54 protein-coding genes and 1 pseudogene (2 of these 55 only partly in view) are annotated in these 56,116 nt (G+C 66.6%); 32 read left to right on the top strand and 23 right to left on the bottom strand.

The genetic code is table 11. The features are described 5' to 3' along the window. A protein-coding gene (locus tag ABIB28_RS14810) for a DUF885 domain-containing protein (RefSeq protein WP_322159694.1) crosses the window boundary here: on the bottom strand, window positions 1-1,425 show its 5' portion. 312 nt of this gene lie to the left of the window's left edge; the window shows 1,425 of its 1,737 coding nt (coding positions 1-1,425); the start codon lies at window positions 1,423-1,425; the stop codon falls past the left edge of the window. Between the two features lie 119 nt (window positions 1,426-1,544). Here ABIB28_RS14810 and ABIB28_RS14805 point away from each other — a divergent pair, with 119 nt between their 5' ends. Further along, window positions 1,545-2,369: an alpha/beta fold hydrolase gene (locus tag ABIB28_RS14805; RefSeq protein WP_133187285.1), complete on the top strand. Its 825-nt coding sequence runs from the start codon at window positions 1,545-1,547 to the stop codon at window positions 2,367-2,369. A gap of 55 nt (window positions 2,370-2,424) precedes the next feature. Here ABIB28_RS14805 and ABIB28_RS14800 read toward each other — a convergent pair whose 3' ends face one another. Together ABIB28_RS14800 and eno are read right to left on the bottom strand one after the other, a co-directional pair. Continuing rightward, window positions 2,425-2,712 carry an FtsB family cell division protein gene (locus ABIB28_RS14800; RefSeq protein ID WP_133187283.1) on the bottom strand — a complete coding sequence of 96 codons (288 nt, stop codon included), beginning with the start codon at window positions 2,710-2,712 and terminating at the stop codon, window positions 2,425-2,427. Between the two features lie 84 nt (window positions 2,713-2,796). Continuing rightward, window positions 2,797-4,074, bottom strand: a complete 1,278-nt coding sequence (gene eno / locus ABIB28_RS14795) for a phosphopyruvate hydratase (protein WP_189676826.1) — start codon at window positions 4,072-4,074, stop codon at window positions 2,797-2,799. 148 nt (window positions 4,075-4,222) lie between these two features. On the opposite strand from eno, the gene ABIB28_RS14790 reads away from it, so the two are divergent. The 5 genes from ABIB28_RS14790 to ABIB28_RS14770 all read left to right on the top strand — a co-directional run bounded on the left by ABIB28_RS14790 (window position 4,223) and on the right by ABIB28_RS14770 (window position 6,186). Further along, window positions 4,223-4,702 (top strand): hypothetical protein, encoded by a 480-nt coding sequence (locus ABIB28_RS14790; protein ID WP_133187279.1) that lies wholly within the window; start codon window positions 4,223-4,225, stop codon window positions 4,700-4,702. Window positions 4,703-4,725: 23 nt separating this feature from the next. Next, the gene (locus ABIB28_RS14785; RefSeq protein WP_354288871.1) at window positions 4,726-5,088 is read left to right on the top strand and encodes a phage holin family protein; all 363 of its coding nucleotides are present in this window, start codon (window positions 4,726-4,728) and stop codon (window positions 5,086-5,088) included. Further along, entirely contained in the window at window positions 5,085-5,381 is a 297-nt protein-coding gene (locus tag ABIB28_RS14780; RefSeq protein ID WP_354288870.1) for a DUF3618 domain-containing protein, read from the top strand. The genes ABIB28_RS14785 and ABIB28_RS14780 overlap by 4 nt, the downstream gene beginning before the upstream one ends. A 35-nt stretch (window positions 5,382-5,416) precedes the next feature. Further along, on the top strand, window positions 5,417-5,878 hold the full coding sequence (locus ABIB28_RS14775) for a hypothetical protein (RefSeq protein ID WP_240699018.1): 462 nt from the start codon (window positions 5,417-5,419) through the stop codon (window positions 5,876-5,878). 80 nt (window positions 5,879-5,958) lie between these two features. Continuing rightward, a complete protein-coding gene (locus ABIB28_RS14770) occupies window positions 5,959-6,186 on the top strand; it encodes a DUF4170 domain-containing protein (RefSeq protein WP_133187273.1) in 228 nt (75 codons plus the stop codon). A 139-nt stretch (window positions 6,187-6,325) separates the two neighbouring features. Here the strand turns inward: ABIB28_RS14770 and greA are convergent, their stop codons facing one another. The 4 genes from greA to carA all read right to left on the bottom strand — a co-directional run bounded on the left by greA (window position 6,326) and on the right by carA (window position 12,184). Further along, complete coding sequence (gene greA, locus ABIB28_RS14765) at window positions 6,326-6,802, bottom strand: transcription elongation factor GreA (RefSeq protein WP_133187271.1); 477 nt, start codon at window positions 6,800-6,802, stop codon at window positions 6,326-6,328. 82 nt (window positions 6,803-6,884) lie between these two features. Continuing rightward, complete coding sequence (carB, locus tag ABIB28_RS14760; protein ID WP_354288869.1) at window positions 6,885-10,244, bottom strand: carbamoyl-phosphate synthase large subunit; 3,360 nt, start codon at window positions 10,242-10,244, stop codon at window positions 6,885-6,887. A 1-nt stretch (window position 10,245) separates the two neighbouring features. Then, window positions 10,246-10,608, bottom strand: coding sequence for a ribonuclease E inhibitor RraB (locus tag ABIB28_RS14755; RefSeq protein ID WP_133187267.1), 363 nt, complete (start codon window positions 10,606-10,608; stop codon window positions 10,246-10,248). Window positions 10,609-10,912: 304 nt separating this feature from the next. Further along, a complete protein-coding gene (gene carA, locus ABIB28_RS14750) occupies window positions 10,913-12,184 on the bottom strand; it encodes a glutamine-hydrolyzing carbamoyl-phosphate synthase small subunit (protein WP_354288868.1) in 1,272 nt (423 codons plus the stop codon). A gap of 139 nt (window positions 12,185-12,323) precedes the next feature. Between carA and ABIB28_RS14745 the strand changes: the two genes are divergently transcribed. The 10 genes from ABIB28_RS14745 (at window position 12,324) to ABIB28_RS14700 (ending at window position 23,294) form a co-directional block, all read left to right on the top strand. Beyond that, on the top strand, window positions 12,324-12,776 hold the full coding sequence (locus tag ABIB28_RS14745) for a GatB/YqeY domain-containing protein (protein ID WP_354288867.1): 453 nt from the start codon (window positions 12,324-12,326) through the stop codon (window positions 12,774-12,776). 103 nt (window positions 12,777-12,879) lie between these two features. Further along, a complete protein-coding gene (locus ABIB28_RS14740) occupies window positions 12,880-13,305 on the top strand; it encodes a GIY-YIG nuclease family protein (protein ID WP_354288866.1) in 426 nt (141 codons plus the stop codon). Beyond that, window positions 13,302-15,179, top strand: a complete 1,878-nt coding sequence (gene dnaG / locus ABIB28_RS14735) for a DNA primase (protein WP_133187257.1) — start codon at window positions 13,302-13,304, stop codon at window positions 15,177-15,179. Before ABIB28_RS14740 ends, dnaG begins: the two co-directional genes overlap by 4 nt. Further along, a complete protein-coding gene (gene rpoD / locus ABIB28_RS14730; RefSeq protein WP_133187255.1) occupies window positions 15,179-17,206 on the top strand; it encodes an RNA polymerase sigma factor RpoD in 2,028 nt (675 codons plus the stop codon). Before dnaG ends, rpoD begins: the two co-directional genes overlap by 1 nt. Before the next feature lie 188 nt (window positions 17,207-17,394). Further along, window positions 17,395-18,288: a nitrogen regulation protein NR(II) gene (locus ABIB28_RS14725; protein ID WP_354288865.1), complete on the top strand. Its 894-nt coding sequence runs from the start codon at window positions 17,395-17,397 to the stop codon at window positions 18,286-18,288. Window positions 18,289-18,411: 123 nt separating this feature from the next. Further along, the gene (locus tag ABIB28_RS14720) at window positions 18,412-19,074 is read left to right on the top strand and encodes a DUF6975 family protein (protein ID WP_354288864.1); all 663 of its coding nucleotides are present in this window, start codon (window positions 18,412-18,414) and stop codon (window positions 19,072-19,074) included. 72 nt (window positions 19,075-19,146) lie between these two features. Beyond that, window positions 19,147-20,001, top strand: coding sequence for an AAA family ATPase (locus ABIB28_RS14715; protein ID WP_133187249.1), 855 nt, complete (start codon window positions 19,147-19,149; stop codon window positions 19,999-20,001). A 99-nt stretch (window positions 20,002-20,100) separates the two neighbouring features. Further along, the gene (locus ABIB28_RS14710) at window positions 20,101-20,664 is read left to right on the top strand and encodes a CHAP domain-containing protein (RefSeq protein ID WP_189676814.1); all 564 of its coding nucleotides are present in this window, start codon (window positions 20,101-20,103) and stop codon (window positions 20,662-20,664) included. 59 nt (window positions 20,665-20,723) lie between these two features. Next, a complete protein-coding gene (locus ABIB28_RS14705; RefSeq protein WP_354288863.1) occupies window positions 20,724-22,106 on the top strand; it encodes a glycosyltransferase family protein in 1,383 nt (460 codons plus the stop codon). A 9-nt stretch (window positions 22,107-22,115) separates the two neighbouring features. Continuing rightward, entirely contained in the window at window positions 22,116-23,294 is a 1,179-nt protein-coding gene (locus ABIB28_RS14700) for a vWA domain-containing protein (RefSeq protein ID WP_354288862.1), read from the top strand. Between the two features lie 6 nt (window positions 23,295-23,300). On the opposite strand, the gene ABIB28_RS14695 is transcribed toward ABIB28_RS14700, so the two are convergent. From ABIB28_RS14695 to ABIB28_RS14680, 4 genes are all read right to left on the bottom strand, one after another. Then, on the bottom strand, window positions 23,301-23,444 hold the full coding sequence (locus tag ABIB28_RS14695) for a hypothetical protein (protein WP_354288861.1): 144 nt from the start codon (window positions 23,442-23,444) through the stop codon (window positions 23,301-23,303). A gap of 154 nt (window positions 23,445-23,598) precedes the next feature. After that, complete coding sequence (locus ABIB28_RS14690) at window positions 23,599-24,795, bottom strand: exo-beta-N-acetylmuramidase NamZ family protein (protein ID WP_354288860.1); 1,197 nt, start codon at window positions 24,793-24,795, stop codon at window positions 23,599-23,601. Between the two features lie 139 nt (window positions 24,796-24,934). Beyond that, window positions 24,935-25,510 carry a DOMON-like domain-containing protein gene (locus ABIB28_RS14685; protein ID WP_354288859.1) on the bottom strand — a complete coding sequence of 192 codons (576 nt, stop codon included), beginning with the start codon at window positions 25,508-25,510 and terminating at the stop codon, window positions 24,935-24,937. After that, on the bottom strand, window positions 25,507-25,998 hold the full coding sequence (locus tag ABIB28_RS14680; RefSeq protein WP_354288858.1) for a hypothetical protein: 492 nt from the start codon (window positions 25,996-25,998) through the stop codon (window positions 25,507-25,509). The genes ABIB28_RS14685 and ABIB28_RS14680 overlap by 4 nt, the downstream gene beginning before the upstream one ends. Window positions 25,999-26,129: 131 nt before the next feature. Between ABIB28_RS14680 and rimO the strand changes: the two genes are divergently transcribed. The 4 genes from rimO (at window position 26,130) to ABIB28_RS14660 (ending at window position 30,479) form a co-directional block, all read left to right on the top strand. Beyond that, window positions 26,130-27,461 carry a 30S ribosomal protein S12 methylthiotransferase RimO gene (gene rimO / locus ABIB28_RS14675; protein ID WP_354288857.1) on the top strand — a complete coding sequence of 444 codons (1,332 nt, stop codon included), beginning with the start codon at window positions 26,130-26,132 and terminating at the stop codon, window positions 27,459-27,461. Between the two features lie 46 nt (window positions 27,462-27,507). Continuing rightward, window positions 27,508-28,899, top strand: coding sequence for a leucyl aminopeptidase family protein (locus ABIB28_RS14670; protein WP_354288856.1), 1,392 nt, complete (start codon window positions 27,508-27,510; stop codon window positions 28,897-28,899). Continuing rightward, entirely contained in the window at window positions 28,896-29,282 is a 387-nt protein-coding gene (locus ABIB28_RS14665; protein WP_354288855.1) for a hypothetical protein, read from the top strand. Before ABIB28_RS14670 ends, ABIB28_RS14665 begins: the two co-directional genes overlap by 4 nt. A gap of 714 nt (window positions 29,283-29,996) precedes the next feature. Continuing rightward, the gene (locus ABIB28_RS14660; RefSeq protein ID WP_354288854.1) at window positions 29,997-30,479 is read left to right on the top strand and encodes a hypothetical protein; all 483 of its coding nucleotides are present in this window, start codon (window positions 29,997-29,999) and stop codon (window positions 30,477-30,479) included. 189 nt (window positions 30,480-30,668) lie between these two features. Here ABIB28_RS14660 and ABIB28_RS14655 read toward each other — a convergent pair whose 3' ends face one another. Then, entirely contained in the window at window positions 30,669-31,268 is a 600-nt protein-coding gene (locus tag ABIB28_RS14655; RefSeq protein ID WP_354288853.1) for a hypothetical protein, read from the bottom strand. Window positions 31,269-31,281: 13 nt separating this feature from the next. After that, on the bottom strand, window positions 31,282-32,019 hold the full coding sequence (gene tpiA, locus ABIB28_RS14650) for a triose-phosphate isomerase (protein WP_354288852.1): 738 nt from the start codon (window positions 32,017-32,019) through the stop codon (window positions 31,282-31,284). A 145-nt stretch (window positions 32,020-32,164) separates the two neighbouring features. On the opposite strand from tpiA, the gene ABIB28_RS14645 reads away from it, so the two are divergent. Then, complete coding sequence (locus ABIB28_RS14645; protein WP_354288851.1) at window positions 32,165-34,123, top strand: peptidylprolyl isomerase; 1,959 nt, start codon at window positions 32,165-32,167, stop codon at window positions 34,121-34,123. Further along, the gene (gene trpE / locus ABIB28_RS14640; RefSeq protein ID WP_354288850.1) at window positions 34,107-35,630 is read left to right on the top strand and encodes an anthranilate synthase component I; all 1,524 of its coding nucleotides are present in this window, start codon (window positions 34,107-34,109) and stop codon (window positions 35,628-35,630) included. Before ABIB28_RS14645 ends, trpE begins: the two co-directional genes overlap by 17 nt. A gap of 14 nt (window positions 35,631-35,644) precedes the next feature. On the opposite strand, the gene ABIB28_RS14635 is transcribed toward trpE, so the two are convergent. Further along, the gene (locus tag ABIB28_RS14635; RefSeq protein WP_133187219.1) at window positions 35,645-36,088 is read right to left on the bottom strand and encodes a hypothetical protein; all 444 of its coding nucleotides are present in this window, start codon (window positions 36,086-36,088) and stop codon (window positions 35,645-35,647) included. Window positions 36,089-36,198: 110 nt separating this feature from the next. Between ABIB28_RS14635 and ABIB28_RS14630 the strand changes: the two are divergent. The 3 genes and pseudogenes from ABIB28_RS14630 to trpC form a co-directional block, all read left to right on the top strand. Next, window positions 36,199-36,789 (top strand): annotated as a pseudogene (locus ABIB28_RS14630) (anthranilate synthase component II); the annotation flags it as partial. Between the two features lie 86 nt (window positions 36,790-36,875). Beyond that, complete coding sequence (trpD, locus tag ABIB28_RS14625) at window positions 36,876-37,871, top strand: anthranilate phosphoribosyltransferase (protein ID WP_354288849.1); 996 nt, start codon at window positions 36,876-36,878, stop codon at window positions 37,869-37,871. Further along, window positions 37,868-38,656 carry an indole-3-glycerol phosphate synthase TrpC gene (gene trpC / locus ABIB28_RS14620; protein WP_354288848.1) on the top strand — a complete coding sequence of 263 codons (789 nt, stop codon included), beginning with the start codon at window positions 37,868-37,870 and terminating at the stop codon, window positions 38,654-38,656. The genes trpD and trpC overlap by 4 nt, the downstream gene beginning before the upstream one ends. Window positions 38,657-38,853: 197 nt before the next feature. Here the strand turns inward: trpC and ABIB28_RS14615 are convergent, their stop codons facing one another. After that, window positions 38,854-41,202 carry a TonB-dependent receptor gene (locus ABIB28_RS14615; RefSeq protein ID WP_354288847.1) on the bottom strand — a complete coding sequence of 783 codons (2,349 nt, stop codon included), beginning with the start codon at window positions 41,200-41,202 and terminating at the stop codon, window positions 38,854-38,856. Window positions 41,203-41,545: 343 nt separating this feature from the next. Between ABIB28_RS14615 and ABIB28_RS14610 the strand changes: the two genes are divergently transcribed. The 3 genes from ABIB28_RS14610 to lexA all read left to right on the top strand — a co-directional run bounded on the left by ABIB28_RS14610 (window position 41,546) and on the right by lexA (window position 42,928). Beyond that, on the top strand, window positions 41,546-41,881 hold the full coding sequence (locus tag ABIB28_RS14610) for a BLUF domain-containing protein (RefSeq protein ID WP_354288846.1): 336 nt from the start codon (window positions 41,546-41,548) through the stop codon (window positions 41,879-41,881). Then, the gene (locus ABIB28_RS14605) at window positions 41,878-42,192 is read left to right on the top strand and encodes a hypothetical protein (protein ID WP_354288845.1); all 315 of its coding nucleotides are present in this window, start codon (window positions 41,878-41,880) and stop codon (window positions 42,190-42,192) included. The genes ABIB28_RS14610 and ABIB28_RS14605 overlap by 4 nt, the downstream gene beginning before the upstream one ends. A gap of 70 nt (window positions 42,193-42,262) precedes the next feature. Beyond that, on the top strand, window positions 42,263-42,928 hold the full coding sequence (gene lexA, locus ABIB28_RS14600) for a transcriptional repressor LexA (protein WP_133187207.1): 666 nt from the start codon (window positions 42,263-42,265) through the stop codon (window positions 42,926-42,928). 60 nt (window positions 42,929-42,988) lie between these two features. On the opposite strand, the gene ABIB28_RS14595 is transcribed toward lexA, so the two are convergent. Together ABIB28_RS14595 and ABIB28_RS14590 are read right to left on the bottom strand one after the other, a co-directional pair. Continuing rightward, on the bottom strand, window positions 42,989-43,201 hold the full coding sequence (locus ABIB28_RS14595) for a DUF4287 domain-containing protein (protein ID WP_133187205.1): 213 nt from the start codon (window positions 43,199-43,201) through the stop codon (window positions 42,989-42,991). A 77-nt stretch (window positions 43,202-43,278) separates the two neighbouring features. Further along, window positions 43,279-45,546, bottom strand: coding sequence for a ComEC/Rec2 family competence protein (locus ABIB28_RS14590; RefSeq protein WP_354288844.1), 2,268 nt, complete (start codon window positions 45,544-45,546; stop codon window positions 43,279-43,281). A gap of 28 nt (window positions 45,547-45,574) precedes the next feature. Here ABIB28_RS14590 and gltX point away from each other — a divergent pair, with 28 nt between their 5' ends. From gltX to ABIB28_RS14575, 3 genes are read left to right on the top strand one after another with little or no spacing between them, the layout of a single operon-like run. After that, window positions 45,575-47,029 (top strand): glutamate--tRNA ligase, encoded by a 1,455-nt coding sequence (gltX, locus tag ABIB28_RS14585; protein WP_354288842.1) that lies wholly within the window; start codon window positions 45,575-45,577, stop codon window positions 47,027-47,029. 18 nt (window positions 47,030-47,047) lie between these two features. Continuing rightward, the gene (locus ABIB28_RS14580; RefSeq protein WP_354288841.1) at window positions 47,048-48,334 is read left to right on the top strand and encodes a citrate synthase; all 1,287 of its coding nucleotides are present in this window, start codon (window positions 47,048-47,050) and stop codon (window positions 48,332-48,334) included. Further along, window positions 48,331-48,525, top strand: coding sequence for a hypothetical protein (locus tag ABIB28_RS14575; protein ID WP_354288839.1), 195 nt, complete (start codon window positions 48,331-48,333; stop codon window positions 48,523-48,525). The genes ABIB28_RS14580 and ABIB28_RS14575 overlap by 4 nt, the downstream gene beginning before the upstream one ends. A gap of 118 nt (window positions 48,526-48,643) precedes the next feature. Here ABIB28_RS14575 and ABIB28_RS14570 read toward each other — a convergent pair whose 3' ends face one another. From ABIB28_RS14570 to ABIB28_RS14555, 4 genes are read right to left on the bottom strand one after another with little or no spacing between them, the layout of a single operon-like run. Then, window positions 48,644-50,029 (bottom strand): sensor histidine kinase, encoded by a 1,386-nt coding sequence (locus ABIB28_RS14570; RefSeq protein ID WP_354288838.1) that lies wholly within the window; start codon window positions 50,027-50,029, stop codon window positions 48,644-48,646. Then, the gene (locus ABIB28_RS14565; protein ID WP_354288837.1) at window positions 50,026-51,135 is read right to left on the bottom strand and encodes a DUF2336 domain-containing protein; all 1,110 of its coding nucleotides are present in this window, start codon (window positions 51,133-51,135) and stop codon (window positions 50,026-50,028) included. The genes ABIB28_RS14570 and ABIB28_RS14565 overlap by 4 nt, the downstream gene beginning before the upstream one ends. 36 nt (window positions 51,136-51,171) lie before the next feature. Further along, window positions 51,172-52,332, bottom strand: coding sequence for a hypothetical protein (locus ABIB28_RS14560; RefSeq protein ID WP_354288836.1), 1,161 nt, complete (start codon window positions 52,330-52,332; stop codon window positions 51,172-51,174). 50 nt (window positions 52,333-52,382) lie between these two features. Then, on the bottom strand, window positions 52,383-52,676 hold the full coding sequence (locus ABIB28_RS14555; RefSeq protein WP_354288835.1) for an Hpt domain-containing protein: 294 nt from the start codon (window positions 52,674-52,676) through the stop codon (window positions 52,383-52,385). An 82-nt stretch (window positions 52,677-52,758) separates the two neighbouring features. On the opposite strand from ABIB28_RS14555, the gene ABIB28_RS14550 reads away from it, so the two are divergent. Continuing rightward, entirely contained in the window at window positions 52,759-55,086 is a 2,328-nt protein-coding gene (locus ABIB28_RS14550; RefSeq protein ID WP_354288834.1) for a coiled-coil domain-containing protein, read from the top strand. Between the two features lie 9 nt (window positions 55,087-55,095). Here the strand turns inward: ABIB28_RS14550 and ABIB28_RS14545 are convergent, their stop codons facing one another. After that, window positions 55,096-55,503, bottom strand: coding sequence for an Hpt domain-containing protein (locus ABIB28_RS14545; RefSeq protein ID WP_189676784.1), 408 nt, complete (start codon window positions 55,501-55,503; stop codon window positions 55,096-55,098). 145 nt (window positions 55,504-55,648) lie between these two features. Continuing rightward, window positions 55,649-56,116, bottom strand: partial view of a ribosome biogenesis GTPase Der gene (der, locus tag ABIB28_RS14540; RefSeq protein ID WP_189676783.1) — the 3' portion only. 933 nt of this gene lie beyond the right edge of the window; only the last 468 of its 1,401 coding nucleotides appear in the window; its start codon lies off the right edge, out of view; its stop codon occupies window positions 55,649-55,651.

Here is a 56,116-nt window from a genome sequence, read left to right as displayed (position 1 = left end):
GCGGCAGTTGCGCAGCAGCGCGTTCGACAGCTGGCCGATATGCGTCTCTGCATCCCCCTTGTGGAGCCCGGCCTCCCACATCATTTCCTCGGAATAATGTGCCCAGCCCTCGGCAAAGGCATAGCCGACGAACAGCCGCCCGAAGATCGAGGGCGATGCGTTGGCATGGCGGAACTGCAGGAAATGCCCCGGCATCACTTCGTGCACCGTGGTGAACAACAGGTCCATCTTGCCCGGAATGAACCCGTCCTGCTCGGCCTTGCTCCACGCCGGGTCTGGCGGAGAGATGTAATAGACCGAGGGAATGCCCTTCTCGAACGGCCCAGGCGGATCGATATACGCGCTGTTCTGGCGGTTATACGGCGGGCTCTCCTCGACCAACGCCTGTTCCTGGTCGGGGATCGTCACGATCTGGTTGGCGGTGACGAACGCGCGCAGTTCGGGGATCTGCTTGCGCGCTTCTGCGACGGGGTCGTTATTGGCGGGCTTGTTGGCGTTCATCTTCGCCATGCACGCCGGGATCGTCGCGCCGGGAGCGTAGGTCGCACACGCCTCGGCGAGCGCCTTCTGGTTGCGTAGCAGATCGGCCTTGCCCGCCGCCTCGAGCGTGGCGAGCGGCACGTCGACGCCCTCGGTCAGCTTGACCATCCGCGAAAAGCGATCGGGCCCGAGCGCGAAATCCTGCGTCGCGGTGCCGCGCTGGCTCTCCACCCACGCGCCGAGATCGTGCATCGCCTTCGACGCGGCGGCGGCGGCCTTGTCGAACTCTTCCTGCAGCGCCGGGCTCTTAACCTCGGCGAAGGCCTTCTTGGCGTCACCGGTGTAATAATCACCGAAGCCGTTGAACGCCGCGACGCCGAAATTGACGTAGCTCAGCGGCATCGGCGTCTTGAGGTTCGCCTTGATCTGCGCGGTCGCGTCGGGGATCTTGCGCAGGAAGGTGACCATCGCGCGCATCCGCGTCGGCGCATCGGTGTAATGGCGCGCGATATAGACGTTGGGGTCGAGACCGGCATTTACGTACCAGGCCGGGTTCTTGTGCGGGAAATCGGCATCCTCGAGCCAGAACAGTTTGCCCGAGGCGACCACCACCAGATAGTCGCGCTCGAACGCCTCGTCCTTGGTCAGCTTGGTCGCGTCGAACGCCTTGGCCTTGGCGATCGCCTCGCGGAAGAAATCGCCCTGCCGCTTGAGCCCGCCCGGCGTCCAGTCGCCCAAGCCCCCGTCGAAATCATGCCGCCCCTGATAGACCGCATCGGCGGGCGAGATCTTGAACCAATCCTCGATGAAGGTGTCGCGGAAGCTCTTCCAGTCGGTCGTCGGCAATGCGGCGAGCGGCGCCATCGTGCCCCGTGGCTCGGCCGACTGCGCCGAACACGACATCAACGCCAGACCCGCAATCCCCGCCAGCAAACCCTTGCGCATACCCATCCTTTGATTCGTTGGTCGCGCGAAGCTGGCAGCTTGTGGCCGATCGCGCCACCCCTGCGGAACGCCGAGCGTCTGCCATCGTTGAGCGTAGCGACATCTCAAGGAGCGCCCCGATGCCGTATATCAAGACTCGCGATGGTACCGATCTCTACGTCAAGGATTGGGGCAGCGGCCGCCCGGTCGTCCTGATCCACGGCTGGCCGTTAAGCTCGGACAGCTGGGACGCACAGGCGATGGCGCTCGCGGACGCCGGTTTCCGCGCGATCGCCTATGATCGCCGCGGCTTCGGTCGGTCGAGCCAGCCGTGGAGCGGCTATGATTATGACACGTTGACCGACGATCTCGCCGAAGTGCTCGAGCAGACCGGCGCGACCGAGGATGCGACGCTGGTCGGCTTCTCGATGGGCGGCGGCGAAGTCGCGCGCTACATGACACGCCACGAGGGCAAGGGCGTCGTCGCAGCAGGCCTGATCGCGTCGGTCGTGCCGTACATGCTCAAGACCGAAGATAACCCGCACGGCGTTCCCGAGGACCAGCTCGCCAGCATCGGCGAAGGGATCAAGAAGGATCGCTACGGCTTCTTCCAGACTTTCCTCAAGCAGTTCCTCGGCATGGGCTTCATCTCGTCGCCGGTGAGCAGCGAGACCGTCGACTGGGCGTGGAGCCAGACAAATCTCGCCGGGCTCAAGCCGATCCTCGCCTGCGCGCAGTCGTTCGGCCACACCGACTTCCGTGGCGATCTGCCAGCGTTCCGCGTTCCGACGCTGATCGTCCACGGCACGAGCGACCAGACCGTTCCGATCGATGCGACCGGGCGTCAGGCGGCCAAGGGTATCTCCGGCTCACAGCTCGTCGAATATGACGGCGCGCCGCACGGCCTGACGATCACCGAGAGCGATCGCTTCACCAACGACCTACTGACGTTTCTGGGGAAATAAGCGGCTGCGGTGAAAGAAAGCCCCTCCCCTGAAGGGGAGGGGCTTTAGGGCAGCGCTACTTGTCGAGCGGGACGATCACTTCGTCCTGATGCGCCACGCCGAGATCCTTGCGCGCAAGCTCATCAACCAGATCGGGATCGGCATGCCGCGGATCGAGCAGCTCGACGCGGTTCTTCAATTCGGTACGGTTGCGGTCGAGCATCGCGAGTTCGCGCTGCTTGACCGCCAACTGCCGCTCGATATCGCCATAGGCCAGCGCGCCGTTCGGCCCGAAGATCGCATACCCCCCGAAGAAGATACCGACGATCAGCAAAGCCGCCGGCGCAATCGCGCGGCGCAGCATCGGGCGGAGGGTTGAACGTTTCTTGACCACGGTCGCGACTCTGACTCATCGCGACTCGTGGATCAAGCCCGTATTTACCTCATGTTAAGCACGCAGGATGGAGCGACCGGCATACACGCCAGCCCCCTCGAGCTCCTCCTCGATGCGGATCAGCTGGTTGTACTTTGCAAGCCGGTCGGAGCGCGCGAGGCTGCCCGTCTTGATCTGCCCGCAATTGGTCGCGACAGCCAAATCGGCGATTGTCGAGTCTTCGGTCTCGCCCGAGCGGTGCGACATGACGGCGGTATAGCCCGCTCGTTGCGCCATCGATACGGCTTCGAGCGTTTCGGTGAGCGTACCGATCTGGTTCACCTTGACCAGCAGCGAGTTCGCCGTGCGGGTCTCGATGCCCTGCTTCAAGCGCTTCGGATTGGTCACGAAAAGGTCGTCGCCGACGAGCTGGACCTTGTCGCCGACCATGTCGGTAAGTGCTTTCCAGCCCTCCCAATCGTCTTCGCCCATACCGTCCTCGATCGAAAAAATCGGGTAGCGGCGCGTCAGGTCGGCAAGATATTCGGCCATTTCGTGACTGGAGAGGCTCTTGCCCTCGCCCGAAATCTCATACTTGCCGTTCTTGTAGAACTCGGTCGCGGCGCAATCGAGTGCCAGCATCACGTCGTCGCCCGGCGTGTAGCCCGCGGTTTCGATCGAGCGCAGGATGAATTCGATCGCTTCGTTGGTCGAGGCGATGTTGGGCGCAAAGCCGCCTTCGTCGCCGACCGACGTCGCCAGACCCTTGTCGTGCAGCGCCTTCTTGAGCGTATGGAAGATTTCCGACCCGCAGCGCACCGCCTCGATCATCGAGGTCGCGCCGACCGGCACGATCATGAATTCCTGGAAGTCGATCGGGTTGTCGGCATGCTCGCCGCCGTTGATGATGTTCATCATCGGCACCGGCAGGACATGCGCCGAAACACCGCCGACATAGCGATAGAGCGGCAACGTGCGCGCGTCCGCCGCGGCCTTGGCGACCGCGAGGCTGACGCCGAGGATTGCGTTGGCGCCCAGGCGGCTCTTGTTCTCGGTGCCGTCGAGCTCGATCATCACTTGGTCGATTTCGCGCTGATCCTCGGCCTCGAGGCCCATCACGGCGTCGGCGATCTCGCCATTCACGCCGTCGATCGCGTCCTCGACGCCCTTGCCGCCCCAACGGCTCTTGTCGCCGTCGCGCTTCTCGACCGCTTCGTGTGCGCCGGTCGAGGCGCCCGACGGCACCGCGGCGCGGCCGAAGCTGCCATCTTCGAGCATCACATCGACTTCGACGGTCGGATTGCCGCGACTGTCGAGGATCGTGCGGGCATGAATGTCGATGATTGCGGTCACGGAACGATCCTTCTAACGATATGGACGAGCGGTTCGCGCGTGCCTCTACCGGCTATCACGCGCCGCGGCAATTCGCGTGGATCTGATGGAACCGGCGGATACGCTGACCGGTTATCTTGTTTCGATATTCCAACGAAGGGCGCTTGTCATGGCTACCACCTCCGATTCCACCACTGCACACGACCATCTCGACGCAGCCAAGGACGCCGCGAAGACCGCGACCGACGAGGCCGTCAAGGCGACCTCGACTGCGTCGCAGCTGTTGAAGGACAGCGCGAGCAAGATCGGCAAGGAAGCCGTCGATCGCGCGAAGAGCTATGCCGAGGACGGCAAGGCCCGCGCTGGCGGTGCGCTCGATGAAGTCGTCAAGATGATCAACGATGCCGCGGGCACGGTCGACGAAAAGCTCGGCGAGCAGTACGGCGCCTATGCCCGTACCGCCGCGACCAAGGTCTCGGACTTCTCCGAAGGCCTCAAGGCCAAGCAGCTCGACGATCTGATCGAGGACGCGCGTGACTTCGTCCAGAAGAGCCCGGCGGTCGCGATCGGCACCGCAGCGGCGGTCGGTTTCGTGCTCGTCCGCCTGTTGCAGGCCGGGCTCGCCGCCGATCGTGACGACAAAGCTTGAGCGCAAGCGTTTCGGGGGCACCGATGAAGGACATAGCTAGCTCGGGCGTGGTGGCGGACGAAGGGATCGCCACCCTGCTCTCCCGCGTCGTCGGCGACGCACAGGACGTCGTGCGTAGCGAGATCGACTTGCAGAAGGCCAAGGTCGGCGCAAAGGTCGGCCAGGCCAAGAGCGGCGTCGTGCTGATCGTGGTCGCGCTGCTGCTCGCGAGCCTTGGCTCGACCGCGCTGGTCGTCGGCTTGCTGATGATCCTGACGCCGCTCATCGGGCCGGTCGCGGCAACCGCGATCGTGGCTGGCATTCCGCTCGTGCTCGCCGGCCTGCTCGGGTTCCTCGCGACCCGCCACTTCAAGCGGATCTTCGGATCTGCGGAGACGATCGCATGACCGGCCTCGATCCCAAAGTCGCGCTGGCCCAGGCCCGCGCGGATGCGGCACGCGCCCGACTGTCGACGACGGTCAGCGCGTTGCAGCACAAGGCCAGCCCGCAAGTGATGGCGCAGGATGTCGCCGACACGATCAAGGAACGCGGCATGGAAGCGATGGCGGTCGCGGTCGATACCGCCAAGCGCCAGCCGGTGCCGGTCGGCGTCGGGCTCGGGCTGCTCGGCCTGTTCCTCGCGCGCGGACAGATCGCAAAGCTGATCCGTCGCACAACCGCTTCAAAGCGCGAGAGTTAATCGCTCGCCACCCCATGACACAGAGGATCCCAGCGATGAAAGATGCCCACCCCCACGCCACATCCTCGAGCAAGCCGACGAGCGTCGAGTCGGTACGCGCGAGTGCGAGCCATGCGCTCGATACGACGACCGCTTCGGTCCGCGATCTGACCGGCAAGGCCGCAAGCGGGATCGAAGCAAATCCGATGTCGGCGCTCGTCGGCGGGATCGCGCTCGGCGCGGTCGTCGCGGCGTTCGTCCCGCGCACCGCGCAGGAGGCGCGCTTGCTCTCAACGGTCGGCCAGCGGCTGAGCAACACCGCATACGGCGCTGTCGATGCGGCGAAGGATACCGCGAAGTCCGAGCTCGGCGTGCTCGGCCTGTCGCGTGATTCGGCGCGCGATCAAGCCTCGCGTATCCTCGAGGGCGTGATCAAGGCGATCTCGACCGCAGCGCTCGCCGCGCTGACCGCCGCCAACGACACGTCGGCGGCCAAAAAGGCGCCAACGGGCGAATAATCCCGCCTCTACGGTTCCCGAAGGCGTGGTTCGCGACTAGGACGTCGCGAACCACGCCTTTTTATTTCGGGAAACCGCACATGAGCAAGCTCCACCTCGTCTTCGGCGGCCGCGTCGCTGATCCGCGCACGCTCGATTTCGACGATCTGTCGTCGATCGATATCGTCGGGGTGTTTCCGGATTATGCCAGCGCCGAAAAGGCCTGGCGCGCGGCCGCGCAGCGGACCGTCGACGACGCCGAGATGAAGTATGTCGTGGTGCATCTGCACCGCCTGCTGCAGCCGGATCTGCTCGCGCCGGGGGCGTGACTAAACTCCCTCTCCCGCTTGCGGGAGAGGGTGCCCGAGCGCAGCGAGGTCGGGTGAGGGCTGTATGCGAACAGCACTGCCCTCACCCTGCGCCGCCTTCGGCGTCTACCCCTCTCCCGCAAGCGGGAGAGGGAGATAATCAGATAAATTCGATCTTCGAGACGACGTAGTAGCGGTCGCCCGACGGCACCGTCACTTCGACCTCGTCCTCGAGCTTGCGGCCGATCAGCGCGCGGCCCAGCGGCGAATTGTACGAGATCCGACCGCCCTTGGCGTCGGCCTCGGTCTGGCCGACGATCTGATATTTGACCGGCTTGTCGTCCTCGTCGAGCAACGTCACGGTCGCGCCGAAGACCACCTTGTCGCCCGACAGATCCTTGGGATCGATGACCTGCGCGCGCGCGAGCTTGTCCTCGATGTCGCTGATCGAAGCTTCGATCTGGCCCTGGCGCTCCTTGGCGGCGTGATATTCGGCGTTCTCCGAGAGATCGCCGTGCGCACGCGCTTCCTCGATCGCGTCGACGATGGTCGGACGCTCCGCCTTAAGCCGTTTCAGATCCGCATTGAGCCGGTCATGACCCTCTTGCAGCATCGGCATCTTTTCGACGGTAGCCATCCCTCTTCGTCCTTCGTCTTCAAAATTCCCCGGTTGGCCGACCCGCCCTGGGCCCGCCCGCACGATGTTATGATGTGGGGAATTACTTGTGCGAGTGCGAATAATAGGATTGCAGCGGCCGTACTTCAAGGCTGCGTGTCGAAAGCGCGACGATTGCCTGTGCCGCCTCGACGCTTGCCGGCGCCGTGGTGAAGTACGGAATCTTCTGCGCGAGCGCCGAGCCGCGGATCGGCGAGCTGTCCTTGAGGCTCTGCCACCCCTCGGTGGTGTTGAAGATCAGGTCGATTCCGCCATCCTTGATCCGGTCGACGATGTGCGGCCGCCCCTGCGCCACCTTGTTGACGCGCTCGACGGTGACGCCGTGGTCGGTGAGGTAATCCGCGGTCCCGCCGGTCGCGACGATCGTGAAGCCATGCGCCGAGAGCGCGCGCACGCCCGGCAGGATGACCGGCTTGTCGCCGTCCTTGACGCTGACGAACAACGCGCCGCTCTTGGGCAGGACGGTCCCTGCCCCCAATTGCGACTTGGCGAAAGCAAGCGTGAAATCGGGATCGATTCCCATCACTTCGCCCGTGCTTTTCATTTCGGGTGACAGGACAGGATCGACACCGGGGAAACGGTTGAACGGGAAGACGGCTTCCTTGACCGCGTAATAGTCGATGTGGCGGTCGATCTTGGGCAAGTCGGCGAGCTTCTCGCCCGCCATCACGCGCGCGGCGATCTTGGCGATCGGTGCGCCGATCGCTTTCGCGACGAACGGCACGGTGCGCGAGGCTCGCGGGTTGACCTCGATGAGATAGACGAGGCCGTCCTTGACCGCGAACTGGATGTTCATCAGCCCGACCACCGACAACGCCTTGGCGAGCGCGACGGTCTGCCGCTCGATCTCGGCGATGATCTCAGGCGAGAGCGAGTAGGGCGGGATCGAGCAGGCGCTGTCACCCGAATGGACGCCGGCTTCCTCGATATGCTGGAGCACGCCCGCGACGGTCACGTCGGTGCCGTCGGAGATCGCATCGACATCGACCTCGATCGCATCGCGCAGATACTGATCGATGAGAACGGGTGATTCGCCCGACACCTGCACCGCGGTCTGGATATATTCCTCGAGCTGCGGACGACCGTCGACGATCTCCATCGCGCGGCCGCCCAGCACATAGCTCGGGCGCATCAGCACGGGATAGCCGATCCGCTCGGCAGCGACGATCGCCTCCTCGCGGCTGCGCGCGAGGCCGTTGGCGGGCTGGCGCAGGCCGAGCTTGTTGATGAGGGCTGCGAACCGCTCGCGGTCCTCGGCGAGATCGATCGCGTCGGGGCTGGTGCCGAGGATCGGGATCCCGGCATCCTGCAGCGCCTGTGCGAGGTTGAGCGGGGTCTGCCCGCCGAACTGCACGATCACGCCGTGGAGCGTGCCGTTCGACATCTCGACGTGCAGGATCTCGAGCACGTCCTCGGCGGTCAGCGGCTCGAAGTACAAGCGGTCGGAGGTATCATAGTCGGTCGACACCGTTTCCGGGTTGCAGTTGACCATGATCGTCTCATAGCCCGCGTCACCTAGCGCGAAGCAGGCATGGCAGCAGCAATAGTCGAACTCGATCCCCTGCCCGATCCGGTTCGGACCGCCGCCGAGGATGACGACCTTTTTCCGGTCGGTCGGCTGGCTCTCGCATTCGGGTTCGCCGAAGCTCGGCGCTTCGTAGGTCGAATACATATACGGCGTCTTGGCGTCGAATTCGGCCGCGCAAGTGTCGATCCGCTTGAACACCGGGCGCACGCCGAGCTTGTGGCGCGCCGCGCGCACCTCGGCCTCGGTCGTGCCGCCAGTCATCATCTGGACGACGTCGTGGATCAGCCCACCGCGCGCGGTGCCGCGCTCGCGCAGGTTCGCCGATTGCAGCGCGAGGAAGGCCAGGCGCTTGTCGCTGAAGCCCATCGCCTTGAGGCGCCGCATCCCCGCCGCATCGCGCGGCAAGCCATCGGTGCAGACCTCGTTCTCGGCCGCGACGATCTCGGCGATGCGTTCGAGGAACCACGGGTCGTACTTCGCGAGCGCATGCACCTCGGCGACGGTGAAGCCCTCGCGCAGCGCTTGTGCCGCGACGAGCAGCCGGTCGGGCGTGGCGATCGACAGCGCCGCCTCGATCTCCTCGCGCGGCGCACCGGCGAGGCGATCGACGATGTTGAAGCCCGAGAGCCCCGTCTCGAGCCCGCGGAGTGCCTTCTGCATCGATTCATGGATGTTGCGGCCGATCGCCATCACTTCGCCGACCGACTTCATCGCGGTCGACAGCACGGCTTCGGCGCCCTTGAACTTCTCGAACGCAAAGCGCGGGATCTTGGTGACGACATAATCGATCGTCGGCTCGAACGACGCCGGCGTCGCGCCGGTAATGTCGTTGGTGATCTCGTCGAGCGTATAGCCGACCGCCAGCTTGGCGGCGACCTTGGCGATCGGGAAGCCCGTCGCCTTCGATGCGAGCGCAGAGGAACGCGACACGCGCGGGTTCATCTCGATCACGATCAAGCGCCCGTCCTTCGGGTTGACCGCGAACTGCACGTTCGAGCCCCCGGTCTCGACGCCGATCTCGCGCAGGCACGCGATGCTCGCGTTGCGCATGATCTGATATTCCTTGTCGGTCAGCGTCAGCGCGGGCGCGACGGTGATCGAGTCGCCCGTATGGACGCCCATCGGATCGACATTCTCAATGGAACAAATGATGATGCAATTGTCGGCGCGGTCGCGCACGACTTCCATCTCATATTCCTTCCAGCCGATCAGCGATTCCTCGATCAGCACTTCGGTGGTCGGCGAAAGGTCGAGCCCGCTGCGCACGATGTTGAGGAATTCCTCGCGATTATAGGCGATGCCGCCGCCCGATCCGCCCATCGTGAAGCTCGGCCGGATGATCGCCGGCAGCCCGGTCCGCTCCAACCCGGCGAGCGCTTCCTCGACGGTGTGCGCGATCGCCGAGCGCGCGGATTCGAGACCGATCTTGGTCATCGCATCCTTGAACTTCAGCCGGTCCTCGGCCTTGTCGATCGCCTCGGCATCGGCGCCGATCATCTCGACATTGTACTTCGCGAGTGTGCCGTCGTTGAACAGCGCCAGCGCGGTGTTGAGCGCGGTCTGCCCGCCCATCGTCGGCAGCAGCGCCATCACGTCGTTCGGGCGCGCGGCGACTTCCTTGGCGATGATCTTCGCCACGATCTCGGGCGTGATCGGCTCGATATAGGTCGCGCCCTCGGCCTCGCTCCAGCCGACCAGCTCGGGGTCGGTCATGATCGTCGCCGGGTTCGAATTCACGAGGACGATGCGATAGCCCTCCTCGCGCAGCGCCTTGATCGCCTGCGTGCCCGAATAATCGAACTCGCACGCCTGGCCGATGACGATCGGCCCCGCGCCGATGACGAGGATGGTGGTGATGTCGGTGCGTTTTGGCATGTCAGCTCATCAGTCCGGTTTCGGCGGTGCAACCCCAGCCGTCATATTCCACGTCGTAGATCAGTTCGATCTGCAGGCAGCGCTTGGTCAGCGCACGGATCGCGGCTTCGTCCGAAGTCTGCTCGCAGCCGAGGAAGAGGCTGATCTCGCCCTCCTCATCCTCTTCGCGCTCGATCACTTCGAAGCCGAGTTCCTCGGCATCCTCCTCGAGCCGGTCGAGCGCGGGCTCGGACCCGCGGAAGCTCACGTCCACGGCGCGGACGATGTCCGAGCGGTCGCCATTCTCGGCGAGGCTGGCGAGCACCTCCTTGTCGGCGCTCCATTCTTCTTCGAGCCGGGCGGGATCGACGTCTGGGAGGGTCATCATTTGGCTCCGTCACTTTTATCGTATTGCTCGGTTCCAATAAAACCGAGTGTCACGCCGTGAAGTTTCTGTATTTCCGCCGCGACGCACCGAACTTTGGGGCTGTTCGCTCCCGGAAAATTCGGTCCGTCGGCGAAGTCGATCGTTGCGAGCCTCGATGAAACCGCGCGAAGCTTCATTGATTCGCCGAGAGTGCAGGTAACGTCGATGCGGTTCAGCTCTCGTTGAAGAGAAGCTCGGTCCGAATCCGAAGTTCCACCCGCTAGGAGAGCCAAAGCCGACGCAACGGAAAGAAGCTCTAAGGTCAACCCAACATCCCCACGAACTTCTCGAACAGATACAGGCTGTCCTGCGGGCCGGGGCTCGCTTCGGGGTGATATTGCACGCTGAACGCGGGCCGGTCGGTCAGCTCCAGGCCGGCGTTCGAGCCGTCGAACAGCGAGACGTGCGTCTCGCGCACGCTCGCCGGCAGGCTCGCGCGCTCGACCGCGAAGCCGTGGTTCATCGAGGTGATCTCGACCGCGCCATCGGACAAACGCTGCACCGGATGGTTGGCGCCGCGATGGCCCTGGAACATCTTGGTGGTGGTCGCGCCGACCGCGAGGCCGAGCAGCTGATGGCCGAGGCAAATGCCGAACAGCGGCTTGCCGGTCTCGAGCAGCTGCCGGATCACGGGGACGGCATAGATGCCGGTCGCGGCGGGGTCGCCGGGGCCGTTCGACAGGAAGATGCCGTCGGGGGCGAGCGCCATCACTTCGTCGAAGGTCGCGCCCGCGGGGACGACCGAGACGTCGGCGCCGGCCGCCACGAGGTTGCGGAAGATGTTGCGCTTCGAGCCGTAATCGATCGCGACGACGTGGGGGCGCTTGGGTGCAGGTTTCTCGACTTCGCTCGAAACGAACGGCTGGAGAGACGTGCTCGCGTCCGCGTTGAGCGGCGCACTCTCTTCTCCGTTCGTGTCGAGCGAAGTCGAGACACCGCTCTCCCCGTACCCCGCGCCCAGATTCCACACGCCGCCGGCCCAGCCGTAATCCATCGCGGTCGTCACTTCGATCGCGAGGTCCATGCCCTCCAACCCAGGCCACGCCTGCGCCTGCGCAAGCAACGCGGGCACGTCGAACACACCATCCGCCGCATGCGCGATCACCGCGTTCGGCGCGCCACCGCTACGGATCCGCCGCGTGAGAGCCCGCGTATCGACGCCCGACAGCCCGATCCGCCCGTGCTTGGCCATCCACGCATCGAGCCGCTCGACCGAACGGAAATTGCTCGGGCCGGTCACGTCCTCGCGCACGATCATGCCGAGCGCGTGGGGATTGTCGGCCTCGATATCGTCGGCATTGGCGCCGACATTGCCGATATGCGGAAACGTGAAGGTGACCATCTGCCCGGCAAAGCTCGGGTCGGTCATGATCTCCTGATAGCCCGTCATCGCGGTGTGGAAGCACACCTCGCCGACGGCCGCCCCTTCCGCGCCGAAGCCACGGCCCCACACGACCTCGCCGCTGGAGAGCACCAGCACGCCGGTGGCGCCTTCAGGAGCCTTGGACGCGGTCGTAGGATAGGCGTCGGCCATTGCGGCGGGCACTCCGTGTTAATTGTCGATGTCGCTAAGGGGCGGGAACTAGAAGTGCTCGGCCCCGAGGTCAATCTGATAAACGGGGCGTCGATCGGATAAACCCGCTAGGGTCTCCGCCACACGAAAAGGACCCGTAATGATTCGCGACGACATCAAGGCTGCCCTCATCACCGCGATGAAGGGCGGCGACAAGGCGACCACCGCAACCCTCCGCCTCGTCCAGAGCGCGATCAAGAATCGCGACATCGAGGCACGTACCGGCAAGGCGCCCGACGATGACGACGCGCTGGTGGTCGAAGTGCTGCAGAAGATGGTCAAGCAACGCCGCGAGTCGATCGAGATGTTCGTCAAGGGCGGGCGCCAGGAGCTCGCCGACGGCGAAGCGGCCGAGGTCGCGGTGATCGAGCGCTTCCTGCCGACGCAGATGGACGAAGCGGCGACCGCGGCGGCGATCGAGGCGATCAAGGCGGAGTTGGGGGCGAGCGGCATGAAGGACATGGGCCGCGTTATGGCGGAGCTGAAGGCGCGGCATGCGACGACGCTGGATATGAGCAAGGCGAGTGCGGCGGTGAAGGCGGCGCTTTCGTAATCGTCGACGGGAGGACGCGCTCCTCCACCGTTCGTTTCGAGCGAAGTCGAGAAACCGGCGACGGCGCTCGACACGAACGGCACGATGCGCGCATTATGGGCGCATGGCGTTTTGGGCATACATACTCCGCTGCTCCGACGGCAAATTCTACACGGGTCACACCGACAATCTCGATCGCCGAATTCGCGAGCACCAGACCGGCGGGCATTGTGAGTTCACTTCGCGGCGCATGCCGGTGGCATTGGTGTGGAGCGAATATTTCTCAAGCCGGATCGAAGCGCTCGAGGCCGAGCGGATGGTCGGCGGCTGGTCGCGCGCGAAGAAGGAGGCGTTGATCGCGGGAAATTGGTCCTTGGTGTCGCATTTCGCCCGCCCGCCGAAAGAGCGAACCGCCGCCCCAACAGACACCATTTGCTCCCCGTTTGTTTCGAGCGAAGTCGAGAAACCCGGCAGCAGCTCCGGTTTCTCGACTTCGCTCGAAACGAACGGATGGGCGGATGCTCCCTCAGTCGCAGAACCTCGCGCATGACCCTCTCCCCGCAATTCCTCGACGAACTCCGCGCGCGCACCCTGCTGTCGAGCTTGGTCGGCCAGACCACCAAGCTCCAGAAGGCCGGCCGTGAATGGCGCGCGTGCTGCCCGTTCCACAACGAGAAGACCCCGTCGTTCTACGTCAACGACGACAAGGGCTTCTACCATTGCTTCGGCTGCTCGGCGCATGGCGACGCGATCCGCTGGATGACCGACCAGCGCGGCCTGCCCTTCATGGATGCCGTCAAGGAACTCGCGCAAAACGCCGGGATGGAACTCCCGGCGATGGACCCGCGCGCCGCCGAGAAGGCCGAGGCCGCCAAGGGCCTGCACGAGGCGTGCGCCGACGCCGCCAGCTGGTTCACCGACCAGCTCAACGGCCTGGCGGGCGCCACCGCGCGCGACATTCTCGCCAAGCGCGGGATCAAGCCCGAGACCGCGCGCGAGTTCGGGCTCGGCTTCGCCCCCGATTCGCGCGGGAGCCTCAAGGGCGCGCTGAAAGACTATGGCGACCCGCTGCTGGTCGAAGCGGGCCTGCTCATCAAGGTCGAGGAAAAGACCCCATACGATCGCTTCCGCGGCCGCCTGATGATCCCGATCCGCGACCCGCGCGGCCGCACGATCGCGTTCGGCGGGCGGATCATCGGCGATGGCGAGCCGAAATATCTCAACTCCCCCGAGACCCCGCTCTTCGACAAGGGCCGCACGCTCTACAATCTCGACAAGGCGGCACCCGCCACCCGGAAAACCGGCCGAGTGCTGGTGGTCGAGGGCTATATGGACGTCATCGCGCTCGCCCAGGCGGGGTTCCGCGAGGCGGTCGCCCCGCTCGGCACCGCGCTGACCGAAGCGCAGCTCGAGCGGCTGTGGCGGCTCGCCGAGGTCCCGATCCTGTGCTTCGACGGCGACAGCGCGGGGCAGAAGGCCGCGATCCGCGCCGCGCACCGTGCCACTCCCCTGCTCCAGCCCGGCCGCAGCCTCGCCTTCGTCACGCTCCCGCCGGGCGTCGATCCCGACGATCTCGTCCGCACCAAGGGCCCCGGCGCGCTCGAAGCGCTGCTCGCCAAGCCCGAGCCGCTGGTCGACCGGCTGTGGGCGAGCGAATTCGCCGCCGAACCGCTCACCACCCCCGAACAGCGCGCCGGCCTTAAGCAACGCCTCACCGAGATCGCCAACACCATCGCCGATGCCAATGTGAAATCGGAATATATCGCCGAATTCCGCCGCCGCACCGACGCGCTCAACGCCCGCCCGCCCCGCGCGCCGTTCGTGCCCCGCCCGCAAGGCGGTGGCGGGCGCAAAGGCAACCAGCCGTGGAAGCCCGCCCCCGGCCCGGTCGGCGACGGCGCCAAGGGCATCCACGCGCGCGGCATGGACGGCGTGCTGACCAAACCGGTGCTGATCGGCCTGCTCCGCCATCCGACCGAAATCGGGCGCCATATCGGTGAGCTGAGCCGCCTCACCATCACCGATCACCGCCTCTCGCACCTGCTCGATGCGATGATTGATGCAGCGCTCGAAGAACAGACGCTTGATAGTGAGCGCCTTCTTACCATATTGGCCACATCTGGATTTGATATAATCGCGCACGATCTGTTGCGGGCCGACCAACTCATGTGTTCGTTCACCCAAAGAGATGCCGAGCCCGCCAGGGCACGCGAGGAGCTCGATGAGGCGATCGCGATCCTGGTGGCGCGGCCTGAAGTGGACGCGGCTCTGGCCGAAGCGACGGCGATGATGCAGACCGATTATTCGGATGAGGCGTTCGAGCGGCAAGTGTCGCTCGTGAAGGAACAACAGGCTCTGGACGCGCGACTCGCCAATCTGGTGCAGTCGAACGAGGACGCCAGGGCTTTTGCTGAGGGCAGTTGATGGCGAAGACGGATATGGCGGATGTCGGTGAAACCACCGAGGGTAGCGATGCGCCGCTGATCGATTTGAACGATGCGTCGATCAAGAAGGTGATCGCCCGCGCCAAGAAGCGTGGCTACATCACCTACGAGCAGCTCAACGAAGCGCTCCCGCAGGGCGAGATGTCGTCCGACCAGATCGAGGACATCAGCGCCGCGCTGAGCGAAATGGGCATCAACATCGTCGAGAATGACGAGCAGGGCGAAGAAGGCGACGAGCAGCCCAAGCAGGACGACGAGGACGATGCCGAGACGGCCGAGCCGGGCGAAGACGCCGGACCCGCGCTCGACGTCAAGAAGAAGGAAGTCATCGATCGCACCGACGATCCGGTGCGGATGTACCTGCGCGAGATGGGCGCGGTCGAATTGCTCAGCCGCGAGGGCGAAATTGCGATCGCCAAGCGGATCGAGGCCGGCCGCGACACGATGATCCTGGGTCTGTGCGAATCGCCGATCACCTTCAACGCGATCATCGATTGGTCGACCGCGCTCAACGAGGGCACGATGCAGCTGCGCGAGATCATGGATCTCGACGCGATGCTGTCGAAGGATCCGGCGCCTGAGGCGATGGCCGAAGCCGAAGAGGGCGACGGCGAGATTTCCGAAAAGAACGCCGGCCCGTCGTTCAAGGAAGAGGCCGAGCCCGAAGAGCCGTCGGTCGACGAGGACGAGGATGGCGAGCGCCGCACCCCGCGCGCGTCGGACGACGAGGAAGAGGACAACACCCTCAGCCTCGCGCAGATGGAAGAGCAGCTGAAACCCATCGCGCTCGAACGCTTCGCCAACATCACCGCGCTCTACAAGAAGTTCTCCAAGATCCAGCAATCGCGCCTCGACGCGATGGCGGGCGGCGGCGAACTGTCGAGCGGCGACGAGAAGAAGTATCACAAGCTGCGCGAGGAGCTGACGGCCGAGGTCGAGAGCGTCCAGTTTCACAACGCCAAGATCGAATATCTGGTCGACCAGCTCTATGCCTTCAACCGGCGCCTGACCGCGCTGGGCGGCCAGATGCTGCGCCTTGCCGAGCGCCACAAGGTGCCGCGCAAGGACTTCCTCGATCGTTACATCGGCCACGAGCTCGACGAGCAGTTCCTCCCGTCGGTCGCCAAGATCGACAAGAAGTGGACCGCCTTCGTCACCAACGAGAGCGACGCCGCCGACCGTATCCGCACCGAGATTTCGGAGATCAGCCAGGCCACCGGCATGGCGCTCACCGAGTTCCGTCGCATCGTCAACATGGTCCAGAAGGGCGAGCGCGAGGCGCGTATCGCCAAGAAGGAAATGGTCGAGGCGAACCTGCGGCTCGTGATCTCGATCGCCAAGAAGTACACGAATCGCGGCCTGCAGTTCCTGGATCTGATCCAGGAGGGCAATATCGGCCTGATGAAGGCGGTCGATAAGTTCGAGTATCGCCGCGGCTACAAGTTCAGCACCTATGCGACGTGGTGGATCCGTCAGGCGATCACCCGCTCGATCGCCGATCAGGCGCGCACCATTCGTATCCCGGTGCACATGATCGAGACGATCAACAAGCTGGTGCGCACCAGCCGCCAGTTCCTCCACGAGCAGGGCCGCGAGCCCACGCCCGAGGAAATGGCCGAGCGGCTGTCGATGCCGCTCGAGAAGGTCCGCAAGGTGATGAAGATCGCCAAGGAGCCGATCAGCCTCGAGACGCCGATCGGCGACGAGGAGGATTCGCACCTCGGCGATTTCATCGAGGACAAGAACGCGATCATCCCGGTCGATGCCGCGATCCAGGCGAACCTCAAGGAAACCGTCACGCGCGTGCTGGCGTCGCTCACCCCGCGCGAGGAGCGCGTGCTGCGGATGCGCTTCGGGATCGGCATGAACACCGACCACACGCTCGAAGAAGTCGGCCAGCAATTCTCGGTCACGCGCGAGCGTATTCGCCAGATCGAGGCGAAGGCGCTGCGCAAGCTCAAGCATCCGAGCCGCAGTCGCAAGATGCGGTCGTTCCTCGATCAATAAGCCAGACGGCAGCGGTGGCCCGGCGCCAGCGCTGCCGCTTTGCCGGGCGCGGCCGGGCAACCGCTCCGTCGCAATACCGTCAGATACGCGATTTGCGTACCGCCGACCTTCGCAAATCCGCCGCAAGATGGGTCCATTTCGGCGTGACCGTGTGACGGCAGCGGCGACTTTTGCGTACGCCTTGCGCGATGTCGTCGCACCCCGCCCTCGCCGCTGACCAGCTCGTCACCGCCTCGGACCTCGTGCGCCATTTCGGCGCGTGGCAGGAGCGCGCCGCGCGTGCCCCGCTCTATATCCTCCATCACGGTCGCCCGCGCTTCGTGCTGACCTCGATCGAGACGATGGATGCGCTGTGCGCGGCGCAACCATCGCTGCCTGCTCCAACGCCCATCGATGCGATCGCGGTGCTCGATGCGATCGGCGACTCGGTGCTCGTCGCCGATTGGTCGGGCGCGATCCTCGGTTCGAGCCGGGCGGCGCGCGCGTATTTCGGCGTCCTGGCGCGGCCGGGCGCGCCCGTCGATGCGATCGTGCCGCCGGGCGTCCGCGCGACGCTTGCCGCGGCGATCCGCCAAGTGATCGACCGCGGCATCGGCGAGCGGCTCGAAATCGCCTCGGCGGCGCGCGCGGGGCGGATGCTGTTGCTCGCAATCGAGCCGGCCGGTGGCGGCGTCGCGATCATCGCTCAAGACGCGACACGCGATCGCGACTCGCGCGCAGCGCACGCTACCAGCGCGGCGCTCGCCGTCGCCGGAATCGCGACCGTAACACTCGATCCCGACGGCATGCTCGGCGAGCCGATCAGCGGGGCGTTCGGTGCGATGCTCGACCTCGCTTCTGCGGTGCCGTTCCAGCAGCGCTTCGCCGCTTTCTTCGCAACGGACGAACGCCCCGCGTTCGAGGCGGCGCTCGCCGACGCGCTCGGCGGCAAGGCGACCGCCCCGCTCGACAGCGCTCTGCTCCGCGCCGCCCATCCGGCGCTTCGCGTCCGGATTGCGCTCGCGCCGATCCGCCGCGATGGCGCGATCGTCGGCGCGGTCGCGGTGATCGTTGCCGCGTGTCAGATCAGCGATCTGGTTTAGGTACCCTTAACTGCCTCTAAACCAGCTCTTTACGCGGTTCGGTATATCCCTTTGTTGCACTCCCCGCAGCGAACAACGCCCGCGCCACTTCCGGCTCGGGGCAAGAGGGACAATACGGAGCTCATGGCGATCGCATCCAATCATTCCACGACAGCGGCAGACGCAGGCTGCATCGCGGCCTTGGCGATCGACGACGGCGTTGCCGGGCACACGCTGTTCCGGCGGCTGTCGGCGCCTGGCGCTGCCGGGCGCGACCTCGCCGATGCCGTGCACGCCTTGTGCTCGGTCCACGGCCGGCTCAACGATCTGTTCGACGAAGCCGCGCGGCGCAGCGTGGCCGAACTCGACAATCGCTGGATCGCCGCGGCCGCCGCGGGCTTCCAGCTCGAACGCGGCTACCTCGCGCATCTGACGGCCGCGGTCGGGCCACTGCCATCGACACCGGGCCAGGCCGAGAGCGACGCCGCCTTCGCCGCGATGCGCCATACCTTCGACATGCTCGCGCGGTCGGATCGCGCGGGCTGCTCGACTGGCGCGGCGCTCGCGCTGGTGATCGACTGGCACGCCTTCCGCGCAATCCTCGATGCGGCGGCGCGCCGTGCCGGCTCGACGATCGCCGCGACGCAGCTCCCCGACATCGCCGAAACCGAGACGATCGCCGAAGGCCAAGGCGCCAGCGCTGCGGTCCGCCGCGCGATGGTGTTCGGTGCGCAACAAACCTTCGCGCAGCATCGTGGCCTGTGCGACTTGATCGAGGCGCGCGCGATCGCGCGCGATCGGCTCTAGCCGCAGCTTGCACTGCGCCCCCGTTTCCCTCTATCGCCGTACCCGGTATTCAAATGAAACGGGATTGCAGCGATGAAGCGTTTCGAGGGCACACAGGGCTATGTCGCGACAGACGACCTCAAGGTCGCCGTCAACGCCGCCGTCACGCTGCGCCGGCCGCTGCTCGTCAAGGGCGAGCCCGGCACCGGCAAGACGGTGCTTGCCTACGAAATCGCCAAGGCGCTGGGTGCCGAGCTGATCGAGTGGAACATCAAGTCGACCACCAAGGCACAACAGGGTCTGTACGAATATGACGCTGTCGCGCGGCTACGCGACGGTCAGCTCGGCGACGAACGGGTCCACGACATCGCCAATTACATCCGCCGCGGCAAATTGTGGGAAGCCTTCACGCGCGACACGCCCCCCGTCCTGCTGATCGACGAGATCGACAAGGCCGACATCGAATTCCCCAACGATCTGTTGCAGGAACTCGATCGCATGGAATTCCATGTCTACGAGACCAAGGAGACGGTCCGCGCGGTCGAGCGCCCGATCGTCATCATCACCAGCAACAACGAGAAGGAACTGCCCGACGCGTTCCTGCGCCGCTGCTTCTTCCACTACATCAAATTTCCCGACCGTGCGACGATGCAGGCGATCGTCGACGTCCACTTCCCCGGCATCCAGAAGATCCTCGTCAACCGCGCGATGGATATCTTCTACGACGTGCGCGACGTCCCCGGCCTCAAGAAGAAGCCGAGCACGAGCGAATTGCTCGACTGGCTCAAGCTGCTGCTCCATGAGGACATGCCGCTCGACGTGTTGCAGAATCGCGACCCGACCAAGGCGATCCCGCCGCTGCACGGTGCGCTGCTCAAGAACGAGCAGGACGTGATGCTGTTCGAACGCCTCGCCTTCATGGCAAAGCGGCAGCAGAACAAGGGCTGAGCGGTTGACCGCGCGCGGTCCGGTCGAACGATGGTAACCTCAGCTTAAACCCTTTCCCGTTACGCGGTCTTTGGGGGGCACCCGGTATCGGATGCCTGTATGCGTAACCTTTTTCCCTTGCTGTTCGCGGCCGCGCTGCTGCCGCTCGGTATGCCCGCAGGCGCGAAGACCTCGCTGCTCGACTATGTCGGCCAGTGCGTACCGTTCGCGCGCGCGGCCTCGGGCATCGCGATCTATGGCGACGCCTGGACCTGGTGGACGCAAGCCGCGGGACGGTATCAGCGCGGCGATATCCCCCGCCCTGGCGCGGTGATCGTGTTCGAACGCACGTCGCGGCTGCCGCTCGGCCATGTCGCGGTGATCAGTCGGGTGGTCGACAGCCATGTCGTGATGGTGACGCACGCCAATTGGTCGCGCCAGAACGGCGAACGCGGCCATGCCGAGCAGGACGTCACGCTCACCGACGTTTCGCCACGCGGCGACTGGAGCGCGGTCAAGGTGTGGTACCGCGACATGGATGGCCTGGGGAGCACGATCTACCCGACCTACGGCTTCGTTTATGGCAGCACGCTCGATCATGGCAGCCGCGCCCAGCCCGCCCCCGAACTCACCGGACGCGATCCCGATTATGTCGGCGCGCTGATCGACTCGTACGTTCGGTAAAGCGTTAACCATCGCGCAACATCGCGTCGCTAGACCCGCCGTATCGGGGGGCGTATCGGGTGCAGCGGCAATTTTCCTTCTTCCTCGCGGCGATCATGCTGCTTGGCCTCGGCCTGCGAACCGCCGCGGCGACGGGCGGGCTGTGGCTCGATGAAGCGTGGTCCGCCGAGCTCGCGCACATGGCGGGGACGCCGCTCGGGGTTTTCCTCAAGATCAATCACGACAACAATCACCATCTCAATTCGCTATGGTTGCAGTTCGTCGGCTTCGACGCGCCCCCATTGCTGCAGCGCGCGCTGTCTATCGTCGCTGGCACACTGGCGATCCCCGTCGCCGCGGAGATCTTTCGCCGACGCAGCCACGGCATCGCGCTGATCGCAGCGCTGCTGTTCGCCGTCTCGCCGATGGTCGTGACGATGGGATCGGAAGCGCGCGGCTATGCGGGCATGTCGCTCGCCTTGCTCCTCGCGATCCTGCTCATCGATCGCTGGCTGGTCGACGAACGCGGCGAGCGTACGCGGATGCGGCTGGCCTTGTGCTTTGCGCTCGGCGCGCTGTCGCAACTGACGATGCTGTTCGGCTGCGTTGCCCTGATCGGCTGGGTGTTCTTGACGCTGCACGCGCGACACGGCGTGGTCGTGGCCGCGAGGCGGGCGCTCGTCCTGTTCTTTCCAGCGGTGATCACGCTCGGCATCGTGCTCGGCGTCCTCGCCGGGGCGGCCTTGGCCAGCCCGCTGGGATTTCAATTCGGCGATTACAAACCGTTCGAGCTTCTGCTCTTCCTCCACGCGATCGTCGAAATGCTCGGCTACACGATTGGCTGGCCGATCGTTTCGCTCTGGCTGATGCCCGCCGCGCTGATCCTGGTGGTTCTGGCGCGGCGTCTCGGCACCGACCGCGCGATCTTCTATACGCTTGCGATAGCGGCGTTTCCGGTGACCCTCGCCATCCTCCACGCCGGCAATCCCGGGCACCCGCGCTATTACCTGGTGGCAGCGCTTGCCTTGCTGTTGCTGATCGCCGAGGCCAGCGGAACGATGATCGCGCGGGGCGGGTGGCACCGCGGACTCGCTTTGCTCGCGCTGGCAGGAATAACCGCCGGCAGCCTGTGGCAGGATGTCGACCTCATCCGCAACCAGCGCGGAGACCCCACCCAAGCGATCATCGCGATGCGCGCGCGCGCGCCGCGCGGTGGCGTGGTCGTCATCGACCGCTGGATGGGACAAGCGATGCTCGAGGTTGCCGCAGCGCATCTGCACTACCCGATCACGGTCCTGGCCCCCGGTTGCAAGCCCGTCCGCTTCCTGTTCGTCGATCGGTTCAAGGGCGAGACCTTCCCGGTCGATCCGGTGCGATGCGGGGTACGCTATCGCGCCTTTGCGTCCGCGCGCGCGCATGGCCTGTCGGGATCTCACTGGACACTGTACGAGCGCCGGCCCTAGCATGGCGCCATGTTCCTAAATTTCCTCGACGAGCTCCGCGCAGCCGGCATCCCCGCCAGCCTCAAGGAGCATCTGCTCCTGCTCGAGGCGCTCGACGCCGAAGTGATCGACCGCACGCCCGAGGATTTCTATTATCTGTCGCGCGCCGTCTACGTGAAGGACGAGGGGCTGCTCGACAAGTTCGACCAGGTCTTCGCCAAGGTGTTCAAGGGCATCGCCACCACCTTCGGCCAGACCAGCGCCGATATCCCCGCCGACTGGTTGAAGGCCGTCGCCGAGAAATATCTCAGCCCTGAGGAAATGGCGAAGATCGAATCGCTCGGGTCGTGGGACGAGATCATGGAGACGCTCAAGAAGCGGCTCGACGAGCAGCACGAGCGCCACCAGGGCGGCAGCAAGTGGATCGGCACCGGCGGCACCAGCCCGTACGGCAATAGCGGCTACAATCCCGAGGGCGTCCGCATCGGCGGCGAATCGACGCACAAGCGCGCGCTGAAAGTGTGGGACCAGCGCGACTTCAAGAATCTCGACAACACGAAGGAGCTCGGCACCCGCAACATCAAGATCGCGCTGCGCCGCCTGCGCAAGTTCGCGCGCGAGGGCGCGGCGGACGAGCTCGATATCGACGCGACGATCAGCGGCACCGCGCGGCAGGGCTGGCTCGACGTCGTGATGCGCGCCGAGCGGCGCAATGCGGTCAAGCTGCTGCTGTTCCTCGACGTCGGCGGATCGATGGACCCGTGGGTCAAGCTCTGCGAGGAGCTGTTCTCGGCGGCGACGACCGAGTTCAAGAACCTCGAATTCTTCTATTTCCACAATTGCCCGTACGAAGGCGTGTGGAAGGACAATACGCGCCGCTTTTCCGAGCGTACGCCGATGTGGGACGTGCTCCACAAGTTCGGCCACGACTATAAGCTCGTGTTCGTCGGCGACGCTTCGATGAGCCCGTACGAGATCACGCATCCCGGCGGCTCGGTCGAGCATTTCAACGAGGAATCGGGTGCGGTGTGGATGCACCGGCTGACCAACACCTACCCAGCGGCTGTGTGGCTCAACCCGATCCCCGAACAGCAATGGGGCTATTCGCAGAGCCTGCGCATCATCCGCGAGCTGATGACCGACCGGATGTACCCGCTGACGCTCGCCGGACTCGACGACGCGATGCGCGAGTTGACGCGCAAGCGGTGAGCCGGGTCAGGCAGGCATCGCCTGGAGTTTCTGCAGATAGGTCTCGGCGAGGACGAGGCGGCGCTGGCGGCCCTCCTCGGTAACCGCGCGAGCGGCGGCAAGGCGTTCTGCGACGACACGGCGCATGTAGAAGTGACGATCGGATTCCACGACGTTTCTCCGGCACACGATACGACCCCCCCGGGCCGGCAATCGATAGAATTGTCATGGAATACCGAGGGATGAAGCGCCACCTTCGAATCCCGTCACACGTCCGAGTCGTTGCGCAAGCGCGACGAAACGAGTGTCGTATCCGTCCTATCGCTCAATAGAGCAGGAAACGCGCCCGCGACTCGGCCCAATCGGCCTCGTCGGGCTGTGTCATCGCGTCCAAGTCACGCGGCGTCGCTGCCGAGTCGTCGGTCCATTCGCGCAAGCCCGGGCCGCCATTGATCACGTCGATCGGCAATTTCCCAAAGGCATATTCGTACGGAAAATCGCGCCACAGATCGTAATCGGGATACAGCCCACGGATCGCCTTGAACGCCAGCGCCTGGACGCGCCACGGACGGAACGCGGCGTGATGATAGCCCGGACCCTCCGCATGGATGTGAACGCCGTTGCACAAGGTCTTCACATGCTTGTGGAAAGTCGGCTCGAACCAGATGTCGCGCAGCTGGCAGCCATCGAGCCATTCGGGCGCCAGCCGACGCATTTCGGCCACGACCGCGCGGGCGTCGATATCGGGGGCGCCGAACAGTTCGAGCGGACGCGTCGTGCCGCGGCCTTCGGACAGCGTCGTGCCCTCGAGCATCACCGTGCCGGGGTAAGCGCGCGCCATCATCACGTTGGGGGCGTTGGGGCTGGGGTTGATCCACACGCGGTCGCTCGGCCAGCCGAAACCCGGCGCGACGTCGGGCTGCCAGCCCTCCATTTCGATGACGCGATAGTCGACGTCGAGCTTGAGCAGGTCGATGAACCAATGGCCGAGCTCGCCCATCGTCAGCCCGTGGCGCATCGGCATCGGCCCGGCGCCAACGAAGCTCTCCCAGCCGGGGCGCAGCGTCAGCCCCTCGATCGGCCGGCCGATCGGGTTGGGGCGGTCGAGCACCCACACCGTCTTGCCGTGCTCGGCGGCGGCCTCGAGCACGTAGCGCAGCGTGGTGATGAAGGTGTAGATCCGCGTGCCGAGATCCTGCAGATCGACCAGCATCACGTCGAACGTGCTCATCGACTGCCCGGTGGGTTTGCGCACTTCGCCGTACAGGCTGAACACCGGCATGCCGTAAGTCGGATCGGTGAAGTCGGGCGATTCGACCATATTGTCCTGCAGATCGCCGCGCACACCGTGCTGCGGGCCGAACATCGCGGTGACGTTCAGACCCTCGGCGATCAGCGCATCGACCGAATGCGTCAGGTCGGCGGTGACCGAAGCGGGATGCGCGAGCAAAGCAACGCGCTTGCCTTCGAGCGGGGCGCGCAAGGCGGGGTCGGCGAGGAGGCGATCGATACCGAATTTCATGGGTCAAAGGTCTCGCTGGTTCGTCCGTTCCCCGGCGAAGGCCGGGGCCCAGTCGCGGAACAGCGGTTTGCCGACGCAGCGCTCGCCAACGATCGCGGTCGCGACTGGGCCCCGGCCTTCGCCGGGGAACGAATTGGGGTCAAGGGTGGTCGGCGGCCGGGAGGGACGCGATAAAGCAATCCCGGTTGTGGAAATCGGGCGGCCCGTCGGTGTGGGCGAGCGCCCAGAAGGATTTGGTGCCGTCGGTTTCCTCGATCACCGCGGTCAACGCCATCTCGAACGGCCCGCTGGGGAGATCGGCGAGCGATTGCTCGACCTCGACGAGATACGCCGAATTGTCGTCGCCACGGTCGACGCGCGGATCGACCGCGAGCGGCAGATCGTGCCCGCCCGCGCGATGCGCCGCGAAGCGATATGCCGCCCAGCGAGTCGAGGGCGAATAGTTGAACTCGACATAGCCGGCATCGCCCGCCACGCCGAGGAACAGCTCGCAACACGTGGTCTTCCAGAGATCGTCGGTGCGCGCCGCCGCGACCCAATCGGGCAAGGCGACATGGTCGTTGCCCTCGACCATGAAGGTCAGCAGCAGCGTGTCGCCATCCCGGATGACATCGACATCGACCGCCTCGACCGCGCTGGGCGGCAGATCGGGATGCGGGACCAGTCGGTAGCGCGTTGCCTGCGGTCGCGAGGCCTCGGGGATAAAATCGCTCAACAGCGTCGCTCCTTCGTGTTCCATGCGGGGATCAGCCGCAACCGCCGCTTGCCCCAATAGCTCAGGTCCATCGAGACGCGGACCGGCGCGCCCTTGCGCGTGTAGACGATCTGGTCGCCGCGCTCGCCATCGCCCGTGCTGCAATTCTGCCAGCCCTGTTTCTCGAGCGCGTCGGTGATCTTGTAGACGGCATATTGGTCGTCCGCATGCCACAGCGTCAGCGCGTCGAACCCGCCGCCGCCATCGTGGCCGACCAGATCGACCGCCGCTTCAAACGGCCCCGCGCCTTCGAACATCACGGCGTGACGGCGGCAGCGCAAGCGCCCCCAATCGGGCTGGACGCAGTCGGTGAAGCCCGCGCGGCGCGCATCGCCGACGCTGCCGCTCACGGGCAGGCCGGCATAAAGCACCGTCGCCGGGGGCGGTCGGTCGGGACTGCACCCCGCAAGGAGGAGCAGCACGGCCAGCCAGGATGCGCGATGGGTCATGCGGCCGAGGGAATAAATGCGATCGCGCCACCGCGATAGCCAAGAATCGGCCCGCCAGAGCACGCGCGCGCAGCGCCGCGACGGCTAGCGCTGGAAAATTCGCGCGAACACGCCTATGTGCCGCCGTTCCCATGGCAACAACACTCCCCTCCCCGCCGAAAATCGGCATGGTCTCGCTCGGCTGTCCCAAGAATCTGGTCGATAGCGAGCGGATCCTAACCAAGCTGCGCAGCGATGGCTATGCGATGTCGCCCGATTATGCCGGCGCCGACGTCGTGCTCGTCAACACCTGCGGCTTCCTCGATTCGGCGAAGGAAGAATCGCTCGAAGCGATTGGCGAGGCGATCGCCGAGAATGGCCGCGTCATCGTCACGGGCTGCATGGGCAAGGAAGCGGAGATGATCCGCGCCAAATTCCCCGGCATCCTCGCCGTCACCGGCGCGCATCAATATGAGGAAGTCGTCGGCGCAGTCCACGAAGCGGCCCCGATGCCGCCGAGCGCGTTCCTCAACCTCGTTCCCGACAGCGGGTTGAAGCTGACGCCGCGCCACTACAGCTATCTGAAGATCAGCGAAGGCTGCAACCACCGCTGCAGCTTCTGCATCATCCCGTCCTTGCGCGGCGACCTCGTCAGCCGCCGCCCCGACGCGATCCTGCGCGAAGCCGAGAAGCTGATCGAAGCCGGGACCAAGGAATTGCTCGTCATCAGCCAGGACACCTCGGCCTACGGCGTCGACATCCGCCACCAGCCGCGGATGTGGCACGGCGAGGAAGTCCGCGCGCACATGACCGATCTGTCGCGCGAACTCGGCAAGCTCGGCGCTTGGGTGCGCCTGCACTACGTCTACCCCTACCCGCATGTCGACCAGGTCATCCCGCTGATGGCCGAGGGGCTGATCCTCCCCTATCTCGATATCCCGTTCCAACATGCCAGCCGCAACGTGCTCAAGCTGATGAAGCGCCCGGCGAACGAGACCAAGGTGCTCGAGCGCATCAAGACTTGGCGCACGATCGCCCCCGACATCGCGATCCGCTCGACCTTCGTCGTCGGTTTCCCCGGCGAGACCGAGGACGATTTCGCCTATCTGATGGAGTGGCTCGAGGAAGCGCAACTCGACCGCGTTGGCGCCTTCCGCTTCGAGCCGGTCGAAGGTGCTGCCGCGAACGACCTCCCCAACCACGTCCCCGAAGAGATCAAGGAAGAGCGCTATGCCCGCCTGATGGAACTCACCGCGCGCATCTCGGCCGACAAGCTCCAGGCCAAGATCGGCCGCACGCTCGACGTCATCATCGATGCGGTCGATGCGGACGGCGGCGCGACGGGCCGCTCGAAGGCCGACGCGCCCGAGATCGACGGCGAGGTCTTCCTGCGCGACGCCGGCCACCTCGAGCAGGGCGACATCGTGGCGGTCAGCATCGAGGATGCCGACGAGCACGATCTGTACGGCGTGCCCGTCGCCTGAAACACGCGCGGGTTGCGCCTCGGCGCTGCGCTTCCGATAAAGGGGTATGACCTTCGACCCCGCAGCATTGCTGCAACCCGATCGCGGCCAGCCCGCGCGCCTCATCCACGTCGTTCGCCCCGAGGCGTGGGAGGCGTGGCTCGGCGCTCAGCCGCCGCGGATCCGCACCGTGGTCGCCGCGCACCGGCTGACCGGCAAGCCCGGCAATCGCGCGGTGCTGCCGGGCGACAAGCCCGACGATTGGGCGATGCTGCTCGTCTGCAACGAAAGCCTCGATTCGCCGTGGCGGATCGCCTCGCTCGGCGAACAACTGCCCGAGGGCACCTATCGCCTCGCCGAGGGCGAGCCCGGCGCGGCGATGCTCGGCTGGTGCCTCGCGCAGCATAAGTTCGATCGCTATCGCAGCGACGAAATCCCGGTCGGCGCACGCGTACTGCTCACCGGCGAGCCCGCGCGGATCGAGGAAACCGTTCGCCTCGCGCGCGCCACCGCCAAGGTGCGCGACCTCGTCAACACCGCCGCCGCCGATCTCGGCCCGGCCGAGCTCGAAGCCGAGGCGCAGCAACTCGCCCAGGCCCACGGCGCGACCGTGGCCGTGACGAAGGGCGACGCACTCGAAAAAGGCTATCCGATGGTCCACGCGGTCGGCCAGGCCGCCGCACGCGGGCGCGAGCCGCGGCTGATCGAGCTCGAATGGGGCAACCCAGCGCATCCCCGCATCGCGATCGTCGGCAAGGGCGTGTGCTTCGATTCGGGCGGGCTCGACATCAAGCCGTCGTCGGGGATGCGGCTGATGAAGAAGGACATGGGCGGCGCGGCGCACGCGCTCGCACTTGCCGGGCTGGTGATGGCGGCGCGGCTCCCCGTGCGGCTGCACTTGCTGATCCCCGCGGTCGAGAACAGCATTGCGGGCAACGCCTTCCGCCCGGGTGACGTGCTCCGCACGCGCAAGGGGCTGACGGTCGAGAACACCAACACCGATGCCGAAGGGCGGCTCGTGCTCGGCGACGCGCTGACGCGCGCGGTCGAGGAAAACCCAACGCTGGTCCTCGATTTCGCGACGCTCACCGGCGCGGCGCGCGTCGCGCTCGGGCCCGATCTGCCCGCGACCTTTGCCAATGACGAAACGCTGGCGGCGGCGTTGCTAGCCGCAGGGAGCGCGGTCGGCGATCCGCTGTGGCGGCTGCCGCTGTGGGACGGGTACGACGACATGCTGTCGTCGGACATCGCGGACCTGGTCAACGCCCCCGACGGCGGTTTCGCCGGATCGGTGACCGCCGCGCTGTTCCTGCGCCGCTTCGTCCCCGAGGGCACGCCCTGGGCGCATTTCGACACCTTCGCGTGGCGCCCGAGTTCGAAGCCCGGTCGCCCCAAGGGCGGCGAGGCGCTCGGCCTGCGCGCGGCCTGGGCGATGCTCAAGGGGCGCTTCCCGGCATGATCTACATCCTGATCAACCTCGTGCCGATCCTCGTCGCGACGCTGATCGGGCTCATGCTGGGGGCCGCCTATCACGTGGCGTTCGGGCGCGGGCGCGTAGCGGTCAGCGCGATCGTTGTGGCCGCACTCGGCCTGTTCTGGTTCGCGTCGATCCTGGCCGGCGCGCTGATACTCGCGCCGCCCAAGGCGGCACCATGGATCATGGCGGTGGGCAGCGCGGTAGTGATCTGGGTCGGGTTCGTGCTGCCGGTGGTGGCGGTGACGCAGCGCTATCATGGCGTGGCGCCGCGGCGGATCGTTGGCGACAGCGTGTTCTGGCTGGTAACGATGGTGGCGCAGGCGGTGGCGATGAAGGTGATTGGACTGGTCCCGCCGCCGGTTTGATGTCGGCGAGCGGTTGAACGTCGATTATTGGTGGCTAGCTGCCGTTCCCTAAACGTGCGAGAACAGCCCGATTATACAATCGCGCATAGCTTTCCGCGAGCGGACGAAGGTCCAAACAAGCCCGCGTTTCCGAGTCCGTTGTTCCGGACAGTTGGCGGAAGTGCCAGTGAGTCCTTTGCGACTGTCTGCTCCGGGTGCGACTGACGAGAAACCGCCCAACGACAGTAGACGACGATCTCCCGCTTTCAGCGCCACTTGTGCATCGTCAGAAGGGATGCGGGCACTCAGACCTACGAGTTTAGGACATCGCGCCGTGGGCGACGGATGACGACCGCATGCCGTTGCTGCGACGAACAAGACGATTAATAGGTCTCTGATGCGCATCACGCCCTTTGCAACGAGTTCTGGATTACCGCAATTGGTCGATTTCCGCCGACCCCTTTTGCGTCAGAACGCGGACGTCGCGCGTCGGGAACGGGGGTCGCGCTCGCGGAGCGCGGACTCCACGGATCGCGGCGGACAGCCTATCCCTGCTGGTGACGGTAATCGCGCAGGCACTGGCGAGGAAACTGATCGAACGGGTCCCGCCGGCGGCGGGATCGTCGCTACGGTGGGTACACGGGTATCGCTGGCGCGCCCCGTCGAAATGGGCGAAGCTCGCGATCGAAAGGACCCTCGGAAAATGACTCGCAGTCGGGATCACGGCCCATGCTGATGGCGGCATCGCTCCTGCTGCAATTCTCGGTCGCGACGATGGGGTTGATCGCGCATCCATATACGACGCTCTCGGTCTATCCGTCGTCGCGACCGCGATCTGGACCGGAAACCGAGCAGGCGCATTGGGCGGTGCAGCCGACGGCGAAACAGATCGCAGCGATGCCAGCAGCGCATATCACCGGCGGCGCGCGCGCCATGGTGTATTGCAAGGTCGCTGCGCGGGGGACGCTCAACGGCTGCACGATCGAAGCGGTCGAACCCCATCGTCAGGAGGTCCGGTCGTCCGCCCTTGGCGCGACCGCCCTCTACCGCCTGACCGCAGAGGACAGGCTCAAGGTGCGGGAGTCGAAGAAGCCCCAGTACGTTGCCTTGGTCCTGGTGTTTCCCGACAAGCGCGGGCGGCTGCCTACGGACTGCAACCCCGCCTTCGGGTGTGCGCCGTATATCATCGGCCCGCCGCGCGCAAAACCGCGCTCCTGACGTCGGTATCGTGTCGCCATCACCCATGACGCTGTCCTACATGTCGGCGGTTGTGATATAGACCTGTTTGCTCTTTGACATCGTCGGACCGGCAGGACTGCATCGACACGAAAACGGAAACGATCGCGATTGTAAACATCGCGTCTTGGGGTCAATCGAGTCAACCGCCCGGCGCCGCGCCCCAAAGGATCAGCCAGCGCTCCGCCCCTTCCGCCAGCGCGCCATCGCCGTGTCGTAACGGTCGCGCTCGGCAGCGAGCGCTGCGCTCAGCGTCTTGCTCTCCCGGTCGTGCTGCGCGTCGAGATCGCGCCGCTCGCGGTCGAGCGCGCGTTGGCGGGCGACGAGCTTGGCGTCGGCCGCGCGGTAGCTGCCTTCGAGATCGGCCAGCGCCTGCTCGGCCGCGGCAAGCGCTTCGCTCGAGGGCTTGGGCGGTGGTTCGGGTTTGGGGTCGGCCTTGCGCGGAGCCGACGCCACCCGCTTGGCTCCGCCCCGACGAACCTTGGCGCGCTTGGCCGGCACATCCTCCCCCGCCTTCGCCGCCCGCGCCGGTAGCGCCGGCAACGCCGCGATCTGCTCGGCGGTGGTCCCGCGCGAGCGCTTGATCACCTCGCCCGGATGCGCCAGCGGCTCGGCCATCAATGCGGGATCGCTCACTTCCTGCGCGATCCCGCGCGCGAACAAGTCGTGCTCGCTTCCCCACGCCGCAAGCGCGGCCTTGCGGCTCGGCGCTGCGACATAGGCGTCATGGAACCCGGCCGGCACGACGAAGACCTTGAGCTTCCGCGCCATACCGAGGGTCCCGCTACGCCGCTTCGATGATCGGCACGAACTTCGCCGCGGTCAGGCTCGCGCCGCCGACCAGCGCGCCGTCGACATCCTCGGTTTCGAGGATCGCCGTCGCATTCGCGCCCGTCACCGATCCGCCATAGAGGATGCGGATTCCGTCGGCGGCATCGCCGACCAGCGTGCGCAGCTTGGCGCGTGCGATCGCATGGACTTCGCCGATCTCGTCGAGCGTCGGGGTGCGCCCCGTGCCGATCGCCCAGCGCGGTTCGTATGCCAGCGTCAGCCAGTCGCCCGTCGCGAGATCGGGCACCGACTTCTCGATCTGCGCCTGGACGACGCGCGCGGCGCGGCCGGCGTCACGCTCGGCATCGGTTTCGCCGACGCACAGGATCACGCCGAGCCCGTGGCGGTGCGCCGCGCTCGCCTTGGCCCAGGCGTCCTGGCTCGTCTCGCCCTGGTCGGCGCGGCGTTCGCTATGCCCGACGATCGTGAAGCTGGCCCCCGCCTCGGCGAGCATCGACGCGGACAGGCAGCCGGTATGCGCGCCGCTTTCGGCGGCATGGACATCCTCGCCACCGAACGCGAAGCCCGGCACCAGCGCCACCGCGGGCGCGATCAGCGTCGCGGGCAGCGCGATCGACACGTCGACCCCGGGCGCCGCGCGCGCCGCCTCGGCGATCAGGACCAGTTCGGCCAAGGCGGCACGGTTGCCGTTCATCTTCCAATTGCCTGCCACCAGCTTGCGTCGCGCCATCCTGCGTCTCTCCCGTTTTGATCGTTGCGCGACAGCGATACCGAAGCGTGCGCGCGGCACAAGTCCAACCGCCTGGGTTGATGCGACCTCGCCTGCCCCCTAAAGCAGCGGCACCACGCTCCAGACAGATTGGCCGTTTCCGACCATGCTCAGCTTTTTCCGCCGAATGATTACCCACCGGTTCGGAGGCGCGATCGCGCTCGGCTTCGTCGCGTTGCTCGGCCTGGCATTCGTGCTGGGGGACCGCGCCGGCCTGTCGGGCAGCGCCAATCCCGTCGCAAAGGGCGATATCGTCGCCACCGTCGGCAAGAAGACGATCTCGGTCAGCGAGCTGCAGACTGCCGTTCAGCGCGACATGGACGGCTACCGCCAGCAGAACCCGACGCTCGACATGGCGCAGTTCGTCGCGGGCGGCGGGTTCGACGCGACGCTCGAGCGGCTGATCGATTCGACCGCCTATCGCCAGTACGCGCAGGCGCAGGGCATGGTCGTCGGCAAGCCCGCAGTCGATGCGGTGATCGCCGCGCAGCCTGGGCTTTCGGGGCTCGACGGCAAGTTCAGCCAGGAGAAGTATGAAGGCGTGCTGCGCCAGATCGGCATGACCGACGCCGACGTCCGGCTGCAGACCACCGACCAGATCCTCGTCAAGCAATTGTGGCAGTCGCCGCTCAAGGCCAACCAAGTCCCGCTCCAGCTCGCGCTTCCCTATGCGAGCTTGCTGCTCGAGAAGCGCGCCGGCACGATCGGCTTCATCCCGTCGCAGGCGGTGCCCGCCGGCGCCGTCCCGACCGATGCCGAGCTGAACACCTATTACACGCGCAACGCCTCGCGCTACCGCGTCCCCGAGCGCCGCGTCGTGCGCTATGCACTCGTCAACGCCGCCGCCGTTGCTGCCGCTGCGACGCCGACCGCAGCCGAGATCGCCGCTGCCTACCAGGCACAGTCGGGCAAATATGCCGCCGCCGATCTGCGCACGATCGTCCAAGTCGTCGTCGCCGACCAGACCGCCGCGAACGCGCTCGCCGCCAAGGTCCGCGCCGGTACCCCGATCGCACAGGCGGCAAAGGCCGCCGGGCTCGAGCCGGTGACGCTCACCGATACGACCAAGGCGGATTATGCCGCGCAGACCTCGCCGGCCATCGCGAACGCGGCGTTCGGTAGCAAGGCGGGCGACGTCGCAGGGCCGCTGCGCGCGCCGCTCGGCTTCATCGTGCTCAAGGTCGAGAGCCAGCGCGTTCGTGCCGCGACGACGCTCGCCGCCGCGACGCCAGAGCTGACCAAGACGCTCGCAACCCAGAAGACCGCCAAGCTGCTCACCGACAAGCGCAACGCGTTCGAGGACACGCTGTCGAAGACGAGCTTCGACGGGATCGTCGCGCAGCAGAAGCTGGCCGTGCAGACGACGCCGGCGCTGCTCGCGAGCGGCCAGGATATCGCCAACCCGACCGCCAAGCCCGATCCTGCGATCGCGCCGATCCTCACCGCGGCGTTCGCCGCGCATGCCGGCGATTCGCCGCAGACGGTGCCGCTCGGCCAGGACGGCAGCTTCGCGCTGGTCACGCTCGACAAGATCGTGCCGGCCGCCCCGCGCCCGCTCGCGCAGATCCGCGATCTCGTGATCCGCGACTTCGAGCTGGCGCGCGCGCAGAAGGCGGTCCGCCAGATCGCCGCGGGCGTCGTCGCCGCAGCCAATAAGGGCATGCCGCTGGCACAAGCCTTCGCCGCGACCAAGCTCAAGCTGCCGCCGCTCCGCCCGATCGCAGGTCCGCGTGCGCAGTTGCTCGCCGATCCGCGCGCGGTCTCGGCGCCGCTGCAGATGCTCTTCGCGATGCCCGCGAAGACGACCAAATTGCTCGAGGCGCCCAACAATGCGGGCTATCTGATCGTGCATCTCGATACGATCACGCCGGGCGACGCGAGCGCCAATCCCAAGGTCATCGCGGGAACGCAGAATGATATCGGCAGCGTCATCGGCCGCGAATATGTCGCGCAGTTCGGCAAGGCGGTGCAGAACGCCGTCGGCACCAAGCGCAATGCCTTGGCGATCGCCAAGCTCAAGGCGCAATTGATGGGCGGCGTGAGCGCAGATGACCAGCAGCCCTGATCGCGCCGACCGGGTCGCAGCCCGCGCCGCGTTGGCGGCGGGCAAGCCCGCACTGCTGTGGCAGCGGCAGGTCGCCGACACCGAGACGCCTGTCGCCGCCGCCCTCAAGCTGATCGAGCCCGGGCGCGGCGACTTCCTGCTCGAATCGGTCGAGGGTGGCGAGACGCGCGGGCGGCACAGCCTGATCGGGCTCGCCCCCGATCTGGTGTTCCGCGCGCACGGCGCCGAGGCCGCGATCAACCCGCATTGGCTGAGCGACCGCGACGCCTTCGCGCCGTGCGACGCGCCGACGCTCGATGCTTTGCGCGCGCTCGTCGCGTCGTGCCGGATGGACGTGCCGGCCGAGTTGCCGCGCGCGCTCGCCTGCCTCGTCGGCTATTTCGGCTATGAGACGATCGGGCTGGTCGAGCGTTTGCCGCGCCCCGCCAACGACGCGCTCGGCCTGCCCGACATGATGTTCGTGCGTCCGACGGTGATCCTGATCTTCGATCGGCTCGCCGATGCGCTGTTCCTCGTCGCGCCGGTCTGGCCCGATGCCAAGCGCACGCCCGAGGCGATCGTCGCCGAGGGCAGCGAGCGGATCGAGGCGACCGCCGCGCGGCTCGCCACCGCCCAGCTTCCCGCCCCCGTGCGCGCGCCTGCCGCGCAGGAGATCGCGCTGACGCCGACGCTCGCGCCGGGGCGCTATGCCGAGATGGTCGCAGCGGCGAAAAACTATATCGTCGCGGGCGACATCTTCCAGGTGGTGCTCGCGCAGCGCTTCACCGCGCCGTTCACGCTGCCGCCGTTCGAGCTCTATCGCGCGCTGCGACGGATCAACCCCTCGCCGTTCCTCTATCACCTCGACCTGCCAGGCTTCGCGCTGACCGGCTCGAGCCCAGAGATCCTCGTCCGCGTCCGCGACGGCGAAGTCACGATCCGCCCGATCGCGGGCACGCGCCCCCGCGGCAAGACCGCCGCCGAGGACGAAGCCAATCGAGTCGGCCTGCTCGCCGACCCGAAGGAGCGTGCCGAGCATCTGATGCTGCTCGATCTCGGTCGCAACGATGTCGGCCGCGTCGCCGAGTCGGGCAGCGTGACGGTCACCGCGAGCTACACCACCGAATTCTACAGCCATGTCATGCACATCGTGTCGAACGTCGTCGGCCGACTGTCGCCAGACCATGACGCGATCGATGCGCTGCTCGCCGGCTTCCCCGCAGGCACCGTTAGCGGCGCGCCGAAGGTGCGCGCGTGCGAGATCATCGCCGAGCTCGAGGATGCGGTGCGTGGGGCGTATGCTGGAGGCGTCGGCTATTTCTCGCCAGACGGATCGATGGATTCGTGCATCGTGCTGCGCACCGCAGTGATCAAGGACGGCACGATGCACGTCCAGGCCGGCGCCGGAATCGTCGCCGACAGCGTCGCCGAATACGAGCAACGCGAGTGCGAAGCCAAGGCCGGTGCCTTGCTCGCCGCCGCGCGCGAGGCGATCGCGCGCGCGGCGGAGGTCAGCTTCGGGCAGTAATCAGCCGGCGGCGATCACGGGATCGCTGCCGCCTGACGCTTGGCTTCGGCCTTTTCAGCGGCATATTGCTGCGCGCGCATCATCGCACAGCCGGTCTGGCCGCCCGACCCCGTCGGCGAGCATGTGTCCGGCAGCCCAGCTGCACGACGGCCGACCTCATCGGCGACAGCCGCGCGATTGGCCCAGCTCTGGTTCTGCGCCGGGATCGGCTTGTCATTGCGCAGTTCCTTCGGGATACGATACGGCTCGCCCTGGCGCGCGCACACCACGATCTCGGCATCGGGATTGGCCGACTTGGGGCACGCCTGGTTCCCCGTCAGCGTGATCGAACGGATGCGCAGCGGGGGCTTGCCAGACTCGGCCTGCTTGGCGGCGGCGTCGTTCTGGTCCGCGGTCTGCGCGAAACTCGACATGGGTAGGACGGCCAGCGTCAAGGCGATGGCAAAGGGGCGCAGCATGGTGAAAAATCTCCTCGAGGATCAACAACGTCTGCCAGGCCAGCTTGATCCAAGCTGAACGCACACATTCGATCATTGTCGCTACACCACAAAAGCGGTAGCGGCGCGCTATGATCCGTGCACAGATCCTCGTCATCGACAATTATGACAGCTTCACCTGGAACCTCGTCCATTATCTGATGGAGCTTGGCGCCGAGGTGAAGGTCGTGCGCAACGACGCGATCACTGCGGCGGATGCGCTCGCGAGCAACGCCACCGGATTTCTCATTTCCCCCGGCCCAAAGACGCCGACCGAGGCGGGCGTGTCGCTCGATCTGGTTGCAGCGTGCGCCGACGCGGGACGGCCGCTGCTCGGCGTGTGCCTCGGGCATCAGGCGATCGGCCAGCATTTCGGCGGCAGCGTGGTGCGCGGCGGGCTGATGCACGGCAAGACGTCTCCCGTGACGCATGACGGGTCGGGCGTGTTCGCCGGCCTCCCCTCGCCCTTCACCGCGACGCGCTATCATTCGTTGATCGTCGAGGATCTGCCCGACGCGCTGGTGGTCAATGCGCGCGCGGACGACGGCTCGGTGATGGGCGTACGCCACGTCACGCTGCCGATCCACGGCGTGCAGTTCCATCCCGAGAGCATCGCGACCGAGCATGGTCACGCATTGCTGGGGAACTTCCTGGCGGATGCGGGTATGATCCTCCCCTCCCGCTTGCGGGAGGGGCCGGGGGAGGGCCTGTTCGAGATGCACGGGACGGACTCCCCTCCCCTAACCCCTCCCGCAAGCGGGAGGGGAATTTGACGACCCTTGCCCTCCTCCCCGACCCGTCCTCCCCGCTGAGCCGGGAGTCCGCAGCGCAAGCGTTCGCCGACCTGCTCGACGGCCATGTCCCCGACGACGCCATCGCGAGCTTCCTGATCGGCCTGACCGAACGCGGCGAGACCAGCATCGAAATCGCCGCGGCCGCGCGCGCGCTGCGCGACCGGATGCTGCCGATCGCGGCCCCCGCCGGCGCGCTCGACGTCTGCGGCACCGGCGGAGACGGCCACCACACGCTCAACGTCTCGACCGCGGTGTCGATCGTCGTCGCGAGCACCGGCGTGCCCGTCGCCAAGCACGGCAACCGTGCGGCCTCCTCCAAGTCCGGCGCCGCCGATACGCTCGAGGCTTTGGGGCTCGACATGCACCGCGCCGGTCTCAACGCCGAGGCGAGCTTGAACGATATCGGCATCGCCTTCCTGTTCGCCGCCAACCACCACCCGGCGATGAAGCGCATCACCCCGATCCGCCAGGCGCTCGGCCGTCGGACAATCTTCAACCTGATGGGCCCGCTCGCCAATCCGGCGGGCGTCACACGCCAGCTGATCGGCATCGCGCGTCCCGATTATGCCGCGACCTACGCCGCCGCGCTCGAGCAACTCGGCACCGAGGCGGCGCTCGTCGTGTCGGGCGAGGAAGGCCTCGACGAACTGTCGAGCGCTGGCCCGAGCATCGCGGTCGCGGTCGGTACGATCGACCTCCCGCGCACGATCACGCCCGAGGATGCCGGCCTGCCGCGCCACCCGATCAGCGCGATCCGGGGCGGCGATGCCGTCCACAATGCCGCCGCCTTGCGCCGCCTGCTCACTGGCGAGACCGGTGCGTATCGCGATGCCGTCCTGCTCAACGCCGCCGCGGCGCTGATTGTCGCTGGCACCACGCACACCCTTCCCGAAGGCGTCGCCATCGCTGCCGAAGCGCTCGAGAGCGGTTCGGCGAACGCCTTGCTCGATCGTTGGATCGCTTACTCATGACCGATATTCTCAACCGTATCCTCGAAACCAAGCGCGCCGACGTCGCCGCGCGCAAGGCGACCACCGCGCTGAGCGAACTCGACGCGCGGATCGCGGCCCAGTCACCACCGCGCGGCTTCCGCGCCGCGCTCGATGCGCGCGCAGCCGAGGGCGGCTACGCGCTGGTCGCCGAGATCAAGAAAGCGAGCCCGTCAAAGGGCCTGATCCGCGAGGATTTCGATCCGCCGGCGCATGCGCTCGCCTATCAGGCCGGCGGTGCGACATGCCTGTCGGTGCTGACCGACGAAGCGTGGTTCCAGGGATCGGACGGCTTCCTGACCGCGGCGCGCGGCGTGTGCGACCTGCCGGTGCTGCGCAAGGATTTCATGGTCGATCCGTGGCAGGTGCCCGAATCGCGTGGGCTCGGTGCCGACGCGATCCTGCTGATCATGTCGGCGCTCGATGACGTGACGCTCGCCGAGATCGAGGCGAGCGCGATCGAATGCGGGATGGACGTCCTCGTCGAAGTCCATTCGCAGGCCGAGATGGAGCGCGCGCTCAAGCTCAAGTCGCGGCTGATCGGCGTCAACAACCGAAACCTGCGCGACTTCACCGTCGATTTCGCGCGGACCTACGAGCTGGTGTCAAAAGCGCCGAAGGACTGCACCTTCGTCGCCGAAAGCGGGCTGACGACGCGCAACGATCTCGACGCGATGGCCGAGCACGGCATTCGCTGCTTCCTGATCGGCGAGGCGCTGATGCGGCAGCAGGACGTCGAGGCAGCGACGCGCACGCTGGTCGGCTGAGCGGTCGGGCGACACCGCTTCGCCGGGCGGCCCCGGCTTAGACGTCTGACCAAACCTTCGTCATCCCCGCGAAAGCGGGGATCGCGCAGCCTTGGCCGGATACCAGCAGAAGAAGCGGGATCCTCGCTTTCGCGAGGATGACGGGGATGAGTCCGGATCGTAAGGGCGGGCCGCTACAGCGCCCCGCCCTCACCGCATCAGAACTTGCCGCTAAGCGTCACGCCGATGATCCGCGGGTCGTTGAACACCGCGGCATTATAGTTGTCGAGCACGCCCTTGAGGTTCTTCTCATTGGTCAAGTTGCGCACGAACACCGCCAGCTCATACTTGCTGTCGGGACCGGTATAGCCCGCCTTGAGCCCAGCCTCGAACGTGCCCTCCGACGTATATTCAACCGTCTTGTACGGCACGAAGCTGGTGTAGCCCTGCAACGTTACGTCGCCGCCGACGAACAGCTTGCCGCCATTGCCGAGCGGGAAGTCGTAGCGTGCGTTCGCGTCGAGCTGATACTTCGGCGCGTTGGGGAGCGCGTTGCCGTTGATCTGCGCGAGCGTGGCGGTCGTAACCCCTGCGGCGTTGCGGATCGCGATCGTCGGGTTGAGCACGGTGCAGGTCAGCGCCCCGTTGAGGAAGCACGCCGGGGTGTAGACGCGCGTGTCGTTGATCTCGGTGTGCAGCACGCTGCCGCCGAGACCCAGCGTGAAGTCACGCACCGGGCGCCACGTCAGCTCGGCCTCGCCGCCCCACGCCTGCGCCTGGTTGGCGTTGAACAGCAGGCCGTTGTTGTTGGCGTCGTTGCCGTTGAGCTGGATGTTGTGGACCTTGTAGTAGAAGCCCGTCGCGTTGAAGCGCAGCGTGTTGCCGAACAGGTTCGACTTGAAGCCTGCCTCGTACGACGTGATCGTCTCCGACCCAGCGGTCACGAACGCCGAGCTGAACACCGCGTTGCGGCCCTGGATCGTCGGCCCGCGGAAGCCGTGCGAGACGCGCGCGAACACGTTGACGTCGGGATCGACCGCATAATTGAGGCTCGCTTCCCAGCTCGGCTGCGTGTCGGCGAGGCGGACGTTGGTCGCCGCCGTCGCCGGGAAGGTCGACACGCCCGCTGCGGTGCGCGGCGGGGTGACGAGGCGCGTCTTCTTCTCGTCATAGGTCACGCGCACGCCGCCGGTCAGCGTCAGCTTGGGGAGGATCTGATAGCTCGCCTGGCCGAAGCCCGCATAGGACGTGTTGGTGTTGCGCAGCACGACGAAGTTGTTCGGGTTGGGGTTGGTGCCGAACGAATTGTTGAGCAGGAAGAAGCCGCGCTGGTCGAACTCGGTCGTGTCGCGCGATTCGAAATAGATCCCGCCGATCTGCCACTTGAAGCGGCCCGTGCCGTTGCTCGCGAGGCGAACTTCCTCGCTCAGCTGGTCGAGATCGCGCACGCGGCCCTGGCTCTCGCCGTAGAACTTACCGCCCGCAAAGTTGCTCGCGGCACCACCGTCGGTGTCGCCGCGGCTATAGCCCTTGGTCGTCTCGTATGCGGTGATCGAGGTCAGCGTGACCGCGCCGAAATCGTTCTTCGCGTTGAACGAGCCGCCATAGGTCTTGTACGCCTGACGGTTACCGCCGCCCTCATCGAGCGCGACGCTGGCGCGCGGTGCCGCGCTGACGTCGTTGCTGCCGCGCAGGATCGCGCCGCGGTGGAAGATCGTCGAGGTGCCCGAATAATCACGCGCATGCGCCGAAACCAGGCCGGTGAAGCCGGTCTCGGGCGGGGTCAGCATCAGCTGGACGCGGATGTCCTTCTCTTCGAACCCGCCGAGCTTGTCCTTGCCGCCGACAGTGCCGTCGTCGCTCGGGCCGGTATAGGTGTTGTCGATCCAGTTGTCGCGGCGCTGGTACAGGCCCGACACGCGGAAGCTCAGCACGTCCTTGACGATTGGCCCGCCGACGCCGGCATCGACGCTGACGGTGTTGTAGCTGCCATACGACGCAGTCGCGCGGCCGGTGAACTCGTTGGTCGGGCGGTTGGTGTCGAACTTGATGATGCCGGCGGTGGTGTTGCGGCCGAACAGCGTGCCCTGCGGCCCGCGCAGCACTTCGATCTGGTTGACGTCATAGACCGGGTTCGACTTGAGCACGACATGCTCGAGCACGACCTCGTCCTGGATGATCGACACCGGCTGCGATGCGCCGAGGTAGAAATCGATGTTGCCGAGACCGCGGATGTAGAAGCGCGGGAAGATCTTGCCGGTCGTCGTCTCGGCGTAGAGGCCGGGCACGCGGTTGGCGAGTTCGAGCAGCGTGTCGCTGCCGCCCGAAGTGTAGGTCCGCAGATCGGCACCCGACAGCACGCCGACCGACACGGGCACCTTCTGCAGATTTTCGCTGCGACGCTGCGCGGTGACGACGATGTCGCCGAGGCTGTCGCTCTCTGGCGCGGCCTCGACAGCGGCGACGGGCGCAGCGGCGTCCTGGGCGCTGGCCGAACCGATGCTGGCAATCGCGCCGAACGCGGTGCCGAGCAGAAGGAGCGCCTTGGCGGCGTGTGACTTGGACATGATGTTCCCCCAATAGATGAAATAGGCTGCCCACACCGTTCGCCGCAGCGGACTTGTTGTCCTGCGCGGCGACGCGTCCGCGCTCCTGCGTGGTGCGGTGTGACCCCGACCGCGCGGCTAGGTCGGGATTGTGACGCGATTATGACAGGTGTGCCGCCACGTCTGCTTTGTCGGCTGGCTGTGGCTTTCGAGTTGCACCGGGGCCTGCACGACGCCGACCACGGGACGATCGTCAGCGACAGTGCGCACCTGATTCAGGATACGATACCGATACATGATCCACCGCAACGACAGGCTGCCGACACCCCCCTAGCCCCGGCCCTCACGAGAAGGACACAAGGGCATGCGGCGAATCCTTTATGTCAGCGGGAACACCGTTTCGAGCGTCACGGCCGACCTCGCCGGCATCCTCGAACAATCACGGCATAATACCGCGCTCGACAGGATCACCGGGCTGCGATGGTCGGACGGTCGCAGCTTGCTGCAAGTGCTCGAGCGTTCGCGCGTGAGCGTCATGGCGACGTTCGCCCGCATCCTCGCCGACCCGCGTCATCATGCGCCGATCGTCCTCCAGCACCGCCATATTCGCCCCCACGAATCCGGCGGCTGGACCATGGCGCACCCCACGCCGGCGCCGCGGCCGACGCGGATGACGCCCAGATCGGGCGGCTGCTCGTGAACGCAACCGAAGCGGTGCGCACGCACTTCCACACGCTGATTTCGGCAGGCCATAGCGCCGCGCTCGCGCTCCCGGTCAGCGCGATCGGCACCCCGCCGCCCGCCCCGACGCCCGATTACGGCACCCCGCCGCCGCGGCGCGTCGATCGCCGGATCGGCGCACCCTTCCACAATGTCGGGCTCGCGCTGGCCAGCGCGTTTCGCGGGGGGCTGCAGGGCACCAACATTGACCATGACGCATGTATCGAAAAGCTCCGCGGCATCGCGGGAAGTGCGACCAGCGACTCGCAGGATATCTGCGCCGGACGGTGACAGCATCGCTTGACGGACGATTTTTCGTTCCGTATAGGTTCGTCGTCTGTTCCGACGAAAGGGCCGCGCGATGCTTACCCGCAAGCAGCATGAGTTGATCTGCTTCATCAACGACCGGCTCGACGAGACCGGGGTATCGCCGTCCTTCGAGGAAATGAAGGAAGCGCTCGACCTCAAGTCGAAGTCGGGCGTCCATCGCTTGATCAGCGCGCTCGAGGAACGCCAGTTCATCCGCCGCCTGCCCAACCGCGCGCGGGCGCTCGAAGTGCTCAAGATGCCCGAGCGCGGGATCAAGACCCCGACCAAGGCGGCCCCCGCCGCCGCTTCGCGTGCAGCACCACAGCCTGCCAACGACGTGATCGAAATTCCACTGCACGGCCGGATTGCGGCAGGCGTCCCGATCGAGGCGTTCGAGGGCGCGTCGATGCTCTCGGTTCCCGCGGCGTTGCTCGGCAATGGCGAGCATTATGCGCTCGAGGTGTCGGGCGATTCGATGGTCGAGGCGGGCATTCTCGATGGCGACTATGCGCTGATCAAGCGCCAGGATGTCGCGCGCGACGGCGAGATCGTCGTGGCTTTGATCGAAGAGAGCGAGGCGACGCTCAAATTCTTCCGCCGCGAAGGTGCGATGGTGCGGCTCGATCCGGCCAACCGTGCCTACGATCCGCAGCGTTATGCCCCAGCCCAAGTGCGCGTGCAGGGCAAGCTCGCCGGGCTGTTGCGCCGGTACGACTGAGCCACGGTCGGCGTGATCGACCGTCGCGCTTGATGGTCGCGCGGCGAGCGATCGAGCGGCTCAGTCTTTGTGCTCGGCAAGGGTGTGAGCGACGATCGCGTTGGCATGGCCGTGGCCCATGCCATGCTCGGTTTTCAGCATGGTGACGAGCGCCATGTGTTTTTCCGGCAAACGCTCGCGCACCAGCGCCTGCCACTCTGCGATCGGACGGCCATAGGTCTTCTCGATCGATGGAAAGTACGATGCGGGCCCTTTGATCGGTTGGTCAGCCACGGCGTGCAGGCTCCGAGATGCGGGAACGTCCCGAGGATCTTCCGGTATTTGGGGGAAAGCCGCAAGGCCACCCCGCCCTATCGTTTCCCGTCCGTTACTGCTGCCCCAGCCCTCCCCGACAATCGAGCGCGCCAACGCATCCGGCCAACCCACCGCCGCCGACCAGCGTCGCCCTCCGGCGCCGCGATCCACGGATGCCGGTCGCCCGGATGGCGAACGGTCCGCACCGAATGCGATGCCAAAGCGATCGCAACGCCGCCGGTTTGCGCCAGCGTCTCGCGGTCGAGCCGCAGCCACTGCGGAACGCAATGGCGCGGCAAGCGCCGCTCGCTGATCACGATGTCGGCGCCGGCACACGCCGCGACGAGGTCGAGCGTCGGGACATGATACGCGCTGCGCGTCGCCAGGATGCGCCACTGTCGTCCCGCCACGGTCCGCGTCATCAGGCAGAGGTCGCGGCTGCAGCGCGCCTCGTGCTGCTCGGACATCAATACCGGGAGCGCAGCGATCCCGCCATTCTCGGCAAGCATGTCGGCGGTGTAGTCCCCGGTCCGGTCGCGCAGCAAAGCGACGTCGCCCGCCGAGGTCCGGATCGCGACATGCCGACCGTCTCCGGTAACGATCAGATCGGGCGCCGGGGTCAGCAGCGCCCATGCCAAGCCGATCCCAAGCGGCAGCGCCCCCAGCCGCCGCCAGCGCGTGCGCCACAGGCCGATCCACAATCCGCCTACCACCATCAGCGCGTAAGCGGCGCCCGGCATCGCCGGCAGCGGCGCGACCGAGCCCGGCACCGCCGCAGTTACGTGCGCAATCCACAACAGCAGATCGAGCGAGCGCGCCGTCAGCCACCAGAACGGCAGCCCCGCCCCCACCGTATCGAACAGCAACGCCAGCGCCTCGCACGGCATCGTCACGAACGTCGTCAGCGGGATCGCGACGATATTGGCGACCGCGCCGTAAATCCCGGCTTTGTGGAAGTGGAACAGCGCGATCGGCAGCAAAGCGAGCTCGACGACGATCCCGGTCAGCAGCAGCGACGCCAGTTCCCGCGCGATCCGCGCCAGTCGCGTCTGCTCGCGCGGCCCGAACCACACGCGCAACTGCGGATGCTCGTTGAGCGAGACGATCGCCGCGACCGCCGCGAACGACAGCTGAAAACTTGGTCCGGCGAGCGCCTCGGGATATAGCAACAGCACCACGATCGCCCCCGCCGCGACCAGCCGCAGCGTCAGCGCCTGCCGGCCCAGCGCCAAAGCGACCAGCACGAGCAACGCCGCGACGCACGAGCGGATCGTCGGCACCTCGGCCCCGGTCAGCAGCGTGTAGCCGATCGCCGCGAGCGCCCCCGCGCCCGCCGCGATCAACGGAACGCGCGTCTTCAGCGCGATCCACGGGCTGAGCGCGAGCAAGCGCGCGACCAGCAGCATCACCGCGCCGACCGCCGCGGTGATATGCAGACCGCTCACCGAGAGCAAATGCGCGAGCCCGGATCGGCGCATCGCCTCATTGTCGGCGAGCGGGATCCCGCCTTGATCCCCCGTCGCGAGCGATGCGGCGATGCCCCCCACCCCGCCCCCGCCAGCGCTCGCTTGGATGTGCTGCGACAGCCGCTGCCGCAGGCCGACGCCGCCTGTCCCACCGCCAGCGAGGATCGTGATCGGCGCAAAGCCACGCCCGGTCGCGCCGATCGCGTCGAACCAGGCGGTCCGCGCATAGTCATAGGCGCCGGGCACGCCGGGCGGCGGCGGCGGCATCAGCCGCGCCGAGAGCCGCAGCGTCGCCCCCGGCACCAGTCCCACGGGAACGTCGGCATCGACGAGATTGACGCGAATATGCGCTGGCAACGTCGGCAACGGCCGAACCGGCCCGCGCGTCGCGGGCACCGCCAGCACGTGCAGCGGGGCCAGCCGCAACCGCACCACGTCGCGCGCCGCAAGCGGCTCGATCCGCTCGACTCGTGCAGTGAAGGTTGCGATCGTCGGTTCTGCGAGCACCACGTGCGCCACGCGCTCGGCGCGCCACCAGATCAGACCGAGCCCAATCGCAACCGCAAACCCGCCAACCGCGACGACCCGCGCCGCACGCCCATGCCGCGTCAGCGCGACCCCGGCGAGCGCCACCGCGATCGCGACCAGACCAGCCGCTTCCCATGCCGCCGGATCGGGCAGCACGAACCACAGCGCGATCCCCGCGCCGAGCGCCACCGGCAACCACAGCGGCAATTGATCGCGCTCGGCCTCGAGCCAGCTCTCGAGTCGATCGCCGACGCCAAACCACCCCCGCGGCACGCCGATTTGAAGCGCAGGAAGGTGCGTGCTAGAGGCGCTCAAGGCTGATCCGGCCATCCAATCTCTAGTCTGGGAGCATGCGCGATTGAGCGCAATATCTGACCCCGCCGCGGCCCCCGCCGCCGGCGCATCCGACATCAAGGTCGTCACGCGGTTCGCGCCGTCGCCGACCGGTTTCCTGCACATTGGCGGGGCGCGCACCGCCTTGTTCAACTGGCTGTACGCGCGGCATCACGGCGGCGAGTTCCTGTTGCGGATCGAGGATACCGATCGCGCGCGCTCGACCCAGCCGGCGATCGACGCGATCCTCACCTCGCTGCGCTGGCTCGAGCTCGATTGGGACGGCACCGAAGTCTATCAATCGCAGCGCGCCGACCGCCACGCGCAGGTTGCGCACACGATGGTCGAGCATGGCCATGCCTATCGCTGCTATCTGACGCAGGACGAACTCGCCGCGATGCGCGCCGAGGCCGATGCCGCGAAGAAGCCGCTGCGCGTGCGCAGCCCGTATCGCGACGCCGACACCAGCGCCGAGACCCGCCCGTTCGTCGTCCGGCTCAAGGCCCCGCTCGATGGCGCGACGACGATCGAGGACAAGGTCCAGGGATCGGTCACCGTGCAGAATGCCGAGCTCGACGATCTCGTCCTGCTCCGCTCGGACGGCACGCCGACCTATATGCTCGCGGTGGTGGTCGACGATCACGACATGGGCGTGACGCACGTGATTCGCGGCGACGATCATCTCAACAACGCCTTCCGCCAATTGCCCATCATCCGCGCGATGCAGGCGATCGAGGGTGGCTGGCCCGACCCGGTCTATGCGCACATCCCGCTGATCCACGGCTCGGACGGCGCCAAGCTGTCGAAGCGCCACGGCGCGGTCGGCGTCGAATATTATCGCGATGAATTGGGCGTGCTGCCCGAGGCGCTCGATAACTATCTGCTGCGTCTCGGTTGGGGGCATGGCGATGACGAACTCATCAGCCGCGACCAGGCAATCGAATGGTTCGATCTCGACGGCGTCGGCAAATCACCATCGCGGTTCGATCTCAAGAAGCTCGAGAACCTAAACGGTCAATATATCCGCCAGGCGGATGATGCGCGCCTTGCCGCGCTCATCACGCCGCAGCTCGGCTTCGAACCGACGGACGCTCAGGCAGACATACTTCGTCGCAGTATGGCATCGCTCAAGCCGCGCGCCGCCAACCTCAACGAGCTGGCCGCGGGAACAGCGTTCCTTTTCCACGTCCGACCGGTGGAAATGCACGCCGAAGCGACCGCGCTGTTAAGCCCAGATGCACGCGCTTTACTCGCCCGACTGCACGTCGCGCTTGACGCGACCGAAAGCTGGGATACGGAGACGCTCGAAGCTGCGGTCCGGCAGGTCGCCGAGGATGCAGGGGTCAAGTTGGGTCAAGTCGCGCAGCCGCTGCGCGCCGCACTGACCGGACGCAAGACCTCGCCCGGAATCTTCGACGTGCTCGATCTGCTCGGGCGCGACGAGAGCCTGGGGCGTATCGCCGACCAGATGGCCGCTTAAGATTTCGAAAGGACCACGATGACTGACTCCGTCAAGCTGAACGCCGCAGGCAAGGACCTCGATCTCAAGGTCCTGTCGGGCAGCGTCGGTCCCGATGTGATCGATATCCGCAAGCTCTATGCGCAAACGGGCATGTTCACCTACGACCCGGGCTTCACGTCGACCGCATCGTGCGACTCGGCGATCACTTACATCGATGGCGACGAGGGCGTGCTGCTCCACCGCGGCTATCCGATCGGCCAGCTCGCCGAGAAGTCGAACTTCATGGAGGTCTGCCATCTCCTCCTGAACGGCGAGCTGCCGACTAAGGACGAGCTCGACAAATTCAGCTACACGATCAGCCGCCACACGATGCTCCACGAGCAGCTCGCGACCTTCTATCGCGGCTTCCGTCGCGACGCGCATCCGATGGCGATCATGTGCGGCGTCGTCGGCGCGCTCTCGGCCTTCTACCAGGATTCGGCCGACATCACCGATCCGCAGCAGCGCATGATCGCGAGCCATCGCCTCATCGCCAAGATGCCGACGATCGCCGCGATGGCGTACAAATATTCGATCGGCCAGCCGTTCATGTCGCCGAAGAACAATCTCAGCTACACCGGCAACTTCCTGCAGATGACCTTCGGCGTTCCGGCCGAAGAGTATGTCGTGAACCCCGTCGTCGAAAAGGCGATGGACCGCATCTTCATCCTCCATGCCGATCACGAGCAGAACGCGTCGACCTCGACCGTCCGGCTTGCCGGCTCGTCGGGCGCCAATCCGTTCGCGTGCATCGCGGCCGGCATCGCTTGCCTGTGGGGCCCGGCGCATGGCGGCGCCAATGAAGCCGCGCTCAACATGCTGCGCGAGATCGGCACCGTCGACCGCATCCCCGAGTATATCGCGCGCGCCAAGGACAAGAACGATCCGTTCCGCCTGATGGGCTTCGGTCACCGCGTCTATAAGAACTACGATCCGCGCGCGACCGTGATGCAGCAGACCGTTCGCGAAGTGCTCGGCGAGCTCGGCGTGACCGATCCGGTGTTCGACGTCGCGATCGCGCTCGAGGAAATGGCGCTGAGCGATCCATACTTCATCGAGAAGAAGCTGTTCCCGAACGTCGATTTCTACTCGGGCGTGATCCTCTCGGCGATCGGCTTCCCGACGACGATGTTCACGGCCTTGTTCGCGCTCGCCCGCACCGTCGGCTGGGTCGCGCAGTGGAACGAGATGATCTCGGATCCCGAGCAGAAGATCGGCCGTCCGCGCCAGCTCTACACGGGTCCAACGCAGCGCGACTTCGTGCCGCTGGCTGACCGCACGTGAGCGCAGTCAAGGCGCTCGCCCTGGTGGCGGGCGTCTTGATCCTTGCGTTCGGCCTGCTGTTCGCAGGCCAGGGGGCCGGGCTGATCATGTGGCCGGCCTCGAGCTTCATGCTCAAACAGGGCAGCTGGGTGCTGTATGGCGCGATTGTCGCGCTCGCGGGCGCTGGTTTGATCTGGTGGGCGCGCCGCTGAGGCGCCTCCCCTATCGTCACCCCGGCCTCGTGCCGAGGCCCACTCGGATACGCGTACTGCCCGCGGAGAACGCGCGGCACGGTAGACCCCGGCACAAGGCCGGAGTGGCGTTTCCGCGCTACGCCGCCGGCAGCGTAAACACGAAGCGCGCACCCTGCCCCGGCGCCGAATCGACCGTGACATCGCCCCCCATCGCCCGCGCCAGCCGCCGCGCGATATAGAGGCCGAGCCCGCTGCCCCCGGCTTCGCGCGGATCGACGCGCTCGAACTTCTCGAAAATGCGCGCCTGGTCGTCGAGCGCGATACCCTTGCCCTGGTCGGCAACGATCACCGCGGCGATGCCACCCTCACGCTCGGCGCGGACCCACACCATCCCGTCGGTCGGCGAATAGCGCACCGCATTGCCGATCAGATTGACGAGAATTTGGAGCGCACGGCGGAATTCACCCGTCGCCGCAAGCGTCTCGCCAAACCCGGGCCGATCGATTCGCACACGTGCCTCGCTCGCGCGGACTTGCAGCAAGCCAGCGGCCCGACGCGCAACGTCGGCCAGATCGACAAACTCGTGCAGCACCGCGAAATCGGGTCGCTCGATCGCCTGGAGATCGACCAGATCGTCGACGAGCCCGCGCAGATGCCGCCCCGCACTCGCGATGTCGGCCGCGTAATCGGCATAATCCTGGCGCAGCGGCCCTTCGGACTGGTCGTGAATGCTGTCGGCATTGGCAATGATCCGGTCGAGCGGCAGCCGCAGCGCTTGATCAAGCCGCTCGGCAAACGCGCTGATCGTCGCGTCGGTGCTAGGCGCAGGTTCTGCCACCGGCGCATCGTCGAGCATCTCGACCGCGCCGACGAACCCGGCAAATGCTCCGCTCGCGTCGGTCCGCGGCGTCGCCGACAAGCGCACCGCGCGTGCCGAATCGCGGATTCGCGCGGGTTGATCGTCGAAGCGCTGCTGCAAGGCGAGCCCGCCAAGGATCGGGAACGCACCGCCATCGCTCTCGCCGAGAATGAACAGCCGCGTCAGCGGCTGGCCAAGCATCGCGGCCGCATCGAAGCCGTAGCGGGGCCCAGCGGTGATCGACAGGAAGGTCAGCCGCAGCGCGCTGTCGGTTTCCCACAACCAGTCGGCTTCGCTGCGCAGGAAGTCGCTGGCGCGGTCATTGGCGATGTCGCCGGGGTACCACGGCGCGCGCACACGCCAGCCGGTGATCGTCAGCCGCACGCCGTCGGGCGCCTTGCTCGGCCCGGTCTCGGGCTGTGCGCGCACCCAGAGTTCGAGGTCTTCGTCGCCGTCCGCCGCGACAACCCCGCGCGAGACGAGGATGCCGAGCCGCTGCGCCAGATGCACGAGCGTCGCGATCTGCGGCACTGCGAGCGGAAGCCCGATCGCCCCGCCCGCGCGTGCGTTCAGATCGTACAGCCGCTGGTCGGCCTCGACCAGCCGCCCATCGCGGTCGATCAGCCCGCGCACCGGCGGCAGCATCGGTTCGTTCACGTTCATCGTCCGCGCCCTAGCGCAACCAGCGCAGCGCGGTAATCGCGGTGGAGCAACAGCGGCGCGAGCGCCTGCCGCGCGAGCACCGGATCGATCGCGGCGATGGCATCGAGTCCATCGGCGAAGCGATCGATATCGCGCGCCGGATCGGCCTCGCTCAACGCCAGCCCGATTCGCGCAATCGATTGGCGGTCGAGCTCGAGCGCGCGCAGCAACAGCCACAAGCGGTCGGCGCCCGGATCGAGCACGATCTCGCGCGCGTCGTCGTAATCGATCCCCATCGCATGCGCGAGCAAGGCGATGAACAAGGCGAGCCGGCGGTCGGCGAGCGCTTCGACCAGCAGCCCGGCGAATTCGTCCGCCTGCGGATCGAGCGCCGCGGCAAGCCGCAGCGCGACCGCTTCGAGCCGCTCGCCCTCGTCATGCGCGGCGATGCTGCGCAACGCAGCCTCGGACAGCGCACGATCGAGCTGCGCCAGGGCATCGGGCGCGCCATCTCCAAAGCGTTCGCGCAGTACCGCCGCGACCCACCAGACCAAGCGGTGATGCAATTCCGCAGGCAATTCGGTCGACAAGGGCTGGCCGGGCGGCAGCGGGATGCGCCGCCGGCTTTCCGCCGAGAGCAACGCCATCGCGCCCGCCGCGACGACGCCATCGGCCGCGCCGACGAGTCGCGGCAACAAGCTTGCACGATCGGGATCCTCGGGCGCTTCGCTCGGCAAAGCGTCGGCGAGCAGATCCTGCCGCACACGCCCGAACAGTTCGCGCATCAGATCGGGATCGCGCATCAGCCCCGAGCCGATCAAGCGATCGCGTGTCGCAGGCGATTGGCGACCGAGCGCATCGGCCAGGTGCGGCACCGCGCGCGCCGCGAGCAATCGCGCGGCATGGCCCCGCAGCGCGGCTTCCACGCCGAGCGCAAGATCATCGAGCACGCGCCCCATCGCCAGGCGAGTCCGGTCGTCGAGCCGGGCATGATCGGAAAGATAGAAATCGTCGATCGCGCCGCGCAGCCGCGAATCGGCACGGCCATCCGCCGCCGCTGCCCGGGCAAGCAGCGTCATGGCACCCGCTTGGGCGCCGTCATCGATGTCGCGACGTTCGATCGACATGCGTCAAGCATCTAGGGGGTTGTCGTTAAAGCCAAGCTAAGGCTTTTGACGAAACCCCTCAATGGCAGCGGCAAGCGTCCCGGCCGCATAAAGCCCCGCCGCGGCCAGCGCGAGCAGCGGTTGGCCAAGCAGCAACACGACGAACAGCACCGCGGGATAGGCCGCAGGGCTCGCCCACCAGCGCCGCTGCAACGCCGGATCGGCAGCCCGCTCGAGCAACGCCGCCGCAATCACCAACGCGACCGCGAGAATCGGTCCGGCCGGTCGCGCGGCGCCATAGCCGACCAGCAGCGCCGCAAGTGCAGCCATGCCCGGCTTGGCATGGTCGGCGAAGTGCGCGAGCCCGCTCTCGTCGCGCACCCACGCGATCGCCGAAGCTACCGTCGCGATCACGATCGCGAGGCAGGTGATGCCCATGCCGATCGCCGGATGCCCCGAAAGGATCGTGAAGAACCCGCCAATCGCCGCAGCGCCGCTCGCGGCGATCAGCCCGAGCGTCGGCACGGTGCGCGCCATCAGCGGCGGGAGCGCGAATCGGACGAGCGGCGCGAGCAGATAGCGGTCGGCCCAGCGCAACGGCTTGGCGACGAGCGCGGCGACCATCCCGTTGCCGCGCCGCGCCAGCGCCTGTGCGCTCCGCTCGATGCTGTGGTTGACCGCCATATGCGAATCGAGATGGACATGATCGGCACCGCCCTGCGCCGCGACGCGCAACAGCGTCGACTGGAAATCATAGTCGCGTGGCAGGGCGGCCACCTCGGCGACGCGCTTGCCGTCGAGCAACGCCAGCCCCGCCCAAGCGGTGTCCGCGCCGACGCGTTCGTAATGCGGATCGCCTTCGTCGGTGACGAGCAGGGTATCGTGCGGCATCAGCGCGATCGCCTGGACGACGTCGCCCGTCGTCACCACGCCGTCCGCAACGACCAAAACGCGCGCGAGCGGATGGAGCTTCTCGACCGCCTCGGCCGCGGTGCGCACCGCATCGACCGAGACGCCGCGGCGCCCGATCCGGCTGATCGCACCAAGCAATTCGGGAGTCATGCGCGCAACGATCAGGATGATCTGCGTGGCGCCAGCCGCCGCGAGCAAGCGCGCCTGGAACTCGATCAGCGTCAATCCGCCGAACGGCAGCGTCGCGGCGAGCACACCCATCCGGTCATCGGCATCTTCGGTCGCAAAAATCAGTCCTGCCAGCATCGCAGGGCTGTTAAGGCCTTAGCGCGATTAAGGCAAAGCCCGAGAAATGCTTAGAGGCGCTCGACCGCGCGCCGCAGCCGGCGCAGCAGCGCCGCATCGTGCGCTTCCGCCTCGGCCGCCTCGGTCGCTATCGCCATCAGCCGCACCGCACCGAAACTTGCTGCAAGGCCGCGCAGCCGGAACGCAGCCTCGCGCCACGCCACGTCGCCGCGCGCGGCTTCGAGCACGTCGAGTCCGTGCTGAACGCTGTCGAGAAAGGCTGCGCGCAACTCGGCGATCAGCGCGGGCTCGTCGCCCACGGCTGCCGCCAACGTCGCATCGATTGCACCGGGATCATAGGCCATGCGCCCCGCATACCGAACGACCGGTTAAGCCAAGGTTTCGCTATTCGCTTTGCGCGCGGCATAATCGTGGTAAACGTCGGGGATGAACGGGGGTTCGCGGATCATCGACTTGCGGCCAAACGGCGCCGCGCTCTCGGCCGAAGCGCGCGACGGCGTCGCTGCGGCCGAACCCCTGGCACGCCCCTATGAGGAACCGATCGAGCTGACCCACGTAATTGATGACGTGATCGAAGACACGATCGTAGACGAGTCCGGGCGCCGTCCGTTTCCTTGGCCCGCTTTGCTCGGCACCGCTGCGTCGGTCGGCTGGGTCGGCGGCATGGTCGCCTTGTCGTGGACGAGCTTGCCCACGCTGACGCCCCCGGCGCTTGCCAGCTTCGTCGCCAGCCTGTGCGTGCCGCCCGCCTTGATCGGGATCGTCTTCCAGCTCGCGATGCGCTCGAGCCGCGCCGAGGCAAAGCGCTTCGGCATGACCGCACGCGCGATGCACGCCGAGGCCGCAAGCCTCGAGCGGACTGTCGCGGTGCTCGGCCGCAGCATCGACACCCACCGCGCCAACCTCGCCGAGCAAATTACCGCGCTGTTGGCGCTCGGCGATGGTGCCGCCGCGCGGCTCGCGAGCGTCGGCTCGGGGCTCGCCGCGCAAGTCGCGCACGCCGATGCGCATGCCGCAACGCTCGCGACCGCCGCCGACCAGGCGCATACGCGGCTCGAAGTGCTGCTCGCGCTCCTGCCGCGCGCGCATGGCGAGACCGATGCGCTCGCGCATTTGCTCAAGACTACCGGCGTCACCGCGAGCGAACATGCAGCGGCGCTCGACGCGCAGCTCACCGCGCTCGCCGAGCGCGGGCGCGAGGCCGATGCCGTCGCGAACGGCGCCGCGCAAAAGCTCGCGGCGCATATCACCCGGATGGAGGCCACAAGCGAGACCGCGGGCGCGCGGCTCGAACAGGTCACCGGCGACATGTCGCATGCGGTCGACGCGCTGCTTGGCCGCACCGCCGACGCGGTCGACGAAGCGCGCAAGGGCATTGCCGCCCAAGGCGACGCGATGCTCGCGATGCTCGGTACGAATCAGGCGGCGCTCGATCGCGCGGCGCATGACAGCGCCGAGGGTCTTGCCGCGCGCATTATCGACATCGAGCATTTGATCGAACAAGTCGTCGCGCGGCTCGGCGAGCAGCGCGAGCTCAGCCACGGGATCGTGCGCGATATCGATCAGGGCATTGCGCATGTCAGCACGCAGTTCGACCAGCTCAACACGCAAGGCGTCGTCCGCGCGCAAGCGCTGGCAGCCTCGATCAGCGCGCTCGGCGGATCGGCCGATGCGATGACCGAAGCGCTCCGGAGCGGCGACACGATGGCGACCAACGCCATTGCGACGACCGAGCGCTTGCTGCTCGCGCTCGATGCCGCCGCGCGCGAGATCGACGAGACGCTACCCGACGCGCTGACCCGGCTCGACGCGCGCACTGCCGAGAGCCGGCGGATCGTCGCGTTGGCCAAGCCCGAACTGCTGGCGCTCGTCACCGCTGCCGAAAGCACGCACGACGCGATCGAGGCGATCGCCCACGTCATCGCCACGCAGCGCGACACCGTCGAGAAGCTGGCGGGGACGCTGCTCGACACGCTCAGCGACGGCAAGCTTCGCGCCGATGCGCTCGGCCAGATGGTCGACGACACGATCGATCGCACGCACCGCTTCGCCGAAGAGGCCGCGCCGCGACTGGTCGAGGCGCTGTTGCGCGTGCGCGATTCCGCCAGCGCCGCTGCCGACCGCGCGCGCGATACGCTCGCTAATGTCATCCCCGCAGCAGCGGCTGCGCTCGAGGAACAAAGCACCGCGGCGATGGAACGCGCGACCGCCAGCGCGCTCGATCGCAAGATCGCCAGCATCGGCGACGCGGCCAACGTCGCAGCCGACGCCGCCGAACGCGTCGCCGAGCGCCTGACGCACCAGATGGCGGCGATCGCCGCATCGACCGCCATCGTCGAGACGCGGTTGGTCGAGGCGCGGCAGGAGCGCGACAAGGCCGATCAGGATACGCTGACGCGCCGCGTCTCGTTGCTGATCGAATCGCTCAACTCGGCCTCGATCGACATCGCCAAGGCGTTCTCGACCGACGTCTCGGACAGCGCCTGGTCAGCCTATCTCAAGGGCGATCGCGGCGTCTTCACGCGTCGCGCGGTGCGGCTGATCGATGCCGGCGAAGCGCGCGAGATCGCACGCCTGCACGACGAGGACCCGGCCTTCCGCGATCAGGTCAATCGCTACATCCACGATTTCGAAGCGATGCTGCGCGCAATCCTGTCGCAGCGCGACGGCTCGCCGCTCGGCGTGACCCTGCTGTCGTCGGACATGGGCAAATTGTATGTGGCGCTGGCGCAGGCAATCGAACGCCTGCGCTGAGCCGCGCCGTCAGACCGCGCGACGCCCAAAGGCTGGGCGCCGTGCCACCAGCGGGTTCGACTCGCGCTCGAGCATCGCCAGCGTCGCATCGAACAGCGGGCGCAGCGCAACGATGTCGCTGAGCGCTTCCTCGGGCGTATCGCGGCTCTCGACGCAATCGCGCGCGATCGTCTCGATCCGCTCTGCCACAGCACCCAGTGGCCCTGCGCCGAACTGCAGCGCCTCGCCTTTAAGCGTATGCGCCGGGATCACCATCCCGGCGGCGCTGCCAGCGCGCATCGCGGCTTCGATCGCGGCAACCGACTTGACGCCGTCTTCGCGAAAATAGCCGAGGATCCGTACGAACCCGGCGCCCAGTTCGGCACGCGCACGCGCGAATGCGGTCCAGTCGACCAAATCCTTCTCTTCGACCGCCACTGCAACCTCCCACGGACCTACCGCTCCACTACCGTAATATTAGGCAGTTGAAGTAAACGAGTGGTTGATATCGAGCAGGAAACACCAAAATTGAGCGCAGAATAATGGTTCAATCAATAGTGTGGATAAAGACTTGCCCGTTCGATTAGCGATCGAATGGGTTCTTCGGCGCCCGCAAGGTTAGCCGGACCGGAACGGCCCCAAAGCCCAGGTCGCGCCGGATACCGTTGATCAGATACCGCTGATAGCTCATCGGCAATTGATCGACTCGCGTGCCGAACAGCACGAAGCCTGGCGGCCGCGTCTTGGCCTGCGTCATATAGCGCAGCTTGATCCGCTTGCCGCCGGGTGCGGGCGGCGGGTTGGCCTCGACCGCCTTCTCGAACCAGCGGTTGAGCTCGCCCGTCCCGACGCGGTGCGACCAAGTGTCGCGCGTCTCGAACGCGACCTTGAGCAACGTGTCGATGCCCTTGCCGGTCGCGCCGGATACGGTGAGCACGGGCATGCCCTTGATCTGGCTGAGCCCTTCCTCGAGCGCGCCGCGAATGCCGTTGAACAGGCTCGAGCCGTTCTCGGCGATATCCCATTTGTTGATCGCGACGATCAGCGCGCG

Source organism: Sphingomonas sp. UYEF23 (assembly GCF_040546165.1).
Taxonomy (GTDB): Bacteria; Pseudomonadota; Alphaproteobacteria; order Sphingomonadales; family Sphingomonadaceae; genus Sphingomonas; species Sphingomonas glacialis.
The sequence above is the reverse complement of the archived record's forward strand: the minus strand, read 5'-3'. Positions and strand labels throughout refer to the sequence as shown.

Excerpts from the sequence above, each read along its gene's own strand:
- ABIB28_RS14805 (WP_133187285.1), top strand. The coding sequence starts at position 1,545 with ATGCCGTATATCAAGACTCGCGATGGTACCGATCTCTACGTCAAGGAT.
- ABIB28_RS14800 (WP_133187283.1), bottom strand. The coding sequence starts at position 2,712 with ATGCTGCGCCGCGCGATTGCGCCGGCGGCTTTGCTGATCGTCGGTATC.
- ABIB28_RS14790 (WP_133187279.1), top strand. The coding sequence starts at position 4,223 with ATGGCTACCACCTCCGATTCCACCACTGCACACGACCATCTCGACGCA.
- ABIB28_RS14785 (WP_354288871.1), top strand. The coding sequence starts at position 4,726 with ATGAAGGACATAGCTAGCTCGGGCGTGGTGGCGGACGAAGGGATCGCC.
- ABIB28_RS14780 (WP_354288870.1), top strand. The coding sequence starts at position 5,085 with ATGACCGGCCTCGATCCCAAAGTCGCGCTGGCCCAGGCCCGCGCGGAT.
- ABIB28_RS14775 (WP_240699018.1), top strand. The coding sequence starts at position 5,417 with ATGAAAGATGCCCACCCCCACGCCACATCCTCGAGCAAGCCGACGAGC.
- ABIB28_RS14770 (WP_133187273.1), top strand. The coding sequence starts at position 5,959 with ATGAGCAAGCTCCACCTCGTCTTCGGCGGCCGCGTCGCTGATCCGCGC.
- greA (WP_133187271.1), bottom strand. The coding sequence starts at position 6,802 with ATGGCTACCGTCGAAAAGATGCCGATGCTGCAAGAGGGTCATGACCGG.
- carB (WP_354288869.1), bottom strand. The coding sequence starts at position 10,244 with ATGCCAAAACGCACCGACATCACCACCATCCTCGTCATCGGCGCGGGG.
- ABIB28_RS14755 (WP_133187267.1), bottom strand. The coding sequence starts at position 10,608 with ATGACCCTCCCAGACGTCGATCCCGCCCGGCTCGAAGAAGAATGGAGC.
- carA (WP_354288868.1), bottom strand. The coding sequence starts at position 12,184 with ATGGCCGACGCCTATCCTACGACCGCGTCCAAGGCTCCTGAAGGCGCC.
- ABIB28_RS14745 (WP_354288867.1), top strand. The coding sequence starts at position 12,324 with ATGATTCGCGACGACATCAAGGCTGCCCTCATCACCGCGATGAAGGGC.
- ABIB28_RS14740 (WP_354288866.1), top strand. The coding sequence starts at position 12,880 with ATGGCGTTTTGGGCATACATACTCCGCTGCTCCGACGGCAAATTCTAC.
- dnaG (WP_133187257.1), top strand. The coding sequence starts at position 13,302 with ATGACCCTCTCCCCGCAATTCCTCGACGAACTCCGCGCGCGCACCCTG.
- rpoD (WP_133187255.1), top strand. The coding sequence starts at position 15,179 with ATGGCGAAGACGGATATGGCGGATGTCGGTGAAACCACCGAGGGTAGC.
- ABIB28_RS14725 (WP_354288865.1), top strand. The coding sequence starts at position 17,395 with ATGTCGTCGCACCCCGCCCTCGCCGCTGACCAGCTCGTCACCGCCTCG.
- ABIB28_RS14720 (WP_354288864.1), top strand. The coding sequence starts at position 18,412 with ATGGCGATCGCATCCAATCATTCCACGACAGCGGCAGACGCAGGCTGC.
- ABIB28_RS14715 (WP_133187249.1), top strand. The coding sequence starts at position 19,147 with ATGAAGCGTTTCGAGGGCACACAGGGCTATGTCGCGACAGACGACCTC.
- ABIB28_RS14710 (WP_189676814.1), top strand. The coding sequence starts at position 20,101 with ATGCGTAACCTTTTTCCCTTGCTGTTCGCGGCCGCGCTGCTGCCGCTC.
- ABIB28_RS14700 (WP_354288862.1), top strand. The coding sequence starts at position 22,116 with ATGTTCCTAAATTTCCTCGACGAGCTCCGCGCAGCCGGCATCCCCGCC.
- ABIB28_RS14690 (WP_354288860.1), bottom strand. The coding sequence starts at position 24,795 with ATGAAATTCGGTATCGATCGCCTCCTCGCCGACCCCGCCTTGCGCGCC.
- ABIB28_RS14680 (WP_354288858.1), bottom strand. The coding sequence starts at position 25,998 with ATGACCCATCGCGCATCCTGGCTGGCCGTGCTGCTCCTCCTTGCGGGG.
- rimO (WP_354288857.1), top strand. The coding sequence starts at position 26,130 with ATGGCAACAACACTCCCCTCCCCGCCGAAAATCGGCATGGTCTCGCTC.
- ABIB28_RS14670 (WP_354288856.1), top strand. The coding sequence starts at position 27,508 with ATGACCTTCGACCCCGCAGCATTGCTGCAACCCGATCGCGGCCAGCCC.
- ABIB28_RS14665 (WP_354288855.1), top strand. The coding sequence starts at position 28,896 with ATGATCTACATCCTGATCAACCTCGTGCCGATCCTCGTCGCGACGCTG.
- ABIB28_RS14660 (WP_354288854.1), top strand. The coding sequence starts at position 29,997 with ATGGCGGCATCGCTCCTGCTGCAATTCTCGGTCGCGACGATGGGGTTG.
- ABIB28_RS14655 (WP_354288853.1), bottom strand. The coding sequence starts at position 31,268 with ATGGCGCGGAAGCTCAAGGTCTTCGTCGTGCCGGCCGGGTTCCATGAC.
- tpiA (WP_354288852.1), bottom strand. The coding sequence starts at position 32,019 with ATGGCGCGACGCAAGCTGGTGGCAGGCAATTGGAAGATGAACGGCAAC.
- ABIB28_RS14645 (WP_354288851.1), top strand. The coding sequence starts at position 32,165 with ATGCTCAGCTTTTTCCGCCGAATGATTACCCACCGGTTCGGAGGCGCG.
- trpE (WP_354288850.1), top strand. The coding sequence starts at position 34,107 with ATGACCAGCAGCCCTGATCGCGCCGACCGGGTCGCAGCCCGCGCCGCG.
- ABIB28_RS14635 (WP_133187219.1), bottom strand. The coding sequence starts at position 36,088 with ATGCTGCGCCCCTTTGCCATCGCCTTGACGCTGGCCGTCCTACCCATG.
- trpC (WP_354288848.1), top strand. The coding sequence starts at position 37,868 with ATGACCGATATTCTCAACCGTATCCTCGAAACCAAGCGCGCCGACGTC.
- ABIB28_RS14615 (WP_354288847.1), bottom strand. The coding sequence starts at position 41,202 with ATGTCCAAGTCACACGCCGCCAAGGCGCTCCTTCTGCTCGGCACCGCG.
- ABIB28_RS14610 (WP_354288846.1), top strand. The coding sequence starts at position 41,546 with ATGCGGCGAATCCTTTATGTCAGCGGGAACACCGTTTCGAGCGTCACG.
- lexA (WP_133187207.1), top strand. The coding sequence starts at position 42,263 with ATGCTTACCCGCAAGCAGCATGAGTTGATCTGCTTCATCAACGACCGG.
- ABIB28_RS14590 (WP_354288844.1), bottom strand. The coding sequence starts at position 45,546 with ATGGCCGGATCAGCCTTGAGCGCCTCTAGCACGCACCTTCCTGCGCTT.
- ABIB28_RS14580 (WP_354288841.1), top strand. The coding sequence starts at position 47,048 with ATGACTGACTCCGTCAAGCTGAACGCCGCAGGCAAGGACCTCGATCTC.
- ABIB28_RS14570 (WP_354288838.1), bottom strand. The coding sequence starts at position 50,029 with ATGAACGTGAACGAACCGATGCTGCCGCCGGTGCGCGGGCTGATCGAC.
- ABIB28_RS14565 (WP_354288837.1), bottom strand. The coding sequence starts at position 51,135 with ATGTCGATCGAACGTCGCGACATCGATGACGGCGCCCAAGCGGGTGCC.
- ABIB28_RS14560 (WP_354288836.1), bottom strand. The coding sequence starts at position 52,332 with ATGCTGGCAGGACTGATTTTTGCGACCGAAGATGCCGATGACCGGATG.
- ABIB28_RS14555 (WP_354288835.1), bottom strand. The coding sequence starts at position 52,676 with ATGGCCTATGATCCCGGTGCAATCGATGCGACGTTGGCGGCAGCCGTG.
- ABIB28_RS14550 (WP_354288834.1), top strand. The coding sequence starts at position 52,759 with ATGAACGGGGGTTCGCGGATCATCGACTTGCGGCCAAACGGCGCCGCG.